Origin of the sequence: Burkholderia sp. A2 (assembly GCF_001729305.1) — a bacterium.
Taxonomy (GTDB): Bacteria; Pseudomonadota; Gammaproteobacteria; order Burkholderiales; family Burkholderiaceae; genus Burkholderia; species Burkholderia sola.
On sequence record NZ_LZXX01000082.1, the window covers coordinates 115343 to 171250 of the forward strand.

The following is a 55908-nucleotide window of genomic DNA, read 5'->3' on the forward strand; positions in this document are numbered from 1 at the left end:
GGTATGTCACGTTGCTGTATCGCGCCTGGCGAAAGTATCGCTATCCCGAGCACTTCAGGCCTGGCGGCATCGATGCGCATTCGCGCAACCTGTTGTGTCTGGCCGGGTTCGGCTGGGGTGACAAGCCGAAGCGCGCCGGCCTGCCCGATTCGCGGATGCTGGCGTTGCTGGGGCTCCTGATTCAGCGCACTCGCACGCCGGAGGGGCTGGCGGGCGTCGTTGCGCTGGCTATTCCGCGAGTCGAGGTTCGGGTCGACGAGTTCTGGCCGGTCGTGACGTCGACGGGGCGGCCGCGGCCGCTCACCGGTGCCGGGTCTGCGGTCGGGAAGTCGGGGACCAGTCAACGTAACGGGTTGGGCGGAGGCTACGTATTGGGAAAGCGGATGGCGTATCGAAGCCGGGCGGTACGGGTGACGTTGCGGCCGGCCGACGCTCGGCAGGCGCAGGACCTATTGCCGGGTGCAGGGCTGCATCGCGATTTGATGGCCTTTGTGCAGTTATATGTCGGTGTCAAGGCGGACGTACACCTGCGTATGGAGGTGTCGTCGCGATACACGCCGGAACCGGCGATCGGTCAGGGAAATACCGGGCCGGTGCCTCGGCTCGGCTGGACGACCGTGCTGCCCGCTGACGAGGAACGTATCGTCAATATTGCGCTCGGTGTTTACGAGGCTTTTCCCACACCGGATCCGAATCCACACCTTTCCGCATCGCATGCTTGACCAGGAACGACGCATGGCCTTCAGATTTCTCGGTTCAGTTGCTGCATTCATTTTTCTGCTATTGCGTCCGGCCGACAACAGCTGACACCAATACGCGCATGACCTACACCATGCATTGCCGAGGCAAACCAATGTCCATTCGTTTCGCTGTTTCAACCGTCTTGTCCGTTCTGCTGCTGTCCGCATGCGGCGCCTGGCAGTCCGTCTCGGACGCCTCGTCGAGCGCGTATCACGCGGTGTTCTTCAAGCAGGTCAAGGTGCTCAACGTCGATCTGTCCGCTCGGGAGGCTTTGAACCCTGATGACGCTGGCCGCGCAACGTCGGTCGCGGTGCGCGTGTATCAGTTGAAGGATCGCAAGATGTTCGATGGTGCGTCCTACGAGGATCTGCTGAAGAATGACCGGACGGTGCTTGCGCAGGACCTGCAGGCCAACCTTGCCGCGGTGTTGAATCCGGGGGCGTCGGCAAGCCTTACGCAGCCGATGCAGGCCGATACGAAATACGTTGCGGTCGTGGCGTTCTATCGCAACCCGGGCAATGGCGACGGCTGGAAGTACGTGATCGAAAAGAAGAAGCTCGACGCGGACAAGCCGTTGAAACTCGAGCTTGTCGATCAGCTTCTGTTGGCCAGCGGCGCGATTCGCAACACATCGAGGTAGTGCCTGACTGGCCCGGTGTCTTGACGATCCTTGAAATGCAAAGGACATGACCTGACCCGCGCACTCGATGAACCGAATCGCGAGAGCCGACGAACCCGTGCCCGGAACGCATTGCATCGAGTGCTCGAGGGCGATGTCATGCGCGGGCTCGGTCCTTCTGATGCCCCCGCATCCGGCTCTGCACCGCATACGCCACCGACCCGATCACGATCCCCCAGAACGCCGACCCGAGCCCGAGCCACGTCATCCCCGACGCGGTCGCGAGGAACGTGATCACCGACGCGTCGCGATGGTTCTCATCCTCGAAAATCCCGTGCACGTTCGCGCCGATCGCACCGATCAGTGCGAGCCCCGCCAGAATCGTGACGAACGCCTTCGGCAGCGAGAAGAACAGCGTGACGATCGTGCCCGCGAAGAGCCCGCCGGTCAGGTAGAACGCGCCGTTCGCGAGCCCGGCGACATACCGCCGCGCCGGATCCTCGTGCGCATCCTTGCCGGTGCACAGCGCCGCGGTGATTGCCGCGACGACGATCGTGACCCCGCCGAAGCACGCGACGACGAGCGACATCACGCTCGTCGCGGTGATGATCGGCCGCGCCGGCGTGTGATAGCCGGACACGCGCAGGATCGTCATCCCCGGCAGGAACTGCCCGGTGAGGCTGACGACGACGAGCGGCAGCGCGAGGCTGAGCGTCGTGCCGAGCGTCCATTCGGGGGCGATGAAGAGCGGCCGCGCGAGGCTCGGCGACACGTTGCCGAGATGCGTGATCCCGAGCAGCGTCGCGAGCGCGGCGCCCGTCAGCAGCACGAGCACGATGCTGTAACGCGGCAGCAGCTGCTTGAAGATCACATATGCCGCGATCATCCCGAAACCGAGTACCGGCTGCGCGGTCGCGGCCGAGAACGCATGCATGCCGAACGGCAGCAGGATGCCGGCCATCATGCCGCACGCGATGCCGCGCGGGATGTGGCGCACGAGCCGGTCGAAATAGCCGGACACGCCGATCGCCAGGATGATCAGTGCGGCCGTGATGTAAGCGCCGACGGCCTGGTTGAGCGTCAGTTGCGGGAACAGGCCGACGAGCAGCGCGGTGCCGGGCGCCGACCACGCGGTGACGACGGGCACCTTCAGCTTCCAGCTCGCGAACAACCCGGACACGCCCGCGCCGATCGAGATCGCCCAGACCCATGAAGTCACCATCCCGTTGGACGCATGCGCGGCCTGCGACGCCTGGAAGAAGATCGCGAGTGGACCTGCGTAGGAAATCAGGACCGCGAGAAAACCTGCGGTGATCGCGGAAACGGACCAGTCGTTGCCGAGCGTGCGAATCGCGCCGGAAGGGGTGTTGGGTTGCATCGTCGTCGGGGAAGGCGGCGCGCGGCCGTGCGGCAGAGCCGGGGCGAATGATTGTTGGAAGCCCCGGATGAGCCGCCATTCTGCGCATTGCCGGCGCAATTGGCAATTCGCAGGCGGCGATCGGTGTTGTCGGCTTTTTGTAAGGATCGGTGCCGAAACGCGGAAACTTCTGACGTCACGTACTGATCTGCAACACCTTGTCGACCACCGCCACCTTGATCCCGCTGCCCGTCGACAGCGATGCCGTGCCTTCGTCGAACGGATGCACGGGCGGATCGGTCGGCGTCCACGCATGGCGCGCGAGCAGCGCACGATACCCGCCACGGATCACGAAGCCGCCGCATTTCTGCGCATACGCGTCGCGACGCATCCGGTATGCGCGCGGCAGGTCGTACCACGGCAGCTTCGGCAGGTCGTGATGGACGAGGTGATAGTTGTTGTTCAGGTACAGCAGCCGCATCGCGAAGCCGGCTTCGTTGATCGTGATGCGTGCTTTCGGATGCGGCGCGGCGCGATGTTCATACAGCGAGCGGATCATCGCGAGCGACAGCGCTGGCCATGTGACGGCCAGCAGGTAGTACCACCACGGCACGCCGATCGCCGATTGCAGCCACGCGAGCAGCACGGCCACGCAGGCAACGTGAGTCGCCCACATCGGCAGGTAATGGAAATCGCCGCGCAGGAACGCGGCGAATGCGTCGCGGAACGTCGCGGCGATGGCGAGCGGCGGCCCGACGACGATGCGCCCGATGAAAGTCTTGCGCGCGACCGTCAGCGCCCGGCGCCAGCGCGGCAGCCGCGCCCAGCGTTCACGTGTCACATAGTTCGTTTCGGGATCGATGCCCGGCACGGTCAGGTCTTCGTCGCGGTGATGCTCGAGGTGCGTGTCGCGATACAGCGTGTACGGATACCAGACCGTCAGCGGCGGATAGGCGAGCAGCTTGTTCACGAAGGCGGAACGCGTCGGATGGCCGTGCAGCAGTTCGTGTTGCAGCGACAGGTGCCACGCGCCGAGCAGGATCAGCGGCGGTGTCGCGGCGGCGAGAGACAGGTGCCCGGCGCGCACGAGCAGCAACACGGCGAGCCAGCCGCCGTAGATGACGACGACGAGCAGCCAGGTCGGCCACTCGGTGCGGGCGGTGAAACGGGCGTCGAGCGCGGCGATCGCGCGCGCGTGATCGACGTCGAAGTATTCGGCCATGGCGTTGAGGCAGGATGGATCGGGCGGTGCGGGGAACGAGCGATGGAACCGGGGCGCTCGGCCCGGGTGCGCTGGTGTCTCGCGGATCACGGTCGGCCCGCCCGGCATCGCGCACGATGGCGGCGCCGGCAGGCATTCGAACGGTACCGGGACGGCGCGGCTACGCCAACCAATCGATTCGCATTTGCTTATCGTGTGGCAGCCGATAAGCATCCGGCCCGTCGCCGATGCGTAAAATGCCCGCATGAGCTCCTGGATTGCAGTCCTGCCGATGTACAACGTGACGCCGCGCCACGCCGCGCTGTGGCGCGCGTTGCTGCGCGACGTGCTCGCTGCGTTCGCGGACGCAGGTGGGCCGGCCGATGTCGCGCAGCCCGACGCGCCGCTCGACGACCTGCCTGCACTGTGGCGGCGCGACGATCTGCTGCTGTCGCAGACCTGCGGCTACCCGTATCGGATGCTCGGCTTGCGCGATGTCGTGCGATTGGTTGCGACCCCCGTTTTCGATGCGGACGGCTGCGACGGTGCGCGCTACAGCAGCGTGCTGGTCGTGTCGGCGCGCGTGCATGCGGGCGGCGCGACGACGCTCGCCGCCTGCCGCGGGTTGCGGGCCGCGTTCAACGGCGAGGATTCGCACAGCGGGATGAACGCCTTCCGGCACGCAGTGGCGCCGCATGCGCACGACGGACGGTTCTTCGGCTCGGTCACGCCGTTCGGTTCGCACCTGAACGTGCTGCGTGCGCTGGCATCGGGAGAGGCCGATTGCGCGGCGATCGACTGCGTGACGTTCGCGTATGTGCGCGACGCGCTGCCCGATCTGCTCGAGGACATCCGCGTGATCGGCATGACGGCATCGGCGCCGGGCTTGCCGTTCATCGCATCGCGGGCGCTGGCGCACGTTCAGGTCGGCGCGTTGCAGGATGCGCTCGATCGCGCGGTCGCCGTCGATGCGGAACGGGCGCGCGTGCTGAGGCTGAAGGGATTCGACCGGCTGTCGCCGGCCGACTACGACACGATTGCGCGGTTCGCGCAGGCAGCCGCCGCGCACGGCTATCCCGAACTCGCGTGATGCACGGAGCGGCGCACGGCGGTGCGGCGACCACCCCGCGCCGCGCCCCGCTTACTCCTCGTCCATCAAGCGGACCTTGACCCGCTTGCCCTTGATCTTTCCCGCATTGAGCTTGCGCAGCGCGTCGCGTGCGACGCCGCGCTCGATCGCGACATAGGTCGAGAACTCGGTCACGTTGATCTTGCCGATCTGCTTGCCGTCGAATCCGGCGTCGCCGGTCAGCGCGCCGAGCACGTCGCCCGGACGGATCTTGTCCTTGCGCCCGCCGAGGATCTGCAGCGTTTCCATCGGCGGCAGCAGCACGCTGTCGTCCGCAGGCTTGAGCTCGGCGAGCGGATGCCATTCGACCTCGCGCTTCTGCGCCTGCTCGATCGCGCCGACGCGGCCCATCTCGTCCATGCTCGCGAGGCTCAGCGCCCAGCCGTCCTGATCCGCGCGGCCCGTGCGGCCGATGCGGTGCACGTGCACTTCCGGGTCGGGCGTCACGTCGACGTTGATCACCGCCTCGAGCTGCGCGATGTCGAGCCCGCGCGCGGCGACGTCGGTCGCCACCAGCACCGAGCAGCTGCGGTTCGCGAACTGGATCAGCACCTGGTCGCGCTCGCGCTGGTCGAGCTCGCCGTGCAGCGCGAGCGCGTGGAAGCCCTGCGCGTGCAGCACGTCGAGCAGGTCGCGGCATTGCTGCTTGGTGTTGCAGAACGCGATCGTGCTCACCGGCCGGTAGTGGTTCAGCAACTGGCCGACCGCATGCAGCCGCTCGTCCTCGGTCACTTCATAGAAGCGCTGGCGGATCTTGCTGTCGTCGTGGCGTTCCGCGAGCTTGATTTCCTTCGGATTGCGCAGGAACTGCTGGCTCAGCTTCGCGATGCCGTCCGGATAGGTCGCGGAGAACAGCAGCGTCTGGCGCGTCGTCGGGCACATCCGCGCGACCTTCGCGATGTCGTCGAAGAAGCCCATGTCGAGCATCCGGTCGGCTTCGTCGAGCACCAGCGTGTTCAGCGCATCGAGCTTCAGGTTGCCGCGATCGAGGTGATCCATGATGCGGCCCGGCGTGCCGACGACGATATGCGCGCCGTGCTCGAGGCTCTGTGCCTGCGGACGCATCGGCGTGCCGCCGCACAGCGTCAGCACCTTCACGTTCTCCTCGGCGCGCGCGAGGCGGCGCACTTCCTGCGCGACCTGGTCGGCGAGTTCGCGCGTCGGGCACAGGATCATCGCCTGCACGTCGAAACTGCGCACGTCGAGGCGCGCGAGCAGCGCGAGCGAGAACGCGGCGGTCTTGCCGCTGCCCGTCTTCGCCTGCGCGATCAGGTCCTGGCCGGCGAGCGCGACCGGCAGGCTCGCGGCCTGGATCGGCGTCATGTCGACATAGCCGAGCTGAGCGAGGTTCGCGAGCGTGGCGGGCGTCAGCGGCAGCGCGCTGAACGGCGTGGCGGTCGGTGGGGTCAAGACAGGTCTCCGAGGTAGGGGCGGCCTTCCATCTGCTCGTAGACGACGTTGCCTTCATCGTCCTCGAAGCGTTCGAGATAGTTGCGGGCGCCGCACAGCGGGCAGCGGAACAGCAGCCCCTGGCCTTCGTCCTTGATGACGACGTCGGACTGCTCCCACTGCGTGCCGCAGCTCTGGTTTCGGCAGGTAAACACGGTCTTTCTCCAGCTGAATTCGGTTGATGGCGCACCCGGGCGGGCGCGGCCACGGCGGGCGGCGCTCGCGCGGCTCGGGCGCGGGCCGCACCGGCGGTGGCTCGGGTTGTGTCGATGCGGATGATGGATCGGGCGGCGACGGCGTCGCGCGTGCCGCAATTCTAGCGGAAGCCGGTGCTTCCGCCCGGCGCGCGCCACGAAAAACGGCCGCCCCGGAGGGCGGCCGTGTCGGGCGGCATGACAGTGGCGCGCGGGTGCCGGGCAGGTGCCGCGCGGCGTCGGACGCGTTACAGCGCCATGTCGGCCGATGCCTTCGCCGGGCGGGCCGGCGCGGCGCCGTTGGCCTGCGACGGCACGCCGAGGTCGATCTTCGGCGGCGGCGACAGTTGCAGCACGTCGCTCGTGTAGGTCCATTCGTCGACGACCTTCGCCGGGCTGTCGTTCAGCTTCGTGCCGTAGCTCGGCACGATCTGGCGGATCTTCTGCTGCCACTCGGGCGTCGCGACCTTGTCCTTGAACACCTTCTTCATGAGGTTCAGCATGATCGGCGCGGCGGTCGACGCACCCGGCGACGCGCCGAGCAGGCCCGCGATGCTGCCGTCCTGCGACGCGACGATCTCGGTGCCGAGCTTCAGCACGCCGCCCTTGACCGGGTCGCGCTTGATGATCTGCACGCGCTGGCCGGCCTGCCACAGGCGCCAGTCTTCCTTCTTCGCGTTCGGGAAGTATTCCTTCAGTGCGTTGAAGCGGTCGTCGTCGGTCAGCATCAGCTGGCCGGCGAGGTACTGCACCAGCGGGAATTCGTCGACGCCCACGCGCATCATCGGCGCGACGTTGTGCAGGTTGGTGCTCTTCGCGAGGTCGAAGTACGAACCGTTCTTCAGGAACTTGGTCGAGAACGTCGCGAACGGCCCGAACAGGATGATCTTCTTGCCGTCGATGATCCGCGTGTCGAGGTGCGGCACCGACATCGGCGGCGAGCCGACCGACGCCTTGCCGTAGGCCTTCGCGAGGTGCTGCTTCACGACTTCGGGGTTGTCGGTCACGAGGAACGAGCCGCCGACCGGGAACGCGCCGTAGTCCTTGGCTTCCGGGATGCCCGACGCCTGCAGCAGGTGCAGCGCACCGCCGCCCGCGCCGATGAACACGAACTTCGCGTCGACGGCTTGCGGCGGTTCGTCCGAGTGCAGCTTGACCCACGACACGTGCCACGTGCCGTCGGCATTGCGCGAGATCTCGCGCACTTCGCTCGACAGCGACAGCGTGAAGTTCGGCTGCGTCTTCAGGTAGCCGACGAACTGGCGCGTGATCTCGCCGAAGTTCACGTCGGTGCCGATCGGCGTCCACGTCGCGGCCACCTTCTGGTTGCGGTCGCGGCCTTCCATCATCAGCGGCACCCACTGCTTGATCTGGTCGTAGTCTTCCGAATACTGCATCCCGCGGAACAGCGGGCTCGCCTGCAGCGCTTCGTAGCGCTTCTTCAGGAAGCGGACGTTGTCGTCGCCCCACACGAAGCTCATGTGCGGCGTCGAGTTGATGAACGAGTGCGGGTTCTTCAGCACGCCTTGCTTGACCTGCCATGCCCAGAACTGGCGCGAAATCTGGAACGACTCGTTGATCTCGATCGCCTTCGAGATGTCGACCTTGCCGTCCGCCTTCTCCGGCGTGTAGTTCAGTTCGGCGAGCGCCGAGTGGCCGGTGCCGGCGTTGTTCCAGCCGTTCGAGCTTTCCAGCGCGACGCCGTCGAGGCGCTCGACCATCGTCATCGACCAGTCGGGCTGGAGTTCGTGCAGCCAGACGCCCAGCGTCGAGCTCATGATGCCGCCGCCCACCAGCAGGACGTCGACCTTCTTCGTATCGGCGGCGTGCGCGGACGATGTCGCGACGCACAGCGCGAGCGCCGACAGTATTACCCGTAACGTTTTGATCACAGCAGATCCCTTTTTCAACTTGGATGCATCGATTTGCCATGCCGCCCGGCGCGCGGTCCCGTTGTGCGGAAACACGGGTCCGGAGATCCGGATCGCGAATCCGGAATTCCGGATCGGCGCTGCACGCCGTTGCATTTGCGCACGCGAAGCCATTCGGAAGGACACCTTCGGATTGGCCTCCCGGGAGCGGGCAAGCGCATGCGTCGCGACGGTGCGCCACGCGCAGGGGCCCTGACGGCAAGCCCGAGCGGACGGCGTTTCAGGCTGCGTTGAACGAGGCCGCGCGCGACGCGTTTTGCGGGGGCGGGGTGGCAAGGGGCGCGTAATATAACCGAACTCGGACAATGTGTCGCAGACGACGAATATCCCTGTTTTCGTGGGGTTTTTTGTGCGTCCGGGTTTCCGGAATGACGGTCCGCGGCGTGGGAAAATCGGTCGGGATCGGCGGGGTGGAATGTGTGCGGTGGGCATGCGATGCACCAGACCGGAACCTCATCGGATCGCGGCGTTGCACCGCGATCCGTTCACAGTGACATCAGTTCACTTCGCTTCGCTCCGCCGTTCCGGCAGATGTGACGTCGTGGGCAGGGCGTCGTGCGCCGCCTTGCGACACCCGCATGCGCGCGCCGTCCGCCCGGCGCTCCGCGTCGTGCACGATGTGCAGCTCCCGCGTGCGGATCGGCAGCGCGCAGTCCGCATCGGCGAGCGTCTTGCGTACCTGGCGCGCGAGGCGCCAGCGCAGCGCCCAGAACGTATCGGTATGCGTCCACACGCGCATGTTCGCGACGGCGGTGCTGTCGTCGAAGCGCATCACCATCACGTCCGGCGCGGGATCCTGCAGCACGTCGGGATCGGCCGCGGCCAGCGCACGCAGCGCGTCGAGCGCGCGATCGATATCGTCATGCACGGATACTTCTACTTCAAGATCGAGACGGCGCGTCGGGTTGCGCGTGTAATTGCGGATCGAGCTGCCCCACAGCGCGCTGTTCGGCACGTACTCGCAGATGCCGTCCGGCTTCGTGAGGCGCGTCATGAAGAGCCCGACCTCGTCGACGGTGCCCGCGACGCCCGAGCCGCCGTCGATGTAGTCGCCGACCTTGAACGGCCGCAGCAGCAGAAGCATGATGCCGGCCGCGATGTTCTGCATCGTGCCCTGCAGCGCGAGCCCGATGGCGAGGCCGGCCGCACCGAGCACCGCGACGATGCTCGCGGTTTCGATGCCGAGCTGCGACAGCGCGCCGACGATCGCGACGATGCGGATGCCCCACACCGCGACGTCGCAGAGGATCGGCCGCAGTGTGTCGTCGACGCGTTCCTTGTTCGAGAGCAGCCGGTTCAGCCAGTTGCCGACGCGTTTCGACAGCCACCAGCCGGCGACGAGCAGCGCCAGGCCGGCGGACAGCTTGACGGAGAGGGTGGACAACGCGTTCCACAGGAACGTCCAGCGTTCCGGATGAAGATGATCGAGAAACATGACGGGATTCCGGTGTTGAAGACAGAGTGCGCGGCGCATGTCGCGCGCCGGCAGCCCTCGACTGTACACGGCGCCGCGGGCTTCGCGCGAATGCGTGGCGTCCCGGTTGCGTTGATTTAGTACGAGTATTAAGCGGCTTTTCAATAAAATAAGACGAGTCCTATTCAGCCGTTTCGACCACGCCGATACACTCGCTCTCGAGTAGCCGGATCGCGACGATCGTTCCTCCGCGATGTCCGGTTTTTTCCCGATTTTTCATCGAATAGCGAGTGACGACGTCATGCGGTCAGACCTGCGTTTCCGTGTCGCACGCGAGCAAGGTCGACCCGCCCCCCGCGGCGTCCACCGTTTCCCGATTGGCCATGCGTTACTGCGCGGCATCGTCGCGGCGGCCTGCGTGGCCGGCGCACAGGGCGCGGCAGCGCAGGCGTTTCACGACGCCGCGCCCGTCGCGCCCGCGATGGCGGAAACCACCGACCTTGACGACGTGCCTTTCTTCAATTCCGCGCGTACGACGTGGGGCCGCCTGCATGCATCGTCCGCGCCGCTCGACGTCGCATACGTGTCGCACGCGTTGAACGTGTCGACCGGCGCCGGGCGCGGCGATCCGGTGGCCCGCTTCGGCGCCTGCGTCGCATATCGCGTGCTGTGCGAGACCGCGCGCGACGCGGTCGAACGCAGCTATGCGTCGCGGTTCGATTACAGGCTGGCGTCGGCGCTGCCGGCGCCGGGCGCGCAACCGGCGTTCGCGCGAGGGGCGGGCGATCTGGCATCCGCCGAGCCGTTCACGCTCGCGCAGCCGGATCGCGGTACGCGGGCCGGTGCGATCGTCGGCAGCCTGCGCGCGTCGCTGGCGCGCGCCGATCTGCCGGCCGGCGTCGCCGCGCAGATCGTTCGCATGCTGGCCGGGCGCGTCGATCCGAAGCAGCACGGCGCGCATGGCGATACTTTCCGCGTGGCATTCGAGCCCGACCACGACGCAGTGCGGCCGGGCCGCGCACGTGTGACGGCGCTCGACGTCCGCTTTCGCGGGCAGCACGTCGCGGCCGTGTGGTTCGCGCCGCAGGCCGGCTCGCCGGGCGCCTATTACGAACTGGACGGCATGCCGCTCGCCGGCGCGCGCTTCGCGATGCCGGTCGCCGCGACGCGCATCAGCTCGCCGTTCGGCACGCGTGTGCATCCGGTGAGCGGGGCGCGTCACGTGCATTCGGGCGTCGATCTCGCGGCGCCTGCCGGCCGCGCCGTGCATGCGTCGGAGCGCGGCGTCGTGACGTTCATCGGCACCGAGCCGAGCGGCTACGGCAAGTACGTGGTGATTCGCCACGACGGCGGCTACGCGTCGTACTACGCGCACCTGTCCGCATTCGAGCCGACGCTGCGCACCGGCGCGCGCGTCATGCGCGGTCAACGCGTCGGCGCGGTCGGCAGCACGGGCACGGCGACCGGCCCGCATCTGCATTTCGAGGTGCGCAGGCATGCGCGCCTCGTCGATCCGATCGAACTCGTGCAGGCAGCCAAGGCGGCGAAACTGAAGGGCGCGCAGCGCGTGGCGTTCAACCGCGTGGCGCGTGACGCGCGCACGCAGCTCGCGGCGGCCGTCTGGTCGCAGCCTGTTGCGATGTCGAAGCGCTCCGCATCGCATGCCGGCTGACGGCTAATCGCCGATCTCCCCGTCATGCCGGCCGCGATGGCCGGCATCGTTGCATGGGCCAAGCCGGCGTCCGCCGTGGCGGCATGCCGGCAACGGTGACGCGCACGCGGCCGGACTGGTCCTACATCCCGTCGGCGATTTCAGCCTGGTCTGATGGTCCCGTTTTTACCTCGTCGCTAAGATTTTCGTATCCAAGCGCGTAGCGATTTCCGCAGCGGATCATCGCGACCGCGTTCGTACCTCAATCGACTCGATCGTGGGCGCGCGTGAGCGCGACCACGCGCTTCATGCATCGACGGCCGCCGCACCACGCGAAACACGGCGCGACACGCACGACGACACAACGGGATGAAACACCATCTATGTCAAAACTGGATCTCACATCGAAACGCACGTGGGGAGCGCTGGCGGCGATCGCCGTTGTTGCCGGCGCGTTGACGTCGGCCTTTGCGTGGGCGGCGGGTTGGATCGGCTCGCGCACGACCAGCGTATCGCTGGTGTCGGAAACCCCGCAGCCGTTTCCGCCGGGGTTCCGCCGCGCGCACGGCAAGGGCGTCTGCTTCGCCGGCACCTTCCGTCCCGACCGCGCGGCGGTGCCCTTGTCGACCGCACGTGTCTTCACGCAGCCGGACATCCCGGTCGTCGGGCGGCTCTCGATCGGCACCGGCAGTCCGTACGCGGCGGACAGCTCCACGACGACGCTCAGCATGGCCCTGCTGCTGACGACCGACGACAAGCAGCAATGGCGCATGGCGATGAACAACCAGCCTTACTTCCCGACGCATGAACCGGAGGGTTTTCTGGCCATGCAGCAGGCGACCGCGCCTGATCCCGCCACCGGCCGGGCCGACCCGGCGCGCGTATCCGCCTTCCTGAAGGCGTACCCGGAGGCGGAGAAGTTCATGAAATGGGCGGCCCGGGAACCGGCGCCCGGCAGTTTCGCGGGCGCGACGTTCTACAGCGTCAATGCGTTCTATCTGGTGGCCGCCGACGGTCACCGGCAGCCGGTGCGCTGGATGATGCGCCCGCATGATCCGTTCGTGCCGGTGAGCGATGCGCAACGGCAGCAGGCCGACCACGACTTCCTGTTTGAAGGCGTGCGCGAGCGGCTCGCGCGGAAGCCGCTCTATTGGGACTACGTGCTGCAACTGGCGCGGCCGGGCGATCCGGTAGACGACGCATCGCAGCCGTGGCCGGCCGATCGCAAGCAGCTCGTCGCCGGCACGCTGGAAATGACGCGTGTCGTCGAGCAGGCCGAGGGCGCGTGCCGTGACATCAACTTCGATCCGTCGATCGTGCCCGCGGGCGTCGAGGTGTCGAACGATCCAATCCTGAACGCGCGTTCGGGGGCGTACGCGCATTCGTTCAATCGCCGCGAGCGGGAAATCGGCTACGGCAAGGCGACCGAGGCGGTCGGCAAGCAGGAGGTCAAATGACGAGGCGGAAGACCACGAGCGTCGGCGCACCGCGCCATTTCAACGCGCTGGCGCGCGGTTTGCACTGGCTGATGGCCGCGATGATCCTGGCCATGCTGTTCATCGGCGCCGGCATGATGACGTCGTTGCATCACCGGATCTGGCTGATCGATCTGCATCGGCCGCTGGGTATCGCGATTCTCGTGCTGGCGCTGCTGCGCGTCGCGAACCGGCTGTGGAGCCGGCCACCCGCCCTGCCGGGGAGCCTGCCGCGGTGGCAGGTGCTCGCAGCGAAGACATCGCATTGGGCGCTGTATGCGCTGATGCTGGCATTGCCGGTGATCGGCTGGGCGTTGTTGTCGGCGGGCGGTTTCCCGATAGTCCTGTTCAAGGGCGTCAACCTGCCTGCGATCGTACCGGCCAGTCCGACGCTCTTTGCATGGTTGCGCGATGCGCATGGCCTGTTGGCGCGGCTGCTGTTCGTCGTCGTGCTGGCCCATCTGTCGGCCGCCCTGGTCCATGCGTGGATTTATCGGGACGGCGTTTTCTCCAGCATGGCAAAAGGCGGACGGCAGCGCGGGTAAGCCGCCCGCTGTTCGAGCGTCGTCGGGCCTGCCGAATGGCGGGCGCGACGGCGATCGTCCAGCTATCCGAAATATGGGTCGTCCGGTTGGACGATCGCATCGACCGGAATGTCCGGCGACGCCGTCGCCCGGACGCGCGCGGCATCGCATCGTGCAAAGCAGCATCGGCAGCTTGCCGATAGGCAATGCGCGGCCCGTCGATTGCGGGATCGCGTTATATTTTCCGATTTCCCGAATCCCGTTGCCACGAATTCTCAGGGATTGCGTGACAATCGGCAAGTTCAACCGGTTTTGCGTCATTTCGCGCCGCGATGTCCGGCGCGCAAAGGGTTTTCGCGCCGCAACAAAGCCCCCTTTTTCTTTATTTCCCATTCCGAAACGAATTGCGGCGTGATTTTCGATATCACGCATTCCGATCTTGCGATTGTTTCAAGACAGGTGCTATAACCCGTTCCACGCACCGATTTGCAGCAATAACGTCACCAATAAACGCGAGCGGAAAAATGAAAAGAAAGGCGCGGAACCTGGGTTTGGGCGGAATGGCGATCCTGACCGGCGCGGTACCGGTCAGTGCGTATGCGGCGTGTTCGGCCACCGCGCCGGGCAGCGGCACGACGGTGACGTGTACGGGTGCGAATGCGCCGTCGGTCGTGGCCGCGGCCGGCAGTACCAACGTGACGATCAACCTCGATTCGACCGTGACGGGCAGCTATGTGCTGACGTCCACGCCGACGCCGTTCTCCGTAGACACGTCGAGCACGATCACCAACAACGGCAACCTGTCGATGTCCGGCAACGGCACGGGCGTCGCGAATCGCGGCGCGGTGCTGCTCGGCGTGAACAACGGTAACACGCTCACCAATGCGGCGACCGGCGTGATTTCGACGTCGGGCACGTACAACGACGGGATGGCCGCGAACGGCAACAACAACACGCTCGTCAACAACGGCACGATCACGACCACCGGCAACAACGCGTACGGAATGACGGCCGCGTGGGGGCAGAGCAATCCCGGCGCGTCGGGCAACCAGATCGTCAACACGGGCAACGTGACGACATCCGGCAACAACGCGCGCGCCGCGTCGCTGCTCGGCGGCAACGGTACGATCGCCAACAGCGGCACGCTGACGTCGAACGGCCGCGATGCGCCGGCCGTCTACATGCAGGGCAACAACGACACGCTGGTCAACAGCGGCACGATCCAGACCACCGGCACCGCGACGAGCGGCGGCAGCGTCGACGCGGTCGTGTCGAACACGCTCGGCAGCTCGTTTACCGCGACGATCACGAATCAGGCCGGCGGCCGGATCATCAGCAACAACGGCATCGGCGTGCGCTCGACCAACGGCGCGACGACGATCACCAACGCGGGGCTGATCCAGGGCGGCGGCGGCACCGCGATCCAGGGCGGCAACGGCAACGTGACGCTGATCCTGCAGACCGGCTCGCAGATCGTCGGAACGGCCAATGGCGGCGCCGGCATCAATACCGTGACGTTGCAGGGCACGGGCACCGCGTCGAATCCGTTCACGAATTTCCAGAGCCTGACGATGGCCGGCACCGACTGGACGTGGGCCGGGCCCGGCACGTTCTCGACCGCGCTGGTGCAGAGCGGCACGCTGAACCTCACGGGCACGCTCGGCACGACGACGGCATCGGTCGTCGCGACCGTCAACGCGGGTGCGACGTTGCAGGCGAATGCATCGAACCTGCCGCTATCCGTCACCGACAACGGGCTCGTGCGCTTCCAGCAGGACAGCGCCGGCACGTACACGGGTACGATCGGCGGGTCGGGCGCCGTCGAGAAAACCGGCGCAGGAACGCTGACGGTCGCGCCTTCATCGGCCGGCGGCAACACTTATTCGGGTGGCACGACGATCACGCAGGGTACGCTGGCGGTTGCCGCGGACCATGCGTTCGGCGCGGCGTCGGGTGGGCTCGCGCTCAATGGCGGCACGCTGCAACTCGGCAGCGCGTTCGATCTTGCTTCGAGCCGGGCGGTATCGATCACGTCGAACAACGGCACGATCGATACGCAGGGCTTCAACTCGACGCTGACGCAAGGCATCACGGGCGCGGGCTCGCTGACGAAGCTCGGCAGCGGCACGTTGACGCTGAACGGCACGAACGGCTACACGGGCGGCACGAACGTCAATGCGGGCACCGTGATCGTCGGTGACGCGACGAGCGCATCGGCGGCACTGGGCGGCGGCGGACCGGTGGCCGTGGTATCGGGCGCGACGCTCGGCGGCTACGGCAGCGTGACCGGCAACGTGACGAACAACGGCACGCTGTCGGTCGCGAACGCGCTGGCGAGCCTCGCGAGCGGCGCGACCGGCAATTTCCGGATCAACGGCAAGCTGACCAACGCGGGGCGCGTGCAGCTCGGCGGCAGCGGCGTGGGCAACACGCTGACGGTCGCGGGCAACTACGTCGGCCAGAACGCGACGCTCGCGATGAACACGACGCTTGCCGGCGACGGAGCGCCATCGGACAAACTGATCGTCAGCGGCGGCACGGCGAGCGGCTCGAGCACGCTGAAGGTGACGAACGTCGGCGGCGCGGGCGCGCAGACGACAGGCGACGGCATCCAGGTCGTGCAGGCCGCGAACGGCGCGACGACGAGCGCGGGCGCGTTCACGCTCTCCGGCGGGACGGTCAGCGCAGGCGCCTATACGTATTTCCTCGCGAAGGGCGGCGAGTCGGCCGGCACCGGCGACAACTGGTACCTGCGCAACACGGTGCCGCCGAAGCCGGAACCGCCCGTTGTTCAGCCCGGCCAGCCGACGCCGCCGGCCGAGCCGCCGGTCATCGCAGCCGAAGGCACGCCCGAATCGATCGTCGAAGCGGTCGATCACGCGGGTATCGGCGGCCATCCAGAGCCGGTCTATCGCCCCGAAGTGCCGCTATACGCGGAAGCACCGGCCGTCGCGCGCCAGCTCGGCCTGCTGCAGATCGATACGTTCCACGACCGTCAAGGCGAGCAAGGGCTGCTCGCCGAAAACGGCTCGGTACCCGCGTCGTGGGCGCGCGTGTGGGGCGGCAACAGCAAGCTCAAGCAGAAGGGCGACGCGACGCCGTCGTTCGACGGCACGGTGTGGGGGATGCAGGTCGGGCAGGACCTTTACGCCGATACGACCGCGAGCGGCCATCGCAATCACTACGGCTTCTTCCTCGGCTTCTCGCGCGCGGTCGGCGACGTGAGCGGCTTCGCGCTCGCGCAGCCGGACCTGGGCGTCGGCTCGCTGCAGGTCAATGCATACGACCTCGGCGGCTACTGGACGCACATCGGCCCGGGCGGCTGGTACACGGACGCGGTGCTGATGGGCAGCGCGCTGACCGTGCGCACGCATTCGCGCGACAACGTGAACGGCTCGACGAACGGCAACGCATTCACGGGCTCCGTCGAAGCCGGGTTGCCGATCGCGCTCGGCAACGGATTGACGCTCGAGCCGCAGGCGCAGCTCGTGTGGCAATGGCTGTCGCTCGATCGCTTCAACGACGGTGTGTCGAGCATCGCGTGGAACAACGGCAACACGTTCGTCGGCCGGATCGGCGCGCGGCTGCAATACGCGTTCGATGCGAACGGCGTGAGCTGGAAGCCCTACTTGCGCGTGAACGTGCTGCGCGCGTTCGGTGCCGACGACAAGACGACGTTCGGCGGCTCGACGACGATCGGCACGCAAGTCGGGCAGACGGCCGGGCAGATCGGCGCGGGGCTCGTCGCGCAGCTGACGAAGCGCGGCAGCGTGTATGCGACGGTCAGTTACCTGACGAATCTCGGCGGCGAGCATCAGCGCACGATTATCGGGAATGCGGGTGTGCGGTGGGCGTGGTGATTTGACGAGGACGACACGGAGATCGATCGTCCGTGGCGTGTATCGTCGCGGCCGACCGCATGCGTGCCGCGCGAGCTTGGCTTCGCGGATGACGGACGCGCACCGGCCGGTCGCCACGCCGGGCGGCGTGGCGACGCTCGTCAGGCTGCCGCGTTCAACCCAGCGGCCAGTTCAGGATCGCGATGCCGTCGTTGTAGTCGCCATCGCCGCCATCTTCGGATCCAACCAAACCGAAGTAGGTTTTCTTGAAGATGTCGACCTGACGCGAGCCGATCTTCGACGGCTTGCCGTTCGCCGTCACGACCACGCGCACCTTCCCTTTGCCGGAGTTCACGATCTGCGTGTTCAGGTTCGCGTCCTGCGTGCCGGCGCCCTGGAACGTCGCGGCCGGCTTCGGGTTGTCGTCGACGAAGACCTCGATCGTCTGCGGGGCGGACGAATTGACCAGCACGGTCACGCCGAACGCGATGTTCGGCGGCAGGTTGAAGACGCCGTCGCGTTCGCCGCCGCCGGTCGGCACGGGCTCCGGCTGCACGGGCTGCGGTGTCGCTTTCGAGAAGTAATTGACGACCGCGCCGACGCCGAACTTCGCCGCGGCACCGGGCAACACACCGGGCGCGCCGGCCCACGTCACCGTGCACGCAACGACCTCGCCTGCCGCATCGGTTTTCACCTTGTTCTGCCAGCTGCCGACGTCGAAGCTGTACGGGATCGTCGCGATATCGACGAATACGTCGTACTGCGGCAGTTTCTCGACGAGCTGCGTGGTCATGAACTGACGCATCCGGTCGAGCACGGCCTGATCGCCGTTGGCCTGCACGGCGGTGGCGTCGTTGCCTGCGAGTTGCAGCAGCGCGTACAGGTCGTCGTGGGTAAAGGGTTGTGACATGTCGTCCTCGTCTCGATGGTAGGTCTCGCGTCGCGCGCCGGCGAACGGATGTCACCGGGCCGCGCGCGGAGCAAAGCGTGGGACTGCGAATGACTGCTCGAACGATTCGCAATGCGTGGTTGGCCCCGTCGCCATTGCGATGTTTCGCGATTGCCGCCGCTCAGCCGAGCGGCCAGTTCAGGAACACGATGCCGTCGTTGTAATCGTCGTCGGCGCCGTCTTCCGACCCGACGATCCCGAAGTACGATTTCTTGAAGAGATCGACCTGCCGCGAGCCGAGGCGCGACGGCTTGCCGTTCGCCATCACGATCACGCGCACGCGTCCCTTGCCGGAGTCGAGCACCTTCGTGCCGAGGTTCTGGTCCTGCACGCCGGCGCCCTTGAACGTCGCGGCGGGTTTCGGGTCGTCGTCGATGTAGATGTCGATCGTCTGGTCGTTCGCCGCGTTGGTGAGCGCGGTCACGCCGAACTTGATGTTCGGCGGCAGGTTGAACGTGCCGTCGCGTTCGCCGCCGCCGCCGATGTTGCCCGATCCGCCGCCACCGGTTTCGGCGCCCGGACTGCCGCCGCCTTGCGACGACGATGGCGCGGCCGTTTCACCGATCGCGGAAAGGCTCGCGTACGAATCGATATGCATCGCGCTGCCGCGCACGCTTTTCCACTGGCCCTTCACGAACGTGACGCCGCTGCCGACGTCGATCGTCGCGACGAGCGTGAACGGCATGCGTCCGGTGCTTTCGGGCACCTTCGACGAATAGGTGAAGCAGCCGTTCGCGACGACGCCCTTGTCGGTCGCGATCGCGAAATAGATGCCTGGGAAGTTGTTGCCCGTCGCGTAAGGCGTCGGCACGTTGAGAATGACCTGCAGTTTTCCGTCGCGAATCTCGACCTTCGCGATGTCGATGTACAGGCCCGGGATATCGACGTAGGTCTCCGACGTCACGACGGGCGCGCTGACGATCGAAGCCGAAAGGAGGGGCATGGGAGTCTCCGGGGATGAGGCGGTATGAGGGGCCGCGGAACGCGGCGCAAACCCGCCGGCCGCCACGGAGGCGGCCGGCAGCGGTCGACCGTCGATCGCGCGTCAGGTCAGCCGATCGGCCACTGGAGCACGACGATGCCGTCGTTGTAGTCGCTGTCGTGGCCGTCTTCCGACACGACGATCCCGAAATTGACCGTGAACGGCGAGCCATCCGATTTCTTGCCGTTGATCGGCGCGAGGCGCGCGTCGGTCGGCGACGGCTTGCCGTTCACCGACACTTCGAAGCGGATCTTGCCGTTGCCGGAATTCAGCTTCGCTTCGCGCGGGCCGTCGCGCGTCGTCAGCTTGTGATACGCGGCGGGTTCCTGGCTGTCGCCGATAAACAGCTTGATGTGCTGTTGCTCGGCTGCATTCGCGAAGAAAATCGCGCGGAAATCGGTATTCGGCGGAATCGAAAATTCGCCGGCGCGGTTGGATGACGTTTGAGAATCGGCCATGCTTGCCTCCTGAGAAGTATTGGATAAGGCGCGAGCCTTGCCGCGCAAACGTTTGCCGTTTGAAACGCGGCTTGCAAAGCATGGCAAAAAATAAATAAAAAAATATTCGGATGGGAATGGTTATTGTTCAGTAAATCGAAAGGCAGCGCTAATCGATTTAATGAAATGTGCTTAATGAAGCCGATTCCGATATATTCAATAAATTATATCGATGTGTGTATCGATTTCTTGAACGATGCGCGAGCGCGCAACGCGGAGCGAGAGCGGCGAGGCACAATCGGGCTTCGGAGCAGACGCTCGGCGTTCGCATATGGCAGCGTTTCGTTTCAACATCGACATCTCTGTCGTGGCCGCGCCCACCGGCCACCGCCGAACGCCCACGCCGAAGCCCGATTGCGAGGGAGGGGTGTGCGGCGACCGGCGAAGAGGATGGACCGACTCACTCCGAACATGAATAGGACCTCACCGGCGCCGCACCCGTGAAGCATAGCGACGGGGGAGGCTGCCGCCTATCGGACGGGACTGATTCTGCGCGAATGCGCGTATCGCGGAATGGAGCGGGATGCAAGCGCACCCGGTTGACAGCCGTGGTCACCCTGTGATTTGATGCCGGCCATGCACGCCGCCCAGTTCCTCTTCTCGCTACGACTACTAGCCCGTTTCTCCGGGCTGGGTCTGCGGCTGCGCGCGTTCCATCTGCTTCTTTCCTGAAGCGCCAGATTTTCCCCGCATCACCGACCTGGCCCCGGTTGTCGACCGGCGCCTGAGTTCGTCTTTTTTCTGTCATCGCTCCGCTCCGTCCCGGTCGCTCAACCGTCAAGGCTGTCGTTTGCCGTACCGCTTTGCCGTTGTGCCGCTTTCTTGCCGTTTTCACCGCTGCGCGCGCAGCCGGCTTCTGACGCCGATCGCTACCGCGCCGCGCTTCACCGACAAACAGACCGAGGACCGACATCATGATGCTGAAAAATCCCGCGACGAAATACCGACCGTTCACGCCCGTCAACCTGCCCGACCGCACGTGGCCGTCGCGCACGATCACGCAGGCGCCGATCTGGATGAGCACCGACCTGCGCGACGGCAACCAGGCGCTGTTCGAACCGATGGACGCCGCGCGCAAGATGCGGATGTTCAAGACGCTGGTCGCGATCGGCTTCAAGGAGATCGAGGTCGCATTCCCGTCCGCGTCCGAAACCGATTTCAACTTCGTCCGCGAACTGATCGAAGGCGGCCACATCCCCGACGACGTGACGATCGAAGTGCTGACGCAAGCGCGCGACGACCTGATCGAGCGCACCTTCGCATCGCTGCGCGGCGCGAAGCGCGCGATCGTGCACCTGTACAACGCGACCGCGCCGGAATTCCGCAAGATCGTGTTCGGCCTCGATCGCGACGGCGTGAAGCAGCTCGCGGTGAATGCGGCGCGCACGATCAAGCGGTGCGCCGATGCGGCGACCGACACGCAATTCACGCTGCAGTACAGCCCGGAAACGTTTACGGCGACCGAACTCGATTTCGCGAAGGAAGTTTGCGACGCGGTGTTCGACGTGTGGCAGCCGACGCCCGAGCGCAAGTCGATCGTGAACCTGCCGGCCACGGTGGAAATCGGCACGCCGAATTACTATGCGGACCAGATCGAATGGATGCACCGGAACCTCGCGCGCCGCGATTCGCTGATCCTGTCCGTGCATCCGCACAACGATCGCGGCACCGCGGTCGCGGCGGCCGAGCTCGCGGTGATGGCCGGCGCCGACCGGATCGAGGGCTGCCTGTTCGGCAACGGCGAGCGCACCGGCAACGTCGATCTCGTCACGCTCGCGCTGAACCTGTACACGCAGGGCGTCGATCCGGGCCTCGATTTCTCGCAGATCAACGAAGTCGCGCGCACGGCCGAGGAATGTACGCAGTTGCCGATCCACCCGCGCCATCCGTATGTCGGCGACCTCGTGTTCACCGCGTTCTCCGGCTCGCACCAGGACGCGATCAAGAAGGGCTTTGCCGTGCAGAAGCCCGACGCCGTGTGGGAGATGCCGTACCTGCCGATCGATCCGAACGACCTCGGCCGCACGTACGATTCGATCATTCGCGTGAACAGCCAGTCCGGCAAGGGCGGTATCGCGTACCTGCTCGAACAGGGCTACGGTGTCGTGCTGCCGCGCCGCATGCAGGTCGATTTCAGCGCGGCCGTGCAGCGCCTGACCGACGACAGCGGCCACGAGGTGACGAGCGCGCAGATCTGGTCGCTGTTCCAGCAGGAATATGTCGAAAGCGATGCGCCGCTGCGCTATGTCGGCCACGAGCTGACCGAGCGCGACGGCCGCGAATCGATCGTGCTGACCGCCGACGTGCAGGGCGAGCGCCGGGTGCTGCGCGGCGAGGGCAACGGCCCGCTCGACGCGCTGATGCACGCGCTGCACACGCCGCTGCGAATTCAGCATTACGAGGAACGCGCGCTGTCGCAGGGCGCCGATGCGAAGGCGATCGCGATCGCCGAGCTGGCCGGCACGGGCGTGCGCGGCAGCGCGTTCGGTGTCGGCGTCGATGCGAACCTGACGACCGCGTCGATTCGTGCGGTGATCAGCGGCGTGAACCGCGCGTATGCGCGTGCGGACGCTGCGGTGCAGGCGACGTTCTTCGACGTGGCGCAGGCGGTGAAGGCCGTGGCGTAACGGCGGCAGCGGCGGTCGCGTCGGGGGTCTCCGGCGCGGCTGCGTCGCCGGCAGGGTCGCTGCACCGCCTGCCGAGTGCAGCGCCTGCTTCACGAGATCCCCCCTGCGCGCGTCTTCGCATCGAGATGCCGGCGCGCGACGGATACACCAGGAACACCCCACGTCGTCCACGGCGCAGTGGCGGAGGGGGGGCGCGGCTGGCGCAGGGTGCGTGCACGCGCGGCGCGCCGACACGGGAACGAACGCGCTCGGACCAGTCCGATGGTGGCGGGCGCGGGGCTCTGCAACAATGCACGGTCGGCCGCGATGCCCCGTTTCCGCCGGCCGTGCGCGTGCATTCGTTCCGCAGCGCGTTGTGCGCCGCCGGCATTCCCGATCGTTCTCTCGTCCATGCTCCGGATTTCCACGCTGTTCTTCGCCGCCGCACTGTGTTTCGCGGCACTGCCGTCGGCCCATGCCGACGACCGCGCACGCTGGCCGGATAGTCTCGACGGCCGGCCGCGTGTCGGCGTCCAGGTGAAGATCCAGTCGTTTACGCCCGACGATGCGCTGCAGATTCGGCAGACCGGCTTCGACTTCGTCCGCTTCGGCGTATGGACCGACCGTCTCGATCGTCCGGACTATCGCCGCCAGCTCGACGACGCATTCGCGGCGGCGCGCTCGACTCACCTGCCGGTGTTGCTGACCGTGCGCACGCTCGCGCCGTTCGGGCGAGCGGACGGGCAGCGCGACACGAAGACGGACCGCGCCTCGCTCGCGGCTGCCGGTGCCCGCCTCGCCGGCACGGTGACGCGGCTCGCCGCCCAATACGGCCACGCGCTGGTGGCGGTCGAGCTCTGGAACGAACCCGACCTGGGCCGCTATTGGCCGACCGGCGATGTCGTGCACACGTTTCCGCCGTTTGCCGAAGGGCTGTGCCGCGGCCTGGTCGCGCGCCGGCCGGACATTCCGGTCGTCGGCTTCGGATTCGCCCGCCCGCCGCTGCCTGGCAGCGTGCCCGACCGTCTGCTGGCCGGCGTGTACGCCGCCGCACCGGCCTGTCTCGACGCCGTGTCGTACCACGCGTACGGCATGACGCCGATGCAGATCCGCGATGCCGCGCACGGCATCCGTGCACGCTACGGTCTGCCGGCACTCGTGACCGAAGACGGTGCAGCGTCGATGGGCGTCGATGGCAACGAGCGGCAAGCGCGACGTCTGCGCACGCTGCTCGACGCACGCGCGACGCTCGGCACGCCTCTGTTGTCGATCTACGAATGGGCCGATACCGCGAACGCGAACGATGCGGCGCAGCGCAGCTACGGGCTCGTGCGTGCGGACCGGTCGCCGAAGCCCGCGCTCGATGCGGCCCGCGCGTTGCTGCGCGCGACGGCGTCGAAGCCGTAGCCGCCCGTCAAGCCGGCCCGCGCGTACGGATCGTCCACAGCACGACGGCGAACAATGCGACGCTGGACAGGTGCCGCAGATAGCTGCCGAGATCCGGCTCGAACAGCATCGATACCGCGACATGGCCGAGCAGCAGGCACGCGAGCAGTTCGCCGTTGCAGGGCAGGCCGTTCGTGCGTTCACCGGTGCGCTGCGTCGGCGCGCGTCGCCACGCGGCGCCGAGGAACAGCGCGACCAGCGCCTGCATCGCGAATCCCTTCGGATCGAACGAGAACAGCACCGGCAGGTTGAGCCGCACGAGCGAATACGCATAGTTGCCCGCGAAATGGATGAACGAATCGGGCGGGAACGGGTTGTAGAAACTCGTGCGCGCGCCGAACGGCGACGCATACACGAGATAGTCGACCGCGAGGTCGCGCGGCTGCTGAAGCAGCGTATAAGCGGCATTCGGCAGCGCGACGAGCACGGCCGCGACCAACAGCGCCCCGGCCAGCCTCGGCAGTGCCGATACCCGGCGCCACACCCATGCCGCAAGCGCGATCGCGACGATCAACGCGAAGTAGCTGCGGATCGTCGCCGCGTAGCCGAGATACAGCAGCACGGCGATCATCATCGCCCCCGCCGTGCCGCGTACGCGCGCAGCGGCGAGGACGACGATCGACATCGCGACGACGAGCGTGTCCTTGCTCGCGACGAACAGGTTGAAGAACAGGCACGGCGCAATCAACGCGAGATGGGCAGCCAGCGCGCCGAGCCGCCGTGTCGCGCGCAACGCGATCCAGATCGTCGCGACGCCCAGCGCGACCACGAATACGGCCGTGCCGGCGCCGCCGAGCGCTTGGTACAGCTTGCCGACCGCATCGAACGATGAGCCGTCGTAGGTCGAGCCGCCGCCGATCTGCGTCTGGATCTTGTCCGCGTCGCGGAAGATGAATTCCGGCAGCAGCACGCGCGCGTTCGCATAGACGCCGACGTACAGCAGCGCGAGACACGCGGCGATCGTGTCGCGCAAGCCGCGGCTCAGCAGCGGACCGCTCGCGATCAGGTTACGCAGCATCGGCCGCTCCGGGCCGGGTGGCGCGGCGCGCCGTCGGGGCGCGAGACGACACGATCCACGCGAGCCACGCGGCCACCGCGATGCTCGCGACGAGATGCGCGACGGCCGCGCCGATCGCGCGCCCGTCATGCACGAGTGCGATCGTCATCGGGACGCACGCGAGCGTCAGAACGGCCATCACGCCGGCGACCACGCGGCCTGCCCTCAACGCGACGGCGGCGGCCCACAGTACGTCGCAGATCGCGCGCAGCACGAACGACAGCAGCAGGATCGCGAGGAGGACGGTTGACGGCAGGTCGCCGCCTTCGTGCGCGAGCCGGAACAGCCACGGATGCACCGTGACGATCGCGAGCGCGGTCGCACCGGTCAGGATCGCCGACCCGCGCAGCGCCCGCGCGAGTTCGCTGCGAAATGCCCGCGGTGCGCTTCGCGGACTGTCGAGCGCACGCACGAGACGCGGCGCGGCGACCGCCGCGACGGTGGCCGACGCGATCGTCTGAATCGCGTTCGCGATCGACCATACGAACACGTAGCGGCCGAGTTCGCTCGCGTCGAGCATCGCGGACGCGACGAAACGTTCGAGATACTGCAGCACCGACAGCAGCAGCAACGCGACGAAGAACGGCGCGCCGCTGCGCCAGACCGTCGCGAGCGGCAAGCGCGTGGCCGATAGCGCGGGCATCGCCGGCAGCCGGCTAGCCGCACCCGATATCAGCAGCCCGCCGAGCGCGACGACGAGCACGTCGCCGGCGAGCCAGATCGCGAACACGCCGTCGATCGACTCGACCACGCGCGCCGCGAGTGCGGCGACCGCGACGCCGGCCCACGCGCCGGTCCGCACGAACAGCAGCCACGACGCCGCGCGGACGCGATGCAGCGAGAACAGCCATGTATTGACCTCGAGCGCCGCATGTTCGGCGCATGCGACGAGCATCACCAGCGCGAGCGGCACGTCGGCCAGCGCGCCTGCCCGCGGCAGCCCGAAGAACGCGCCGACTGGCAGCGCGGCCGCGCCGCACAGCACGGCATAGACGCCCGCATACAGTACCGACAGCCGCATGCAGGCCCGGATCGCGTCGCGCGGATCGGGGCCGGCGAGCCGGCGGTTGATTTCGGTGCTGAAGCCGAGCCCGAGCACCTTCGATCCGACGACCGATACCGCCAGCGCGACACCATAGACGGCGACCGCATCGAAGCCGAGCATGCGCGCGGCGACGATCGTCAGCACGAACTTCAGCCCGAGCGCGGCGATCCGCAGCGCGAGGCGCGACGAGGCGGCCTTCATCGTGCGGCTCCGTCGTAGAGCGCGGCCCTCAGCGCGGTGACGATCCGGTCACGCTCGCGGCCGAGCCGCACGATGCCGGTGTCGGTCTGCGCCCAGAAGCGGCGCAGCGCATCGGGCGCGAACAGCGTGTCGCATACCGCATTCGCATCGAAATCGGCGGCGTTCGCGACCCAGTGGCCGACGCCGAGATCGGCATACGCGCCGAACCCCTTGCGCTCGTAGCTCAGGTGGTAGGCCGGCACGCCGTGCAGGATCGACTCGAGCGCGCCGTGCAGGCGCACGGAGACGACCGCGTCGGGCGTGTCGCGGGCGAGCACGTCCTTCAGCGTGCGCGTGTCGTCGAAGCCGCGTTCGCGATAGTACGCGGCGTCGTCGTTGCCGCGCCCGGTGCTTTGCACGGCGAACGTGATACGACAGAACGCGCCGAGCCGTTCGATCAGCGCTTCCGTCTGCGCGTGGTAACGCGCGCATTGCGCGGCGCTCCACGCGGGCGGACGGCGCAGCACCAGCGCGATATGGTCGGGGCGGGCCGGCGGCACATGCGCGTGCTCCCGCTGACCGGCCGCACGCCGGCCGAATTCGAGCACCGCGAGATCGGGCGCTCGCCGCGTGTTCGGATTGGCGGCGAGCAGCGCCATCGAGCGGTCATCGCGTACGAACACGGTGTGGAAGCCCGCAAGCAGCGACGTCAGATGGGCGGCGAGCATCGCATTGCCGGCGGCCGGGCCGATGCTCTGCGGCAGGTAGACGGCGGGCTTGCGCGCCGCACGAGCCGCACGCATCTGCATGAGATGCCCGGCTTCGAGCTTGAGCGCCTCGACGCTGTTGCGCGCGCGCAGGTAGCCGCCGCCGACGCCGACGATCAGGTCGACCTGTTTCAGCAGGCCGCGCAGGTCGGCCAGTGCCGGATTGGCGCCGACGGGCAGCGCGGCCATCGCCGCGCCGATCAGCCGCCCGGCGCCGCCGGCAGCGAGCACGGGCGCGGGCCGCACGTCCGGATGACCGGGGAACGATGCGGGATCGGCCGCGACGACTGACACGCGGGTGTCCGTGCCGAACGCGCCGCGCAGCAACGCGACCGACAGTTCGACGAGCAACCCGTCGCCGGCGTTGCGTGCGCTGTACGCGTGCAGCAGGGCCACGTGAACGGGGCGGCTCATCATGCGTTCTCCCGGAGCAGGTCGCGATAGACGGCGAGCGTGCGATCGACCATTGCCTCCGCCGAAAAATGGGGGTAGGCGCGGGCGCACTGATCGCGCATCAACCGGTGCGCGGCCGGGTGCTCGACGAGGCGGCCGACCATCGATGCGAACGCGGTCGGGTCGTCGCTGTTCGATACCGTCAGCCCGACGCGATGTTCGGCAATCAGCTCGGTCGCGCCCGACACCTGCGTGGCCACGATCGGCACCTGTGCGGCGACGGCTTCGAGGCACACGTACGGAAAACCTTCGTAGCGGCTCGGCAACGCGAGCAGGTCGAACGCGGAGAAGTAGCGGCGCGCCGCGTCGACGCGGCCCGCGACGCGCAGGTTCGCCGGCAGGTCGTGCGCTTCGTCGCCCGCGGCCCGGTCGAAATCGCCGGAGCCGATCGCGACGACCTGCACGCGGTCGCCGAAGCGTTCGTCCAGTACGCGCGCGATCCGCACGAGGCGGTCGACACCCTTCTGATGATCGAATCGCCCGACGAACCCGACGACGAACGGGTGATCGGCCAACCCGAGCGCGATCCGTGCCGCCTGGCGCGCGAGCAGCGCCGGCGGCGTGACGCCGTTCTCGACGAGCCGGATGCGGCCGCGCGCGATGCCGAGCGCATGCAGGTGATCGGCTTCGTCCTGCGACACGGCGATCACCGCGTCCGAGCACGCGTTGCCGAGCACGCGCTCGATGCCGCCGTAGAACGCGCGCTTCGCGGGCGACAGCGTCGGGTTCAGCGTATAGACCGCATGCGGCGTATAGACCTGCTGCCATGGCCCGCGGCACAGGCGCGCGAGCGCGCCGGCTTTCGAGCTGTGGCTGTGCACGATGTCGGGCCCGATCCGGCGCAACAGCCGGCGCAGCGCAAGTACGCCGCGCAGGTCGTGGGCGCCGACCGCGCGCTGCAGCGGCAGCCGGTGGAACGTCTTGCACTGCGCGGCCGCGCCGGCCAGCATCGCGTCGTCGAAGCGTTCGCCGCGCGGCGCGATCAGGTGGATTTCCGCGTGTCCGCGTGCGTGCAGCCCGGCGATCAGGTCGGTCAGGTGGACGGCGACGCCGCCGCCGGCCGCTTCGACGACGAGCGCGATGCGCAGCGGCGGCGCGGCGGTCGCCGGGGGCGCCGGCGGGTTCGTATCGGGTTGAAGGGTCACGCGATCGTCGAGTGAAGGCGCGAATGCGATGTCGCTCATGCGGACCTCCGCAGCAGACGTTGAAGTGCCGCGCGTAGGCGGGCGAGGTGCGTACAGCGCTGCGTGTCGCACGTGTAGCGGTAGGCTTCGTAGCGATAGCCGCCGTATTTCGAGCCGAAGGCCGATGCGCCCGCGCGCGGATCGAGGCCGTTCAGCACGACGCCGGGCTGTGCGTCGGACCGCTGCGGCAGGCGTTTCGCGGCTTCGACGAGTTCGCCGGCCCGCGTCGAGCCCGCGCGTGCGACGAGCAGCGTCGCGTCGGCATGGGCGCCGAGCCAGGTCGAGTCGGTGGCGGCGAGCAGGGGAGCGGAATCGACGATGACGAGGTCGTAGCGCGCGCGCAGCGACGCAAGCAGCGCGCCGAGGCCGGCCTGCTGCAGCAGCGCGGTCGGCGCGGGCGGCAGTTCGCCGGTCGGCAGGAGATCGAGATTCGGCGCGACGTTGCGCTGGATGACCTCGTCGGCGCTCGCATGGCCGCCGAGCAATGCCGCGAAGCCCGCGCCGCGTGCGAGTCCGAAGTACTGGTGCAGGTAGCCCTTGCGCAGGTCGCCGTCGATCAGCAGCACGCGCCGGCCGCTCGCCGCGTGCACCGCCGCGAGGTTGACCGACACGAACGACTTGCCGGTGCCGGGTGCGGGACCCGTGACCAGCACGAGCGGATGCGCGCAATCGGCGAGCGCGAAATGCAGCGCGGTTTGCAGGCTGCGCAGCCCTTCGATCGCCGGCTCGTACGGATCGTCGTAGGCGAGCACATGCCGGCCCGTGTCGTGTTGCTCGATCGCACGCATCAGCTTGCGCTGGCGGGCGGCCGCAGGCAGCACCGCACGCACCGGCAGCGACGTGTGGCGTTCGATCTCGTCGACGGCGGTCAGGCCGCCGTACAGGAATTCGCGCGCGAACGCGGCGATCAGCCCGAGCGCGAGGCCGGCGAGCGCGGCGGCGGCGATCACGACCGGCCGGTTCGGCCGCACCGGATCGGCCGGCGCGACGGCCGCATCGACCACGCGCACGCTCGCCGTCCTGCCGGCCTGCACGAGTTCGAGCTGCTGGGTGTTGTTCAGCAGCGCGGTGTACAGGTCCGCGTTCACCTTCACGTCCAGGCGGGCGCGCACTTCCTCGCTTTGCTGCGCGGGCAGCCGCGCGATGCGCGCGTCAAGCGCGCCCTGCTGGCGCTTCAACGTCGCGAGCTGCGCGTCGAGCGCGGCCATGTCGGGGTGCGTCGGCAGGAAGCGGCGCGACAGTTCGTCGTGCTTCTGCTGCAGTTCGAGCACGCGCGTCTGCAGGTCGGCGCCCTGCTGCAGGACGACCTTGCCTTCTTCCTCGAGATCGACCGAGCTGGTGCGGCTGCGCAGGGTCGCGTAACGCGTTTCCGCGCGCTCGAGCTGACCTTTCACGATCGGCAGCTGCTCGTTCAGGAACGCGAGCGATTGCGCGGCCTCGGCCGTGCGGCGCGCGATGTTCTGTTCGACGTAACGGTTGGCGATCGCGTTGAGCGTAGCGCTGATGTCGACGGGATCGTGGCCGCGCAGCGATGCGACGAGCACGCCCGATTGCTTCACCTTCTCCTGGACGTCGAGCGCATTGCGCAGCGTGTCGATCGTTTCCGCGCGCGATTGACGCACCAGCGTGAAGCGCGTGCCGGGCAGCGCGTCGAAGCCGGTGATGTCGATGTGCAGCGGGCCGTGGCGCGTGTCGAAGGTTTCCGCGCGGCCGATCGTGCCGACCGCATCGGCCTTCATGTCCGAGCCGGTGAGCCGGTAACGCGTGGCGTCGAGCCGCACGACCTGGAACGTGTCGCCTTCCGCACGCGTCGGGACGTCGAAGCGCACGACGTCGATCCACTCCTGCCCCCATGCGTAGCCGCCGAAGCCGAACAGGCCCGGCTTCACCGCGCCGTCGTTGAAGCGCGCGACGAACGCGCCGATCACCGGCACGCGTGCGGGCGTCGCGACGATATAGGCGCGCAGGTCTTCCACCGCGCGCGTGACGACGAGCCGCGACGACAGGATCTGCGCCTCGGCCGACGCGGGCGACGCGACGTTGAAGAACGACGCGGCGTCGCCGAGCAGGTTCTTCGATGCGGCGTCGGTCGCATCGTCGGTCTGGATCATCAGGTCGGCCTGGTAGGTCGGCGGCGCGACGAACGCATACAGCGCGCCGGCGGCGACGCAGGCCGCCGTGATCGACGCGATCGTCCAGCGTGCCTGGCGCAGGACGTCGAGCACGCGGATCAGGTCGATCTCGCGTTCGGGAGAAGCGGAACTCGTCATGGCTGGGATTCGGAGAAAGAGGCGGTGACGTGCGGCCAGCGCGCGGCGAGCCGCGGTAGCCAGCTGCCGACCGCGAGATCGATCAGCGCCGCGCAGCGCACGAAATCGTCGCGCGTGCCGCGATAGGGATCGGGGACGTCGAGGCCGAGCGGCGCACCGTCGGCTATTCGCGCGTATTCGCCGAGACGGAACACGCGGCCGCGCAGGAACGGGTGACGCGCTTCGAGCACGCGGCGCTGCTTGCCGTCCATCACGAAGATCAGGTCGGCCTGCGCGCACAGCGCGGCCGTCACCGGCCGGGCCGCGTGCGCGTCGAGGCTCAGCCCGCGCGCGGCGGCCATGTCGCGGGCCAGCGGGTCGGCCGGGCGGCCGTTCGGCGGCGCGAGGCCGGCCGAGCCGGTCCGCGCGTGCGGCAGCTTCGCCGCGAGCAGGGCGGCCGCGAGCGGGCTGCGGCACACGTTGCCTTCGCAGACGACGAGCAGGAACGGGGGCGGGTTCGGCATCATTTCGTGGCGATCCCGGCGGCGACGCCCGTGTTCACGCTGGGCAGCAACAGGCTCAGCACGCGGCTGATGCGGACGAGCCCGTTGCCGTCGACGTAGACGATGTCCTTCGGCTCCAGCTCGAACTGGTTCGCGAGCACCATCGCGACGGGCGAGCGCGCGTCGAGATGGAACACCGTCGGCGTGCGGCCCTGCGCGCCGCGGATCACGAACATCTGCGCGGCATCGGCGGTATTGGAATTGATGCTGCCGGCTTGCAGCAGCGCGTCGCTCAACGTCAGGCGGCCGTCGCGCTTCGGCAGCGCGAGCATCGGGCGGTTCACCTCGCCCATCACGTACACGCCGTTGCTGTCTCGCGCACCGACGCGCAGCAGGTCGCCGCCGCGCAGCACGATGCGCGACGGGTCGCGGTGGCGTTCGATCAGGCGCGCCAGGTCGATGCGCACGGGCGTGCCGTCGCGCACGATCGTCACGTCGCTCTGATCGGCGCCCGGCGTGAAGCCGCCGGCGCGCGCGATCGCGTCGGCGAGCGTCATCGGCACGTCGTTGACGGGCAGCGCGCCCGGCGTGTGGACTTCGCCGTCGACGTACACCTGCTGCGAACGGAATGACGCGATGCGCAGCGTGACCTGCGGCTCGCGGTAGAGCTTGCCGAGCGCCTGCTTCACGCGCGCCTGCGCGTCGGCGGCGGTCAGCCCGGCGACCTTCAGCACGCCGGCATACGGGAACGTCAGGTTGCCGCGATCGTCGACGACGAAGCCGGCAACCGGGTCGGCCGACCGCGGCGGCGTCTGCTGTGCGCCGCCTTGGGCTGCCGCGAGTTCCGGGTGATCCCACACGGTGATCTGCAGCACGTCGCCCGGCCCGATCCGGTAGGCCGACGACGCGCGCGATGCGGCCGGCGTGTCGAACGACGCCGCGGCCGCATCGCGGGCCGCGCGCTGCCGCGCGATCAGCGACGGATCGATGTCGACGATCGGCGGCGTGGCGACGGCATCCCCGCCCGCGGGCTGCGCACGAACCGGCGTGCCGGCCGTGGTCGATGCGGCCGCGGCGCGTGCTTCGGCCACGCGCGAGTCGGCCGCGGCCGGCGCGGGCGCGCCGTCCTCCGGCGTGTCGGCGAGCCAGCCGAGATACGACGTGTTCATCTTCATGCCGGGCGCGAACGCGCATCCGGACAGCGCTACGCAGGCCGTCAGGACGAGCGCGAGCGCACCGTGGCGGCGCGCGGCCGCCGATGCGATCGAGGGTGTCATGAGTTCCTTCCAGTTGCGCCGCGCGTCGGGAGACGGCGGCGGCGCGGGAGCGGGTCTGCCGAAGCAGGGGCCGCCGGGTCAATCGAAGCAGCCGCGGCGGCGATGCCGCTGCGGCGAACGGCATGCGCCGTTCAGTACGCGTTGGGATGCACGATCCCTTTCAGCACCGTCGCGCCGATGATTCGCAGGTCGAGCGCGAACGACCAGTTGCGCAGGTAGTACAGGTCGTACTCGACGCGCGACTGCATGCTTTCGAGCTGTTCGGTCGCGCCGCGCAGCCCGTTGACCTGCGCCCAGCCGGTGATGCCCGGCTTGATCCGGTAGCGATGGATGTAGCCGTCCACGAGCGTGCGGTACTGCGCGTCGTGTTCCACCGCATGCGGACGCGGACCGACCACCGACATGTCGCCGAACAGCACGTTGATGAACTGCGGCAGTTCGTCGAGGCTCGTGCGGCGCAGGAACGCACCGACCTTCGTCACGCGAGGGTCGTTGCGGGTCGCCTGCTCGACCTTGCCCGGTTGCGCGGCATGCACGCGCATCGTGCGGAACTTGTAGATGTCGAACGTGCGGCCGTCGCCGCCGCGTCGCTTCTGCGTAAACATCACCGGGCCCGGCGAGCTCAGCTTGATCGCCGCGGCGATCGCGAGCAGCAGCGGCATCAACACGATCAGCACGGCAGTCGCGAATGCGCGATCGAATACCGCCTTCACCCACAGCGCGCCGCGCGACAGCGGCGGCGCGGCGAGCGAGATCGCCGGTTCGCCGAGGATTTCGTCGACCTGGCTGCCGAACAGCGCGTGCTGGCTCACGTCGGGCATCAGGCGCAGTTCGACGAAATCGTTGCGGAATTCGTCGATCACGCGCGTGATCGCGGCGTCTTCCGCGAGCGGCAGCGCGATCCACACTTCGTCCGCGCGCTGGCGGCGCGCGCATGCGGCAAACGATGCGAGATCGGTCGTGACGAGCGCGTCGCCGGCGAGCGTCAATTCGCGGCCGCCCGTGCAATACGCGCTGACGAGCCGGTAGCGCGTACTGCCGGCCGCGTCGAGCGACGCGACGATTCGCGCGAGGCGCTCGCCGCTGCCGACGACCGCGATGCGGGCGGGCGTCGCCGGCACGCGCAGGCTGCGCCGGCGCGCGATGCTCAGTGCGATCCGGAACACGACCAGCACGATCCCGACCTCGATCGTCCAGTCGAAGAACCACGTCAGCATCATCACGGTCGCGGTGGTCAGCGCGATCATCTTCAGGAACACGAAACCCTGAACGACGAGCCACAGCGCGAGCGTGCGGACCGCATAGCGCGTCGCTGGGCGCGGCCGCCCATCGAGACCGATGCCCGCCAGTCGCAGCAGGAACGCCGCGAGCAGCGCGCTCACGCCGATCAGCAGCCATTCGATCGCAAGCGCGTCGAGATTCCACAGTGAACCGTGGTGCGTGAGTACCGCGATCGCGACGATCGCCGCGACATCGACCATGCAGACGACGATCTCGCTGCGCGGCCCGTGCTTCTTGTTCATTTCATCCGCCATCCTTGCCGTTGCGCACCGTCCGGAATGGCGGTGCGTCCGCGTTCGTGCAACGCTCCGCAGAGCGGTCTGCTGCCCGGCGTGTTGCACGATGCGTTCGGGCAGTACGGCGAGTCTAGGAGCGATGACGGGGCGAGACCATCGGACTGCGGGCGGTCCGCAAGGGCACTTCGATCGGACTGCGCCTCAACGGGCTAGGACTCGCTCCCGATGACGTCAGGGATTGTCAAACCGCCTGTGGACAGGCGATTGGCACACGCTGTCGGAACGCTGTGGTGATGGCACCGACGACGGCGGCTCGCGATGCGGCGTCGTCATGCCGCCACCGACTGCGCGGCCAGCAACGGTGCGAGCGATCGGGCTTGCGGATGGCGGCCGATCGTTGCCAGCGCGTCGGCTTCGAGCCGGCGACGCTGCGCGGCATCGCGAACGAGTTCGGCGCAGGCATCCACCAGCGCGTCATACGGCGCCGCGCGGAAGCCGTTGGCGTAATCGGGATCGACCGACGTCGTCGGCGACACTTCGCCCACGATCGCCTTGCCGTTCGTCATCAGATAGAACGCGCGCACCACCTCGAAAATGTGCGACGCGTAGTGATGCAGATTCAGCACGACCTTCGCACGCGCGATGAACGCGTCGCGCTCGGCGCCGTAGATGCCGCCGCTGACGATCCCGACGTTCAGCCCGCGCGCCTGCAGCGCGTCGAGGATCGCCGCGCGGCGCGGGCCGATCGTGCCGTAAAACAGCACGTCGATATCCTGCTCGATGTCATCCGGAATGCGGCGCAGCTTCGGATGGAAACCGAGTTTCAGGTAGCGCGCATGCTCGATGCCGAGGCTATGCAGTTTCGCGAGATTGCGCGCGCTGTAATCCCAGGTTTCGTATCGCGATGCCCATCGATAGATGTTCCGGTTCCACGGCTGTTCGTCGACATGCAGCTGCTCGGTATTGACGACGATCGTGTCGTCCGGTACGTGCTCGGTCACGCCTGGATCGGCGAGATGGCAGCCGATCAGGATGTTCCGTGCATCGAACATCATGGTGTTCTCGTTGAAGTGAACCGCGTGGCCGAGATCTTCGAGCCCGTACGCGATCGCCTCGGCGAGTTCCGTGAAGGCGCCCGAATGCGCGTAGCCGGGCGGGCGAACGAGGCAGAGGTTGTAATCCATGACGAATCTCCTGTCGGGACGGCGACCGTCAGCCGGCCAGGCGGCGAAGATCGGCGGCGACCGCATCCATGACCGGCTGCCAGTCCGCGAACGTCGTCTGCCGATACAGCGACGCACTCGGGTAGAACGGGCTGTCGCGGCGGTCGTGCTGCCAGACCCAGTGCGGGTTCGCATCGAGCAGCACCCACGTGCGCTGGCCGAGCGCGCCGCTCAGGTGTGCGGCCGACGTGCAGACGGTGATCACGAGATCGAGTGCGCCGACGAATGCGGCGGTGTCGTCGACCGTGCGCCATTCGCGCGTGCAGTCATTCACGACGAAACCGGCCGCGCGGGCGGCTTCGATGTCGTGCTGCGCGCCCGGTTGCAGCGAGTAGAACGCGACGTCCTGCTGCAGGCCGCCGAACGCTTCGGTAAAACGCTCGAGGCCGACGCGGCGAAAGCGGTTGCGCTGGTGCGACAGACTGCCCGTCCACGCGAGGCCGACCTTCAGCCGCTTTTCGCCCGCGAGCGCTGTGCGCCACGCATCGGTGGCTGCCGGGTCGGCGTGGAGGTACGGCGCCGTCGTGGCGAGCGCGTCGCCGTCGAGGCCGAGCATTCCGGGGATGCTCATCAGCGGCAGCTCGACATCGAATGCGGGCAGATCCTCGATGCGCGTGCTGGTGTCGAACACGTCGACATGCGTTGCCAGGCTGCGCCCGAACAGGTCGCCCATCACCGGAAACGCATTCCACACGATCCGGCCGCCGTCGCGATGCACGCGTTCCGCAAGCAGCGGCATGTAGCGGCAGAATTGCAGTGCGTCGCCGAGACCCTGTTCGCCCCACACGAGCAGCGTCTTGCCCTTCAGCGATTCGCCGCGCCAGCGCGGAGCGGCAAACGCCGGCAGTTTGCCGCGCAGTTCGGCCGAGCCTTCCCAGCGCGCTTCGTAATGGGGCCAGCCCGACGCGAAGTCGCCGCGCGCAAGCCGGAGCAGCGACAGATTGTGGCGATACGTCGGGTTGTGCGGCGCGAGTTCGACGGCGCGTTGCGCGTGCGCCTCGGCCTGGCCCCACCATTGCGCTTCCTTCATGGCCGTCGCCGCGTTGTTCGCGGCCAGCGCGCTGTCGGGCGCCAGCGCGACCGCACGGGTGGCCGCGCGCAATGCGCCATCGAGATCGAAACGGTCGATGCGCGTGACGACCGCATTGATCCACGCGCGTGCGTCGTCGGGGTCGTCGTCGAGCGCGCCTTCGATGAGCGCGAACTCCAGATCGGGATCGCCTTCCGTCAGCCGGATCGCGAGCGCGAGATTGTTCTTCAGCGACGGCCACGCCGGCGCGAGTTCGAGTGCGCGGCGATAGGGCGCGATCGCATCCGCGTGGCGTCCCGCCATCTGCATCGCGTAGCCGCAGTTGAATGCCGCTGCCGGCGAGTCCGGACGCAGTTTCCAATGGGCGGCGGCCAGATGGGCGGCGCTCGCCGTTTCACCGCGATCGATCAACGTTTGCGTGGCGGTGGCGACGGCGTTGTCGTCGATATCGACCGAGGCGGCATCGGCTCGCGTGGCGAGCGTCGTGTCGTCGGTGTCGGCGAGCGTGGGCGTGTCGTGGGGCGTGATCTGCATGTCGGGGCTCCGGGGGGGCCGGCCGCGTTCGAGGCAGCGGCCGGTGGCGGGGTTTGTCGTGAGGGCGCCAGCGGCTTGCACGCATGGGCACAAGCAGCATGGCGCCGGCTTGACGTCCACTTTATGGATCCGCACTCGGCAACTGAATAAGACCAGTCCGAATCGACGAGGCCCCGCGATGCGTCCCCCGGTCACGAACGCGCCGTTCGGTCACGTTTGTAGTCCCAGTCCTATTTTTGGGTTCGCCGTTCGCCAATAAGACTCGTCTGATAGAGATCGCGTGCAGCGATCTTTGTAATACGCAGTATTCCGGCCGACGTCGTTCGGCAACTATCAGACAGGGAGTACTGACGATGAGCGCAGCAGATTTTCTGGTGAAAGGCACCGTGATCGGGATGGTCGCGAGCGCGGCCACGGTCGGGATGGTCCACGTGGCGGTCGAGTTCGGCACGCGTTGGTCGTCGAGCGGGATGGTCGTGACGACGGCGACCGCCTTGCTGATGGCGATGCTGCTGCTCGTGCCGCCGCTCGTTACCGCATGGCGGAACCGCAAGGACGTGGTCGATCCGCTCTACGAGCCGGCGGCATTGAAGCCGACGCTGCAAGGGCGGACGATCGGCATTGTCGTCGGCATCGTGTTCGGCATCTCGATCGTGACGGGGTGGTGACGATGTCGATGCCCGTTACCGATCTTCGCGACGCAACCATGGCGCCGGTACGCGCTTCCGCCGTCGATGTGCCGTCCGTCTGCAACACGCTTCGCGTGATCTCGCTGCAAGGCGAGCGTGGCCGCCGCGACGCGTTTCGTGCGAACAATCCGACGCTCGCATTCGAATTCGTCGACGCGGTCGACGGCCGTGCGCTCTCGGACGACGATATCGCGCGAAGCGGCCTGTTCGCGCCGGCGCTGCCGTACACGCGCGGCGCGATCGGCATCGCGATGACCACGCATCGCCTGTGGACCGACATTGCCGCAGGCAACGAGCTCGTGACGATCGTCGAGGACGACGCGATCTTCCGCCCGGACTTCGACGAGACGGCGATGCAGTTCCTCGCCGCCCATGCCGGCCGTTACGACTTCGTCGCATGGGGCTACAACTTCGACTCGATCCTGCGCGGTGCGATCTTCAACAGCCGCGCGCCGGTGACGATGCGCTTCGACGAAGCGGCGCTCGCGCAGGCCGTCGACGATTTCCGCACCGACCGCGGGCCCGTGCTCGTGATGGACCTGCTCGAGTTCTACGGGATCTGCGCGTACACGATTTCTCCGGCCGGCGCGCGGTTCCTGCTCGACCATTGCTTTCCGCTGCAACCGGAGACGCTGTTCTCGCACGGGCTCGGCCGCACGCTGCCGAACTACGGGATCGATGTCGCGATGAACAAGTTCTATGGCGCGATGCGCAGCGTCGCCGCCTTTCCGCCGCTCGCCGTGACGATGAACGCGCGCGAGACGTCGACGATTCAACGGTGACGCCGTGCGGAATAGGACCAGGCTGATTGTGCAGACGCCGTATGCGCTTCGACAATGCGAAGGTCGGGCAACTGCATGGTACGCGCCCGATACCTCGTATCCGAAGCCATGCTTCGTTGGACGCGCTGCCCGTTCGCCGGGCAGCGCATTTTTCTCCGCGCGAGGCCGACGCGAGCGGCGTTGCCGGCGCGGCCCGGTCAGGATGGCGCGAGGTGAATGCCTTGCGGCGACCGGTGGGCTCGGTCGCGTCTGCACCGTTCGGGTCGCAGGTTGGGAGAACGCTGCCACATGCGAGCGCAGGGCATTCATCTCTGTCGTTTCCTCCGTCGATCGTCGGTGTGCTGCCGGCGATGGCCGTTCTGCAAGACGACATGCGGCCGGTTCGCCCGGTTCGCACTTCAGGTCCGGCCGCGGCGCGATCGCACGCGCGGCCTGTCAGGCGCCGACCGGGTCGGTTGCCCGCGGTGAAGCTGCCGCATCTCCTCCTGGCCGCCATCGCGTGCGGCATCTCCCTCCATCGATGAAGGAATCGTCATGAAGAAGCATCACATTTCCATTATTTCCACGCTGATCGCACTCGCGTGCGCCTGCGGCGCCCCTGTCGCACGCGCCGCAGGCACCAAAACCGAAACGCCGCTGCCGCCGGGCGTCGAAGCGGTCGTCAACGACACCCCCATCGCGCGCAGCGACGTGGACGTCCTGATCCATCAATGGGGTCAGGCGGATACGCCGGCGCTGCGCGAACAAGCCAGGCGCGAGCTGATCGCCCAGCACCTGGTCGAGCAAGCGGCGGAAAAGGCCAACTACGGTAGCCGCCCCGAAGTGAATCGCGTCGTGATGCGGGCGCGCACGGTCGCGGCGACGGATCTCTACCTGCGCGACAACCTGCATCCGCAAGCGGTGACCGACGCGCAGGTGAAGGCGCGTTACGACGACGTCGTCGCGAATGCCGCGCAGTTCGAATATCGCGCGGACGTGATCGCCGTGGCCGATCCGGCCGAAGTGAACGCGCTGGTCGCGGAGCTGAAGCAGGGTGCGGCGTTCGACGCGGTGGCGAAGAAGTACAACACGACGCCGAACGGCGGCGTCGCGCAGTGGGTCGAGCTGCGCACGCCGGTGGCCGAGGGGAAGACGGGCGGTTTGCCGTTGCCGCTCGCGCAGGCGATCACGTCGCTGCAGCCGGGTGCTGTCGCAGGCCCGATCCGGGTCGGCAACGCGTTCGCGATCGTGAAACTCGACGAGAAGCGCGCGACGGTCGTGCCGACCTTCGAGGCGGCGAAGAACGTGCTGCGTCAGCAGCTCGAAGCGCAGGCGCAGCAGCGCGCGATGACGGCGCTGGTCGACAAGCTGGCCGGGCAGGCGACGATCCAGCAGTAAGCGGCTCGCGGTTCAGGCATGCCTCATGAATATCGGCCCGTTGCTCGAATCGAGTACGGGCCGATTTTATTTCGGCGCATGACCGAACAGTCTCGGGTCGAGTGTGAAGGGCACAGTGCCGACTACCTTGACGGCTTTCATGTCCGGATGCGAAGGGTTCAACAATAGATTGAAATCGGTCGGACACACTACCGACGGCACACGCATAGCCAGTTGTTTGCCGGCCTCCAGCCACTGCTGACCCAGCTCCATCGTGGCTTCGGGATCGCGCGTCAAGTCCGCCCAGCCATCCGGTGGTGTCGGAATGAACGCCTCGTCATAAATGACGTCTGGTAATTCCAATGTCACCAAGTGATACCCGCCGGCCGGCATCAAGCCAGCCATGTGTACTAGCGCTTCGAGCAGTGCGGTTGAAGCATGAAGACATGTGTACACAACGCGCATTCCGCGCGGGTTCCAACGTCCGCCGGCCAACGCGGCACCATTGCCGCTCAAGTCATCGGCCCGGTAGTAGCCGCGCCGCTCCTTGGCGAGCCGATACAGTTTCATGCGCCAATTCCGTAAATGACGCGCATCAGCAGATCCCGTACTCGGTCATATCCAGGTTGGGAATCCAGGACTTCGAGCGGCCGCAACCCGGCAAGCTCGGCATGTGGCAGTTGCATCCATTCTGCGGCAAGCGCTTCGTTCTCGAATACGTCCATCGCGAGCCGAAAGACGTAGAGCACGCGTGCGACACGATCGGATTCTGCAGGGGATAGACGTTCCTCGCGCGCGATCTTGCGCAGGATCGTGGAACTCGGAAGGCCGAGTCCAGCGAGCAGCGTTTGGACTGGCACATTCAAGAGATTCTTCGCGACACGATCGATAATGCTGGCCTCCATCCCTTCACGAATTTGCCGGCGTTGCTCAAGGGCATCGAACTGGCCGAGGAACATCTCGATATCGCGACCGTGAGAGCCGAGTTGTTTAGAGCCGACGGTCGGCTTGGCCGCTTTCACGGCAGCCGGGCGAGTAGCTGATTGCCGGCCAGCAGATTGATTCCGTGCCATGATGATGTGCCTCTCAAATGAGAATTTCGACATTCTCATTGTAGAGTCGTTCAAGTGAGAGTCAAGACTTTCCCGTTTGGTAAGCATGCTGATGCTCCAGAGGTGGGGGCAACCGACTATGGCCAGGGGCAGCACTGTGGGAGAAGAATCAGCCCAGTCCGATTGGTTGTAACGATTGTTCACGTTAAATTGAACGAGTGTGGCGCCGAAGTCGCTTCGGCGGCGGCCGTTGGGCCCGGCCGTCGTCATGCTATGTATTTGATAGCACCTACTCCTAACGCTGCCTCATGCGAGCGCCGAGGCGCTTCCGGCCGCCACACATTTCTTTAAGCCTGCGTCGCAGGCCGTCAGACCGAAACCGTAATCCCCGCCGGCCCGAATTCCCCCGCCGGCTTCACCACGATCTCCACATGCTGGCCGAAAGACGCCAGCGTCAGCATCAGTTGATCCAGCGTTACGTTCCGGAGCCGCTCGCGCTGCTCGGGCGTGACGACCGGCCGGGCCATTTCGGCGAGCGCCGCCGCCTCTTCTTCGGTCAGGCCGCGAGACACCATCAATGCATTGAGTTTCAGTACGAGCATGGATTTGGCCGCCAGTTCGCCGACGTCGTAATAGTCGAAATCATCCGGCACGTTGTCGGCGTGTTGATTCGATGTGTCGTAGTTCATTACGCTTCCTCCGTCAACACCGACAGTTGCCGCTGTTGCCCGCTGCCGCAATCGACATCGGGGAATCCATCCTTTCCGGCAGGGCTCGGGGCCGTTTCATCGATCGGCGTGATCACCAGCCGCTTGTGCGACACCTCGATATGCAGACGCTGTTCGGGATCGAAACCCGCCGCCTCGATCCATCGGCCGGACAACTTCATCCACAGATGCACGACAGGCGGCGCCATGTCGGCGAGCCTGATATGCGGGACGATACGGCGGGATTGAAGAGACGAACGAGGGGAGACAAAACGATCGCGGAAATACGTCGGTGCGTTATGATTCGCGCCAGCCATGGTCAACTCCTTGGAAGTTGGTTGTGGTCAGCGGCCCGCAGGTGCTGTTTCACCTGCGGGCCGCGCTCGTTTACGCAACGGATTTCGAGTACCGCTCCGTCACATGCATCGCATGTCGAAGCGGCCTGAGAACCCTGGCGAAAACGTGCAACCACTGTAGTCGAGAACATCCGGCGTCAGGGATCAGTCACGTACGAATTCATCGGTGTTGGCCATCAGGCCAGTACGTCAAACGCTTGCTGCATAACGAATCCAGCGCGATCACGTCGGCTGACCACATCGTCAATTAATTTCCGATGTGTCAGAAATCGTTTCAATCGACGATTCGATCAGCCTGCCGCGCGCCGCATCAGGATCTCGTTCGCGCTCTGTCGATAGCGCTCGAACTCCCGCGCGAACGCCGCCGCATCCCCTGCCAGCGCCAGCGCTTCCATCGACGCGCAGAGCCCTGAAATCTCCCGCTCGCCGATCATCGCGAATGCGCCGCGCATGCTGTGAATCTCCGATCGCGCGACCTTCAGGTCGCCGTCTTGCAACGCCCGCGCGATGGTCGTGCTCGAGCGTCGCGTCGCATCGACGAGCACCGTATGCAGGTCTTTCGGCAGCGGGCCGGACGCGCGCGCCGGTACCGGCGGATACACCGGCCGCCGCCACGTGCCGGCGTACTTCGCGATCGCCTGTTCGAGCGATTTCAGCGACGTCGGCTTCGTGACGATCTCGTCGATACCTGCTTCCCACGCCAGCCGCAACTCGTCCGGTTCGGCATGCGCGGTGACCGCCAGGATCGGCTGCACGCGGCCGCGCTCGCGCAGCACGCGGGCGAACGCGTAGCCGTCGAGGCCCGGCATGTTGAGGTCGGTGAGCACGACCGCATAGTCGTGGCGGTCCACCAGATCGAGCGCGTCGGCGACGTTCGACGCGATATCGGCCTGATAGCCGAGTACGTCCAGCTGATCGTGGACGAGCGAACGGTTGACCGGATTGTCGTCGACGAACAGCACGCGCACGTCCGGCGCATCCTCGGCCGACCGCGCTTGCGCGGCGCCGGGCTGGCGGTCGAGCGGCAGCGGCAACGTGACCACGAACGTCGAACCCACGCCCGGCACGCTGTTCGCGTCGATGCGCCCGCCCATCGATTCCGCGAGCTTGTAGCTCAGCGCGAGCCCGATGCCGGTGCCGCCGAAGCGGCGCGCGATCGATTCGTCGGCCTGCGCGAACGGCTCGAACACGTGCGCCAGCTGGTCGGCCGTCATGCCGATGCCCGAATCGCTGACGCGGATCGTCACGGGCGTCGCGTCGCCCGACGGCGCCGACACCGACAACGCCACCGCGCCGCGGTCGGTGAACTTGATCGCGTTGCTGACCAGGTTCACGACGATCTGCCGCACGCGCATCGGGTCGCCGAGATACGTGTGCGCGACCGCGGGATCGACGTCGATGCGCAATGCGATGCCTTTCGCGCCGGCCACCGGCTCGAACAGGTCCGCGACGTCGCGCATCAGCTCGTCGATCCGGAAGCCGGTCGCTTCGAGCGTCATCCGGTCGGCTTCGATCTTCGTCATGTCCAGCACGTTGTTCAGCATGTCGAGCAGCATCCGCGCGGCCGACGTGACCGCATGCAGGCGTGGTTTCTGCCGGCTCGGGTCCGGCGCCTTGTCGAGCAGTTCGAGATTGCCGAGCATCGCGTTCAACGGCGTGCGGATCTCGTGGCTGATCGTGGCGAGGAACGTCGACTTCGCGCGGTTCGCGCTGTCCAGCGCGCGTTCGGCGTCGGCGCGCGTCGTGATGTCGGAGAAGCTGCACAGCAGCGCGTCCTTGCCCTTGTAGCGCACGCGCACGAAGTTGACGAGCAGGTCGCGCGCGCGGCCGTCGCCGAGCGTCAGCGGCAGTTCGACGTCGAGCTGGACGGGCGATGCGTCCGCGTGTTCGCGATAGCGCGCCAGCAGTCGCTCGTGCAGCGGCGGATCGCCGGCCTCGCGTTCGTACAGTTCGAGCATCCGGTTGCGCAGCAGCACCTGTCGCGTGTCGGGCGATACGAGGCCGATGCCGAACGGCGCGGTCGCGACGATCGTGCGGCTCATCCGCTCGCTTTCGAACACGCGGCGCGAGCGGCGAAACAGCGGCGCGAACACCCGCAGGTCGAACGCGATCACGAGCGTCCACAGCACGGTGAGGATCGTTGCAGTGGTGCCGAACTCGCGCAGCATCGTCGACCAGATCGCAAAGGCGATCGTGCGCCACGAGTACGCATAGACGATCGCGTAGCCGGTGTCCGAAATCCGATCGCTGATCGTGAACACGCCGTGACGGTAGCTTTCGTCGAAATGCGCGAGGCCGCGCCGCCACGTGCCTTCGGCCAGTGCGTGCTTCATCAGCGCGGCGCCGTCCTCCGCGTCGCCGGTGCGGTCGACGTCGAGCAGCACGCGGCCGTTTTCGTCGATCAGCATCGCGACCGCGTCGGCCGGCGCGTGCTTCATGCGATCGGCGATCACGTCGACGTCGAAGTCGCTCACGAAGGTCATGAAATGCTGCTGACCGTCGAAGGCGGGCTCGACGAGACGGAAGACCGTCTTGCCGGTCAGCGGATCGATCGCCGGCGCCTGCCACGCGATCCGGCGCGACAGGCGCCAGTAGCGCGCGACGGCCGGATCGGACCAGTCGGCCACGTCGAATGCGAGGTGCTGGATCAACGCATGCGTGTCACGCACGCCGATGCGCGCGAGCAGGTCGGGATACGGCATCGACGGCGGCGGCGTGATCGCGATCACGTTGCGGTCGGGGCTGTATGCATAGCCGCGCACCGCGCGGCCGGTCTGCCGCTCGGCAGCCGCGACCGAAATCGTCTGGCGCTCCATCAACTGCACGTAGCGATCGGTTTCGTGGTCGGCCAGCGCCTTCGGCGACGCGGCCACGAAGATTTCGCTCACGCCGGGCATCGGCGCGAGCAGCACGTGCCCGTCTTTTCTCAGTGCATCGGAGGCTTCGCGCGCATGCGGCGGATGGCCGTTCCACAACAGCTCGGCATTGATCACCGCGCGGCGCATCGATGCCTGTTTCGCATCCATTTCCAGTTGCACGAGCGCCTTGTGCGTCGCGAACAGGTCGCGGCGCTCGGCGATGTAGTCGCGCACCGAGCCGACGAGCAGGATGCCGGCCGCGATCAGGATCACGAGCGACAGCACGACCGCGCCGCCGTACAGCGTGAAGCGCTGATACCGGTTCAGCAGGCTCAGGTCGTGCGCATCGTCGTCGATCGACGCGAACGGCGCGCTGGCGTCCGTATGGGACGCGAAGAGATGGCGGATGGGCATGAGACGAAGACCGGTGAATCAATGCGCAAATCGGGAGACGCGCTACGGCGATGCCGGAACGCGGACGATATCCGCGAGCCGCACGACGGCGGCGCGATGCGCGGCCGGCTCGGGGAACGGGAAAATTATCGGGATAGCGGGCGGGTCTGTATGTAGGGCAGTCCGAAACACTAGCGCGCGATGGATAGGACCAGTCCTATTCAGGCAATCGGCGGCGCGGTGCGTATATAAGGCTTGCCGCGCGCTCGTGTCAAACGGAATCGTTCAAGCGAACGGCGTGTCGTGCCGCGTCTGGCACGGCCGATTGTCAAGCAACGTCATGTTAGGACTGGGCCTACGAAATAAGTCGTTGCACGTCCAGCCGTCTGATTATCGAAATGACAGGCGATCAATACATTGGCATCTGTGGACGAGGAGCGTCCTTCTCCCTTTTTCTCTACAGAGGCAATCAACATGAACAAGAGTTATCGCACCGTCTGGAACGCGACGACGGGTACATGGACGGCGGCAGCCGAAACGGCGCGGATGCGCACGAAATCGAAGTCGAATACCGCGATGCGGTCGTCGGTCACGGCGGCGGTCGCGGTGATGGCCGGCGTGGGCGGCGGTGCGATGTCGGCCGATGCGAATGCGCAGGCGTCGAACGGCAATGGGTCGCTGATCTTGTGTTCACCGTCGGGGTCATCGAGACCCGGTACGGCTTTTGGCGGCGGCTATGGCTCCGGTACTGCATTGACGGGGTGCGGAGCGCCGAACCCCATTTTCAACAACAGAACAACTTCGTTCATGTTGTACAACAACGCCAACGCGAACGGCACGTCAACGGGCTCGCGTGGGAGTGCCGGAACGGAGGCGGGGATTCAGGGAAGTACCGACGGTCACCTCACCCTCGTTGGCGGGGCGGGGGTTCACGTCATAGGTGCGGCCGACTTTTCAGCCAACGTCAACATGACGAACCACCGCATCACGGGCTTGGCCGCAGGAACGGCCGGAACGGATGCTGTTAACTTGAATCAGCTGAATTCGGCGATTGCGGCCGCCGCAGGGACGTCGAACCCGTACGTGGTGACCAATACGGGTACGTATGCGGCCGCGACGGCGGCGCGCGCAGGCGGCAGCGCGACCGCAATCGGGGCGAACGCGAATGCCGGTGGTACGTCGGCCGTGGCGCTCGGCGGGAATACCGTTGCAACCGGCCAGAATGCCGTCGCGCTCGGCACGCTCGCGAACGCGACGGGCAGTGAGACCGTCGCGGTCGGCGTGAGCGCACGTGCGACGGGGAACAATTCGACGGCGATGGGCCGGGGCGCGGCGGCGGTGTCGTCCAATGCGACTTCCGTCGGCTATAGCACCTATGCGGGCGCCGACGGCGCGACAGCACTTGGCACGACGGCGAGCGCCGTCGGCGCGAATGCCATCGCGGTCGGTCGCGGCGCGAGCACCAGCGGAACCTACGGTTCCGCGATCGGCTATTCCGCCAATGCAACCACGAACGCCGTTGCGATCGGTGTGCTCGCGAAAGCGACCTCGGCGTCGAGCGTTGCATTGGGCGAGCGCGCGAGCGCAACGGGGGCGACTGCGACCGCGCTCGGTCGCGGGGCGCTGGCCAGCGGGACGAATTCGGTCGCGCTCGGCGCGAACTCGGTTGGCGATCGCAACAATGCTGTGTCGGTCGGGTCGACTTCGCAGCAGCGACAGATCGTCAACGTGGCCGCCGGTACGCAGAATACGGACGCCGTGAACCTCGGCCAGATGAATACCGCGTTGTCGACCAAGGTCGACAACACGTACATCAAGATCGATACGCGCAACGGCACGGCCGCCGCGCAAGCAGGATCGGGCTCGGTTGCCATCGGCACGAATACGAGTGCGTCCGGATCTTACGCGACGGCGTTCGGCAATAGTGCGCGGGCCAACGGGGACAACAGCACGGCGCTCGGCTTCCAGGCAAGCAGTGCGGGCGGCGCCGCCGTCGCGATCGGCAATGGTGCGAACGCAAGCGGTTCGCATGGCGTTGCGCTGGGTGTCAACGCTGTGGCATCCCATACCGATTCGGTGGCGCTTGGTGCCCTGTCGTCGACGGACCGCAACAACAGCGTATCCGTCGGCTCGTCGACGCTGCGTCGGCAGATCACCAACGTGGCCGCCGGCACGCAAGAAACCGACGCCGTGAACGTCGGCCAACTGAATGCCGCGATCGCGGCAGGTTCGAACCCGTATGTAGCGGTGCGTGGCTCGACCGCGGCGCGCGCTTCCGGCAGCCAGTCGATTGCGATCGGCGACGGTGCGATTGCGAATGCCACGGACATCAACGGTGGTCAGACGAACATCGCCATCGGTGCCAAGGCGTACACGTCGGGCGGGTTCGGGCAACTGGCGATCGGCGAGGGTGCATCCACGACGAACACCAATGCCGGCGGGGCGATTGCGATCGGTCGCGGGGCCAAAACCACGCAACGCGGCGTGGCGCTCGGCGATGGCGCATCGGTGACGGCTCAATACGGTGTCGCGTTGGGTGACACGTCGGTCGCCGATCGAGCAAATAGCGTGTCAGTGGGTTCGGCGACGCTGCAACGGCAGATCACGAACGTGGCTGCCGGCACGCAAGACACGGACGCAGTGAACGTGGGCCAACTGAAGGACTCGGGCCTGATCGGAGACGACGGCAAGTCGATCGCCGCGGTGACGTACGACCGCAATGCGGACGGCACGCCGAACTACGGCACGGTGACGTTGGGTAACGGCGCGGGTCCGACGCAGATCAAGAACGTCGCGGATGCGACGGACGACCATGACGCGCTGAACCTCGGCCAGCTGAAGGATGCGGGCCTGGTGGGCGACGACGGCAAGGGCAACCTGACGTCGATGGCGGTGACGTACGACGGCGCCGCACGCGACAAGGTCACGCTGGCCGGCGCAGGCGGCACGACGCTGTCGAACGTGAAGGCGGGCGTGGCGAACATGGACGCGGTGAACGTAGGCCAGTTGAAGGACTCGGGCCTGATCGGCAACGACGGCAAGTCGATTGCCGCGGTGACGTACGACCGTAACGCGGACGGCACGCCGAACATGGGTTCGGTGACGCTGGGCGGCGCGGGTGCAACGACGCCGGTGGCGCTGAAGAACGTCGCGGACGCGAAGGACGACCACGATGCGCTGAACCTCGGCCAGCTGAAGGATGCGGGCCTGGTGGGCGACGACGGCGCGGGCAATCTGACGTCGATGGCGGTGACGTACGACGGCGCGGCACGCGACAAGGTGACGCTGGCCGGCGCGGACGGCACGACGCTGTCGAACGTGAAGGCCGGCGTGGCGAACATGGACGCGGTGAACGTAGGCCAGTTGAAGGACTCTGGCCTGATCGGCGACGACGGCAAGTCGATTGCCGCGGTGACGTACGACCGTAACGCGGACGGCACGCCGAACATGGGTTCGGTGACGTTGGGCGGCGCGGGTGCAACGACGCCGGTGGCGCTGAAGAACGTCGCGGACGCGACGGACGACCACGATGCACTGAACCTCGGCCAACTGAAGGACGCGGGCCTGGTGGGCGACGACGGCGCGGGCAATCTGACGTCGATGGCGGTCACGTACGACGGCGCGGCACGTGACAAGGTGACGCTGGCTGGCACGGACGGCACGACGCTTTCGAACGTGAAGGCCGGCGTGGCGAACATGGACGCGGTGAACGTAGGCCAGTTGAAGGACTCGGGCCTGATCGGAGACGACGGCAAGTCGATCGCCGCGGTGACGTACGACCGTAACGCGGACGGTACGCCGAACATGGGTTCGGTGACGCTGGGCGGCGCGGGTGCAACGACGCCGGTGGCGCTGAAGAACGTCGCGGATGCGACGGACGACCATGACGCGCTGAACCTCGGCCAGTTGAAGGACGCGGGCCTGGTCGGCGACGACGGCAAGGGCAACCTGACGTCGATGGCGGTCACGTACGACGGCGCGGCGAAGGACAGCGTGACGCTGGGCGGCGTTGGCGCGACCACGCCGGTGGCGATCCACAACGTCAAGGATGGCGAACTGTCGGCGACGAGCAAGGATGCCGTGAACGGTTCGCAGCTGTTCGCGACGAACCAGAACCTGAGCGACCTGAAGGATTCGCTGAAGGATGGCGGCGTGATCGACCCGGTGACGGGCGAATCGCTGGCTGTCGTGTACGACGGTAATGCGAAGGACACCGTGACGCTGAAGGGCGCGGACGGCACGACGTTGTCGAACGTGAAGGCCGGCGTGGCCGACAAGGACGCGGTGAACGTGAGCCAGCTGAAGGATTCTGGCCTGATCGGCGACGACGGAAAGTCGATCGCCGCGGTCACGTACGACCGTAACGCGGACGGCACGCCGAACTACGGCACGGTAACGCTGGGTAACGGCGCGGGTCCGACGCAGATCAAGAACGTCGCGACGGGCGTCGACGACCTCGACGCGGTCAACGTCAAGCAACTGAACACGGGCCTGTCCGACCTCCGCGACGAGATGTCCGGCGGCAACCTGCGCTTCGTCAAGGTCAATGCCGACCCGGTCACGGGCACGCCGGCTGTCGCCAGCGGCGCGCTCGCGGTCGCCATCGGTTCCGACGCACGGGCGACCAGCGCCAACTCGCTGGCGCTCGGCAGCGGTGCGCGCGTGACCGGCAACGGTTCGGTCGCGATCGGCTACAACTCGGTCGCGAACCAGAACAACGTCGTGTCGGTCGGCGACGTGGGCCGCGAACGCAAGATCGTCAACGTGGCGGACGGCGACGTCGCATTCCAGAGCACGGACGCGGTCAACGGCGGCCAGCTGTATGCGGCGCTGAACGACCTGTCGACGTCGGTGAGCTCGAAGACGCAACAGGCAATCGACAGCTTCTCGTCGGAGATCGACAAGAAGACGAAGGCCGCGATCGACGAGGTGAGCTCGCGCTCGATGCAGACGATGGACGTCAGCGACCCGCTCGTCGCGATCGAAGGCCTGCAGGGCAACAACGTCGCTTCGCTGAACGGCGCGGATCCGGCTACCGCAACGGCGGCCGCGATCGGCTCGTCGACGGCGGCAAGCGGCGCCAATGCGGTGGCGGTCGGCCTCCAGAGCGGCGCGGGTTCGAACAACTCGGTCGCAATCGGCAGCTTCGCGCAAACCGGCGCCGGCCAGGACTACTCGGTCGCCGTGGGTTCGAACGTCCAGACGAACGGCACGCAGGCCGTCGCGCTGGGTGCGAACGCGCAGGCGAATGGCGAGTACGCGCTGGCCGTCGGCAACAACGGCGCGCAGGCGATCGGCGACGGCTCGATCGCCGTCGGTAACGCCGCGAACGTGCGAGCCGGCTCGACCAACGCGATCGCGATGGGTACCGGTGCGAACGTGGCGCGCAGCGTCGAAGGCGCGATGGCGCTCGGCGCGAACACGACCGCGGGCGCGGCCAACAGCGTCGCGCTCGGCGCGAACGCGTTCTCGAACCGCGCGAACACGGTGTCCGTCGGTCGTGCGGGCGCGGAACGCCAGGTCGTCAACGTCGCGGCCGGCACGCAGGCGACCGATGCGGTCAACGTCAGCCAGTTGAAGGGTGTGACCGACGCGCTCGGCGGCGGTGCGGGAGTGGGCGCGGACGGCACGGTGACGAGCCCGACGTACTCGCTGGCCGATCCGGCGGATGCGTCGCAGTCGAAGTCATACAACAACGTGGGCGACGCGCTGTCGAACCTCGACGGCCGTACGACGACGAACACGCAAAACATCACCGTGATCAACAAGCAGCTGGCCGATTCGGGTCTGGTCGATCCGGTGACCGGGCAGTCGATCACCGCGGTGACGTACGACCGTAACGCGGACGGCACGCCGAACCTCGGTTCGGTGACGCTGGGCGGCGCGGGCGCGACGGCTCCGGTCGCGTTGAAGAACGTCGCGGACGCGAAGGACAACCACGATGCGCTGAACCTCGGCCAGCTGAAGGACGCTGGCCTGGTGGGCGACGACGGCGCGGGCAACCTGACGTCGATGGCGGTGACGTACGACGGCGCGGCGAAGGACAAGGTGACGCTGGCCGGCGCGGACGGCACGACGCTTGCGAACGTGAAGGCCGGCGTGGCCGACATGGACGCGGTGAACGTTTCGCAGCTGAAGGGCTCGGGCCTGATCGGTGACGACGGCAAGTCGAACGCGGCGGTCACGTACGACCGTAACGCGGACGGCACGCCGAACTACGGTTCGGTGACGCTCGGCAACGGCGCCGGCCCGACGCAGCTGAAGAACGTGGCTGACGCGACGGATGATGGCGACGCGCTGAACCTCGGCCAGCTGAAGGATGCGGGCTTGGTGGGCGACGACGGCACGGGCAACCTGACGTCGCTGGCGGTGACGTACGACGGCGCGGCGAAGGACAGCGTCACGCTGGGCGGCACGGGCGCGACAACGCCGGTGGCGATCCACAACGTCAAGGATGGCGAACTGTCGGCGACGAGCAAGGATGCCGTGAACGGTTCACAGCTGTTCGCGACGAACACGCGTGTTGGCAATCTCGAAGACTCGCTGAAGGATGGCGGCGTGATCGACCCGGTCACGGGCGAATCGCTGGCCGTGGTGTACGACGGCAATGCGAAGGACACCGTGACGCTGGCCGGCACGAACGGCACGACGCTGTCGAACGTGAAGGCCGGTGTGGCGGACATGGATGCGGTGAACGTTTCGCAGCTGAAGGGTTCTGGCCTGATCGGCGACGACGGCAAGTCGATCGCCGCGGTCACGTACGACCGTCTCGCGGACGGCACGCCGAACTACGGCTCGGTGACGCTGGGTAACGGCGCAGGCCCGACGCAGATCAAGAACGTCGCGGATGCGACGGACGACCATGACGCGATCAACTACAACCAGTTGAAGCAGTACGTCGCGGACAACTCGGGCGGTTCGGGCAATCCGCTGGCCGTCGGCTATGACGACGACACCAAGGCTCGTGTCACGCTGCAAGGCGGCGCGGACGGCACGACGATCACGAACGTGAAGGCGGGTGCGGTCACGGCCACGAGCACGGACGCGATCAACGGTGCGCAGCTGCACGGCACCGCGCAGAGCGTGGCCGATTCGCTGGGCGGCGGCGCGACGGTGGGCGCGGACGGCAAGGTGACGAACCCGACGTACTCGCTGGCGGACCCGGCGGATGCGTCGCAGTCGAAGTCGTACAACAACGTGGGCGACGCACTGTCGAACCTCGACGGCCGTACGACGACGAACACGCAGAACATCACCGTGATCAACAAGCAGTTGGCCGATTCGGGTCTGGTGGACCCGGCAACGGGCCAGTCGATCACGGCGGTGACGTACGACCGTAATGCGGACGGCACGCCGAACCTCGGTTCGGTGACGCTGGGCGGCGCGGGCGCGACGGCTCCGGTGGCGTTGAAGAACGTCGCGGACGGCGTGGAGCGTCACGACGCGATCAACGTGGGCCAGTTGCAGGACGCGGGCCTGGTTGCGCCGGTCGACCCGGCGAACCCGGGTGCGGGCCTGACGTCGCTCGCCGTCGCGTACGACGGTGTCGCGAAGGACACGGTCACGCTGAAGGGCGCGAACGGCACGACGCTCGCGAACGTGAAGGCCGGCGTGGCCGACATGGACGCGGTGAACGTGAGCCAGCTGAAGGGCTCCGGCCTGATCGGCGACGACGGCAAGGCAGTCGCTGCGGTGACGTACGACCGTAACGCGGACGGCACGCCGAACTACGGTTCGGTGACGCTGGGCCACGGCACCGGCCCGACGCAGATCAAGAACGTTGCGAATGCGACGGACGACGGCGATGCGTTGAACCTCGGCCAGCTGAAGAGCGCGGGCGTGGTGGGCGACGACGGCAAGGGCAACCTGACGTCGATGGCGGTGACGTACGACGGCGCGGCGAAGGACACCGTGACGCTGGGCGGTGCGGGCGCGACGACGCCGGTCGCACTGAAGAACGTTGCGGACGGCACGGAGCGTCACGACGCGATCAACCTCGGTCAGTTGCAGGATGCGGGCCTGGTTGCGCCGGTCGACCCGACGAACCCGGGTGCGGGCCTGACGTCGCTCGCCGTCGCCTACGACGGCGCCGCGAAGGACACGGTCACGCTGAAGGGCGCGGACGGCACGACGATCACGAACGTGAAGGCGGGCGCGGTCACGGCCACGAGCACGGACGCGATCAACGGTGCGCAGCTGCACGGCACGGCGCAGAGCGTGGCCGATTCGCTGGGCGGCAAATCGACGGTCGACGCGGACGGCAAGGTGACGAACCCGACTTACACGCTGGCGGACCCGGCGGATGCATCGCAGTCGAAGTCGTACAACAACGTGGGTGACGCACTGTCGAACCTCGACGGCCGTACGACGACGAACACGCAAAACATCACCGTGATCAACAAGCAGCTGGCCGATTCGGGTCTGGTCGACCCGGTGACGGGCCAGTCGATCGCGGCGGTGACGTACGACCGCAACGCGGACGGCACGCCGAATCTCGGTTCGGTGACGCTGGGCGGCGCGGGCGCGACGACGCCGGTGGCGTTGAAGAACGTCGCGGACGGCGTGGACAAGCATGACGCGGTGAACGTCGGTCAGCTGCAGAGCGCGGGCGTGCTGACGCCGATCGACCCGACGAATCCGGGCAAGGGCCTGACGTCGCTCGCCGTGACGTACGACAAGCACGCGGACGGTTCGGCGAACTTCGACCAGATCACGCTGAAGGGCGCGAACGGCACGACGCTGTCGAACGTCAAGGCCGGCGCGGTGAACGCGACCAGCATGGACGCGGTGAACGGCTCGCAGCTGTACGGCGCGTCGAAGAGCGTGGCGGATGCGCTGGGCGGCGGCTCGACCGTCGACGCGAACGGCAACGTGACGAACCCGACGTACACCGTGAACGACAAGACGTACAACAACGTCGGCGACGCGATCGAGAACATCTCGAGCAGCCTCGTCCACGGCTCGATCGGCCTCGTCCAGCAGGACGCGGACACGCGCGAGATCACGGTCGCGAAGGACACGGACGGCACGTCCGTGAACTTCACGGGCACGGCGGGCGACCGCGTGCTGACCGGCGTGGGCGCCGGTGCGGTGAGCGCGACGAGCCGCGACGCGATCAACGGTGCGCAACTGCACGGCACCGCGCAGAGCGTGGCCGACGTGATCGGCGGCGGGACGACGGTCGATGCGGACGGCAAGCTCGCGGATACGTCGATCGAAGTGAACGGCAGCAAGTACAAGACCGTGGCCGAAGCAGTCCAGGCGGCGGCGCAGTACGGCGCGACCGATTCGCTCGCGGTGCGTTACGACCTGAACAAGGACGGCACGCCGAACTACGGCTCGGTGACCCTCGGCGGCTCAGGCGCGGCGCCGGTGCGCCTCGGCAACGTCGCGGACGGCTCGAGCCGGTATGACGCGGTGAACTTCGGGCAGTTGAGCGAACTGAACGACAAGATCGGCGGCCTCGACGACCGTGTCGGCGAACTGGAGCGGAACCCGGGCACGGGCAATCCTCCGGGCAACGGCGGGTCCGGCAACGACTACTTCGCCGGCACCGACGTGGGTACGGACGGCACGACGAAGGCGAACGCCGGCGGCGGCACGGGCAACACGGCCGCGGGTTCGGGCGCGACGATCGGCACGGGCGCGAACAACGCCACGGTCGTGGGTTCCAACGCGAACGTATCGGGCAGCAACGGTACGGCAATCGGTTCGGGCTCGAAGAGCAGCGCCGAAGGCGCGACCGCGATCGGCAGCAGCGCGAACGCGTCGGGCGAGAAGTCGACGGCGATCGGCGACGGTGCGAACGCGTCGGGCAAGAACTCCGTTGCGCTGGGCGCCGGCTCGGTGGCGTCGAGCGACAACACCGTGTCCGTCGGTACGGCCGATCAGAAGCGCACGATCTCGAACCTGGCCGATGGCGTGAACGCGTCCGACGCGGCGACGAAGGGCCAGATGGATCGCGCGATCGGCGGCGTGCAAGGTCAGGTCAACGACCTGTCGCGCAATGCGTACTCCGGTATCGCCGCAGCCACCGCGCTGACGATGATTCCGGGCGTCGATCCGGGCAAGACGGTGTCGTTCGGTATCGGCGGCGCGACCTACAAGGGCTATCAGGCGGTGGCGTTCGGCGGCGAGGCCCGCATCACGCAGAACCTGAAGATGAAGGCCGGCGTGGGCATGTCGAGCGGCGGCAACACCGTCGGCGTGGGCGCTTCGTATCAGTGGTAAGCCGCCGGGCGGGGCGCGAGCCCCGCCCGCGCGAGCGATCCGACTGACTCCATTCAACTTTTTTCAGGCGTCCGCTTCACGGCGGACGTTTCACCATGACCATGAAAACCTTGTTGTTGCGCGCCGCGTCGATCGGCGCGATCGCGATGGCGCTCGGTGCGTGTACGACGCAATCGGGCGTCACCTACGACATCCGCGCGGTGTCGATTCCCGGCAAGCCGGACACCGTATTCCGCGTGAGTTGCGACGGGCTGCTCGGCAGCGCGAACGCCTGCGCCCGCGCGGCGGAGGAATTCTGCCAGGGCAAGGGCTTCACGCCGCTCGAGATGATCGACCGCGTGTACAGCCGCGCGCCGATGAAGGACCCGCGCGAAATCACGTTCATGTGCGGCAAGCCGCAGCCGGTCGTGCAGGCCGCGCCGCCGGCGCCGCAACCGCAACCGGCGCCGCAGCCGGTCCCGC

Annotated in this window: 38 protein-coding genes and 2 pseudogenes (1 of these 40 running past the window's edge); 15 read left to right on the forward strand and 25 right to left on the reverse strand. The window is 67.3% G+C overall.

Annotation, left to right across the window (positions count from 1 at the left end):
* Together tssG and tssJ are read left to right on the forward strand one after the other, a co-directional pair.
* Positions 1-722 carry the 3' portion of a type VI secretion system baseplate subunit TssG gene (tssG, locus tag A9Z05_RS07665; RefSeq protein ID WP_069617569.1) on the forward strand. The gene continues 421 nt to the left of window position 1, outside the view, so 722 of the gene's 1143 nt are visible here — the last part of the coding sequence; its start codon lies off the left edge, out of view; it ends in the stop codon at positions 720-722.
* Positions 723-853: 131 nt separating this feature from the next.
* The gene (tssJ, locus tag A9Z05_RS07670; protein WP_176730176.1) at positions 854-1381 is read left to right on the forward strand and encodes a type VI secretion system lipoprotein TssJ; all 528 of its coding nucleotides are present in this window, start codon (positions 854-856) and stop codon (positions 1379-1381) included.
* A 136-nt stretch (positions 1382-1517) separates the two neighbouring features.
* Here the strand turns inward: tssJ and A9Z05_RS07675 are convergent, their stop codons facing one another.
* Together A9Z05_RS07675 and A9Z05_RS07680 are read right to left on the reverse strand one after the other, a co-directional pair.
* Positions 1518-2738 carry a benzoate/H(+) symporter BenE family transporter gene (locus A9Z05_RS07675; protein ID WP_069617571.1) on the reverse strand — a complete coding sequence of 407 codons (1221 nt, stop codon included), beginning with the start codon at positions 2736-2738 and terminating at the stop codon, positions 1518-1520.
* Positions 2739-2913: 175 nt separating this feature from the next.
* On the reverse strand, positions 2914-3939 hold the full coding sequence (locus A9Z05_RS07680) for a fatty acid desaturase (protein ID WP_069617572.1): 1026 nt from the start codon (positions 3937-3939) through the stop codon (positions 2914-2916).
* Between the two features lie 244 nt (positions 3940-4183).
* On the opposite strand from A9Z05_RS07680, the gene A9Z05_RS07685 reads away from it, so the two are divergent.
* The gene (locus A9Z05_RS07685; protein ID WP_069617573.1) at positions 4184-5008 is read left to right on the forward strand and encodes a phosphate/phosphite/phosphonate ABC transporter substrate-binding protein; all 825 of its coding nucleotides are present in this window, start codon (positions 4184-4186) and stop codon (positions 5006-5008) included.
* A gap of 51 nt (positions 5009-5059) precedes the next feature.
* On the opposite strand, the gene dbpA is transcribed toward A9Z05_RS07685, so the two are convergent.
* The 4 genes and pseudogenes from dbpA to A9Z05_RS07705 all read right to left on the reverse strand — a co-directional run.
* Positions 5060-6457 (reverse strand): ATP-dependent RNA helicase DbpA, encoded by a 1398-nt coding sequence (gene dbpA, locus A9Z05_RS07690; RefSeq protein WP_069617574.1) that lies wholly within the window; start codon positions 6455-6457, stop codon positions 5060-5062.
* Positions 6454-6651 carry a hypothetical protein gene (locus A9Z05_RS07695; protein ID WP_006483193.1) on the reverse strand — a complete coding sequence of 66 codons (198 nt, stop codon included), beginning with the start codon at positions 6649-6651 and terminating at the stop codon, positions 6454-6456. The genes dbpA and A9Z05_RS07695 overlap by 4 nt, the downstream gene beginning before the upstream one ends.
* 287 nt (positions 6652-6938) lie before the next feature.
* Complete coding sequence (mqo, locus tag A9Z05_RS07700; protein WP_069617611.1) at positions 6939-8582, reverse strand: malate dehydrogenase (quinone); 1644 nt, start codon at positions 8580-8582, stop codon at positions 6939-6941.
* 610 nt (positions 8583-9192) lie between these two features.
* A pseudogene (locus tag A9Z05_RS07705) lies at positions 9193-10056 on the reverse strand (mechanosensitive ion channel family protein); the annotation flags it as partial.
* 280 nt (positions 10057-10336) lie between these two features.
* Between A9Z05_RS07705 and A9Z05_RS07710 the strand changes: the two are divergent.
* Positions 10337-11707: a M23 family metallopeptidase gene (locus A9Z05_RS07710; protein ID WP_069617575.1), complete on the forward strand. Its 1371-nt coding sequence runs from the start codon at positions 10337-10339 to the stop codon at positions 11705-11707.
* Positions 11708-11948: 241 nt separating this feature from the next.
* Here A9Z05_RS07710 and A9Z05_RS37635 read toward each other — a convergent pair whose 3' ends face one another.
* Positions 11949-12416 carry a hypothetical protein gene (locus A9Z05_RS37635; RefSeq protein ID WP_256121913.1) on the reverse strand — a complete coding sequence of 156 codons (468 nt, stop codon included), beginning with the start codon at positions 12414-12416 and terminating at the stop codon, positions 11949-11951.
* Here A9Z05_RS37635 and A9Z05_RS07715 point away from each other — a divergent pair.
* From A9Z05_RS07715 to A9Z05_RS07725, 4 genes are all read left to right on the forward strand, one after another.
* Complete coding sequence (locus tag A9Z05_RS07715; protein WP_256121911.1) at positions 12301-13143, forward strand: catalase family peroxidase; 843 nt, start codon at positions 12301-12303, stop codon at positions 13141-13143. The two genes, A9Z05_RS37635 and A9Z05_RS07715, sit on opposite strands and share 116 nt — an antisense overlap.
* Positions 13140-13706 (forward strand): cytochrome b, encoded by a 567-nt coding sequence (locus A9Z05_RS07720; protein WP_069617577.1) that lies wholly within the window; start codon positions 13140-13142, stop codon positions 13704-13706. The genes A9Z05_RS07715 and A9Z05_RS07720 overlap by 4 nt, the downstream gene beginning before the upstream one ends.
* 108 nt (positions 13707-13814) lie before the next feature.
* The gene (locus tag A9Z05_RS36015; protein ID WP_141723388.1) at positions 13815-14153 is read left to right on the forward strand and encodes a hypothetical protein; all 339 of its coding nucleotides are present in this window, start codon (positions 13815-13817) and stop codon (positions 14151-14153) included.
* A gap of 92 nt (positions 14154-14245) precedes the next feature.
* A complete protein-coding gene (locus tag A9Z05_RS07725; protein ID WP_069617578.1) occupies positions 14246-17545 on the forward strand; it encodes an autotransporter outer membrane beta-barrel domain-containing protein in 3300 nt (1099 codons plus the stop codon).
* Positions 17546-17699: 154 nt separating this feature from the next.
* On the opposite strand, the gene A9Z05_RS07730 is transcribed toward A9Z05_RS07725, so the two are convergent.
* The 3 genes from A9Z05_RS07730 to A9Z05_RS07740 all read right to left on the reverse strand — a co-directional run bounded on the left by A9Z05_RS07730 (position 17700) and on the right by A9Z05_RS07740 (position 19913).
* Positions 17700-18434 carry a fucose-binding lectin II gene (locus A9Z05_RS07730; protein ID WP_069617579.1) on the reverse strand — a complete coding sequence of 245 codons (735 nt, stop codon included), beginning with the start codon at positions 18432-18434 and terminating at the stop codon, positions 17700-17702.
* 160 nt (positions 18435-18594) lie between these two features.
* Positions 18595-19416 carry a fucose-binding lectin II gene (locus A9Z05_RS07735; protein WP_069617580.1) on the reverse strand — a complete coding sequence of 274 codons (822 nt, stop codon included), beginning with the start codon at positions 19414-19416 and terminating at the stop codon, positions 18595-18597.
* Between the two features lie 107 nt (positions 19417-19523).
* On the reverse strand, positions 19524-19913 hold the full coding sequence (locus A9Z05_RS07740; RefSeq protein WP_023474822.1) for a fucose-binding lectin II: 390 nt from the start codon (positions 19911-19913) through the stop codon (positions 19524-19526).
* Between the two features lie 956 nt (positions 19914-20869).
* Between A9Z05_RS07740 and leuA the strand changes: the two genes are divergently transcribed.
* Both leuA and A9Z05_RS07750 read left to right on the forward strand, forming a co-directional pair.
* Positions 20870-22579 carry a 2-isopropylmalate synthase gene (gene leuA, locus A9Z05_RS07745; RefSeq protein ID WP_176730177.1) on the forward strand — a complete coding sequence of 570 codons (1710 nt, stop codon included), beginning with the start codon at positions 20870-20872 and terminating at the stop codon, positions 22577-22579.
* A gap of 390 nt (positions 22580-22969) precedes the next feature.
* Positions 22970-23965, forward strand: coding sequence for a beta-xylosidase (locus A9Z05_RS07750; protein WP_069617612.1), 996 nt, complete (start codon positions 22970-22972; stop codon positions 23963-23965).
* Between the two features lie 7 nt (positions 23966-23972).
* Here A9Z05_RS07750 and A9Z05_RS07755 read toward each other — a convergent pair whose 3' ends face one another.
* The 10 genes from A9Z05_RS07755 to A9Z05_RS07800 form a co-directional block, all read right to left on the reverse strand.
* On the reverse strand, positions 23973-25022 hold the full coding sequence (locus tag A9Z05_RS07755) for a hypothetical protein (RefSeq protein WP_069617582.1): 1050 nt from the start codon (positions 25020-25022) through the stop codon (positions 23973-23975).
* Entirely contained in the window at positions 25012-26307 is a 1296-nt protein-coding gene (locus A9Z05_RS07760) for a lipopolysaccharide biosynthesis protein (RefSeq protein ID WP_069617583.1), read from the reverse strand. The genes A9Z05_RS07755 and A9Z05_RS07760 overlap by 11 nt, the downstream gene beginning before the upstream one ends.
* The gene (locus A9Z05_RS07765) at positions 26304-27467 is read right to left on the reverse strand and encodes a polysaccharide pyruvyl transferase family protein (RefSeq protein WP_069617584.1); all 1164 of its coding nucleotides are present in this window, start codon (positions 27465-27467) and stop codon (positions 26304-26306) included. The genes A9Z05_RS07760 and A9Z05_RS07765 overlap by 4 nt, the downstream gene beginning before the upstream one ends.
* The gene (locus tag A9Z05_RS07770) at positions 27467-28690 is read right to left on the reverse strand and encodes a glycosyltransferase family 4 protein (RefSeq protein ID WP_069617585.1); all 1224 of its coding nucleotides are present in this window, start codon (positions 28688-28690) and stop codon (positions 27467-27469) included. The genes A9Z05_RS07765 and A9Z05_RS07770 overlap by 1 nt, the downstream gene beginning before the upstream one ends.
* The gene (locus A9Z05_RS07775; RefSeq protein WP_069617586.1) at positions 28687-30960 is read right to left on the reverse strand and encodes a polysaccharide biosynthesis tyrosine autokinase; all 2274 of its coding nucleotides are present in this window, start codon (positions 30958-30960) and stop codon (positions 28687-28689) included. Before A9Z05_RS07775 ends, A9Z05_RS07770 begins: the two co-directional genes overlap by 4 nt.
* Positions 30957-31463 carry a low molecular weight protein-tyrosine-phosphatase gene (locus A9Z05_RS07780; protein ID WP_069617613.1) on the reverse strand — a complete coding sequence of 169 codons (507 nt, stop codon included), beginning with the start codon at positions 31461-31463 and terminating at the stop codon, positions 30957-30959. Before A9Z05_RS07780 ends, A9Z05_RS07775 begins: the two co-directional genes overlap by 4 nt.
* Positions 31463-32719 (reverse strand): polysaccharide biosynthesis/export family protein, encoded by a 1257-nt coding sequence (locus tag A9Z05_RS07785; RefSeq protein ID WP_069617587.1) that lies wholly within the window; start codon positions 32717-32719, stop codon positions 31463-31465. Before A9Z05_RS07785 ends, A9Z05_RS07780 begins: the two co-directional genes overlap by 1 nt.
* A 131-nt stretch (positions 32720-32850) precedes the next feature.
* The gene (locus A9Z05_RS07790; protein ID WP_069617588.1) at positions 32851-34242 is read right to left on the reverse strand and encodes an undecaprenyl-phosphate glucose phosphotransferase; all 1392 of its coding nucleotides are present in this window, start codon (positions 34240-34242) and stop codon (positions 32851-32853) included.
* Between the two features lie 323 nt (positions 34243-34565).
* Positions 34566-35420: a hypothetical protein gene (locus A9Z05_RS07795; RefSeq protein WP_069617589.1), complete on the reverse strand. Its 855-nt coding sequence runs from the start codon at positions 35418-35420 to the stop codon at positions 34566-34568.
* 28 nt (positions 35421-35448) lie between these two features.
* Complete coding sequence (locus A9Z05_RS07800) at positions 35449-37023, reverse strand: tetratricopeptide repeat protein (protein ID WP_069617590.1); 1575 nt, start codon at positions 37021-37023, stop codon at positions 35449-35451.
* 353 nt (positions 37024-37376) lie between these two features.
* Here A9Z05_RS07800 and A9Z05_RS07805 point away from each other — a divergent pair, with 353 nt between their 5' ends.
* From A9Z05_RS07805 to A9Z05_RS07815, 3 genes are all read left to right on the forward strand, one after another.
* A complete protein-coding gene (locus A9Z05_RS07805; RefSeq protein WP_069617591.1) occupies positions 37377-37691 on the forward strand; it encodes a hypothetical protein in 315 nt (104 codons plus the stop codon).
* A gap of 2 nt (positions 37692-37693) precedes the next feature.
* Positions 37694-38494, forward strand: coding sequence for a glycosyltransferase family 25 protein (locus A9Z05_RS07810; RefSeq protein ID WP_249190355.1), 801 nt, complete (start codon positions 37694-37696; stop codon positions 38492-38494).
* Between the two features lie 534 nt (positions 38495-39028).
* On the forward strand, positions 39029-39871 hold the full coding sequence (locus A9Z05_RS07815) for a peptidyl-prolyl cis-trans isomerase (RefSeq protein ID WP_069617593.1): 843 nt from the start codon (positions 39029-39031) through the stop codon (positions 39869-39871).
* 66 nt (positions 39872-39937) lie between these two features.
* Here A9Z05_RS07815 and A9Z05_RS07820 read toward each other — a convergent pair whose 3' ends face one another.
* The 5 genes from A9Z05_RS07820 to A9Z05_RS07840 form a co-directional block, all read right to left on the reverse strand.
* Entirely contained in the window at positions 39938-40420 is a 483-nt protein-coding gene (locus A9Z05_RS07820) for an RES family NAD+ phosphorylase (RefSeq protein ID WP_069617594.1), read from the reverse strand.
* Positions 40417-40923 carry an antitoxin Xre/MbcA/ParS toxin-binding domain-containing protein gene (locus tag A9Z05_RS07825; RefSeq protein WP_069617614.1) on the reverse strand — a complete coding sequence of 169 codons (507 nt, stop codon included), beginning with the start codon at positions 40921-40923 and terminating at the stop codon, positions 40417-40419. The genes A9Z05_RS07820 and A9Z05_RS07825 overlap by 4 nt, the downstream gene beginning before the upstream one ends.
* A 347-nt stretch (positions 40924-41270) precedes the next feature.
* Positions 41271-41591 (reverse strand): XRE family transcriptional regulator, encoded by a 321-nt coding sequence (locus A9Z05_RS07830; protein ID WP_069617595.1) that lies wholly within the window; start codon positions 41589-41591, stop codon positions 41271-41273.
* Complete coding sequence (locus A9Z05_RS07835; RefSeq protein ID WP_069617596.1) at positions 41591-41926, reverse strand: SymE family type I addiction module toxin; 336 nt, start codon at positions 41924-41926, stop codon at positions 41591-41593. Before A9Z05_RS07835 ends, A9Z05_RS07830 begins: the two co-directional genes overlap by 1 nt.
* Positions 41927-42255: 329 nt before the next feature.
* Positions 42256-45237 carry a sensor histidine kinase gene (locus A9Z05_RS07840; protein ID WP_069617597.1) on the reverse strand — a complete coding sequence of 994 codons (2982 nt, stop codon included), beginning with the start codon at positions 45235-45237 and terminating at the stop codon, positions 42256-42258.
* A 453-nt stretch (positions 45238-45690) separates the two neighbouring features.
* Here A9Z05_RS07840 and A9Z05_RS07850 point away from each other — a divergent pair, with 453 nt between their 5' ends.
* Complete coding sequence (locus A9Z05_RS07850; RefSeq protein WP_084044162.1) at positions 45691-55446, forward strand: YadA-like family protein; 9756 nt, start codon at positions 45691-45693, stop codon at positions 55444-55446.
* 95 nt (positions 55447-55541) lie between these two features.
* Positions 55542-55908, forward strand: a pseudogene (locus tag A9Z05_RS37640) (OmpA family protein); the annotation flags it as partial.

Excerpts from the sequence above, each read along its gene's own strand:
- tssJ (WP_176730176.1), top strand. The coding sequence starts at position 854 with ATGTCCATTCGTTTCGCTGTTTCAACCGTCTTGTCCGTTCTGCTGCTG.
- A9Z05_RS07675 (WP_069617571.1), bottom strand. The coding sequence starts at position 2,738 with ATGCAACCCAACACCCCTTCCGGCGCGATTCGCACGCTCGGCAACGAC.
- A9Z05_RS07680 (WP_069617572.1), bottom strand. The coding sequence starts at position 3,939 with ATGGCCGAATACTTCGACGTCGATCACGCGCGCGCGATCGCCGCGCTC.
- A9Z05_RS07685 (WP_069617573.1), top strand. The coding sequence starts at position 4,184 with ATGAGCTCCTGGATTGCAGTCCTGCCGATGTACAACGTGACGCCGCGC.
- A9Z05_RS07710 (WP_069617575.1), top strand. The coding sequence starts at position 10,337 with ATGCGGTCAGACCTGCGTTTCCGTGTCGCACGCGAGCAAGGTCGACCC.
- A9Z05_RS37635 (WP_256121913.1), bottom strand. The coding sequence starts at position 12,416 with ATGCTGAGCGTCGTCGTGGAGCTGTCCGCCGCGTACGGACTGCCGGTG.
- A9Z05_RS07720 (WP_069617577.1), top strand. The coding sequence starts at position 13,140 with ATGACGAGGCGGAAGACCACGAGCGTCGGCGCACCGCGCCATTTCAAC.
- A9Z05_RS36015 (WP_141723388.1), top strand. The coding sequence starts at position 13,815 with ATGTCCGGCGACGCCGTCGCCCGGACGCGCGCGGCATCGCATCGTGCA.
- A9Z05_RS07725 (WP_069617578.1), top strand. The coding sequence starts at position 14,246 with ATGGCGATCCTGACCGGCGCGGTACCGGTCAGTGCGTATGCGGCGTGT.
- A9Z05_RS07730 (WP_069617579.1), bottom strand. The coding sequence starts at position 18,434 with ATGTCACAACCCTTTACCCACGACGACCTGTACGCGCTGCTGCAACTC.
- A9Z05_RS07735 (WP_069617580.1), bottom strand. The coding sequence starts at position 19,416 with ATGCCCCTCCTTTCGGCTTCGATCGTCAGCGCGCCCGTCGTGACGTCG.
- A9Z05_RS07740 (WP_023474822.1), bottom strand. The coding sequence starts at position 19,913 with ATGGCCGATTCTCAAACGTCATCCAACCGCGCCGGCGAATTTTCGATT.
- leuA (WP_176730177.1), top strand. The coding sequence starts at position 20,870 with ATGCTGAAAAATCCCGCGACGAAATACCGACCGTTCACGCCCGTCAAC.
- A9Z05_RS07750 (WP_069617612.1), top strand. The coding sequence starts at position 22,970 with ATGCTCCGGATTTCCACGCTGTTCTTCGCCGCCGCACTGTGTTTCGCG.
- A9Z05_RS07755 (WP_069617582.1), bottom strand. The coding sequence starts at position 25,022 with ATGCTGCGTAACCTGATCGCGAGCGGTCCGCTGCTGAGCCGCGGCTTG.
- A9Z05_RS07760 (WP_069617583.1), bottom strand. The coding sequence starts at position 26,307 with ATGAAGGCCGCCTCGTCGCGCCTCGCGCTGCGGATCGCCGCGCTCGGG.
- A9Z05_RS07765 (WP_069617584.1), bottom strand. The coding sequence starts at position 27,467 with ATGAGCCGCCCCGTTCACGTGGCCCTGCTGCACGCGTACAGCGCACGC.
- A9Z05_RS07770 (WP_069617585.1), bottom strand. The coding sequence starts at position 28,690 with ATGAGCGACATCGCATTCGCGCCTTCACTCGACGATCGCGTGACCCTT.
- A9Z05_RS07775 (WP_069617586.1), bottom strand. The coding sequence starts at position 30,960 with ATGACGAGTTCCGCTTCTCCCGAACGCGAGATCGACCTGATCCGCGTG.
- A9Z05_RS07780 (WP_069617613.1), bottom strand. The coding sequence starts at position 31,463 with ATGCCGAACCCGCCCCCGTTCCTGCTCGTCGTCTGCGAAGGCAACGTG.
- A9Z05_RS07785 (WP_069617587.1), bottom strand. The coding sequence starts at position 32,719 with ATGACACCCTCGATCGCATCGGCGGCCGCGCGCCGCCACGGTGCGCTC.
- A9Z05_RS07790 (WP_069617588.1), bottom strand. The coding sequence starts at position 34,242 with ATGAACAAGAAGCACGGGCCGCGCAGCGAGATCGTCGTCTGCATGGTC.
- A9Z05_RS07795 (WP_069617589.1), bottom strand. The coding sequence starts at position 35,420 with ATGGATTACAACCTCTGCCTCGTTCGCCCGCCCGGCTACGCGCATTCG.
- A9Z05_RS07800 (WP_069617590.1), bottom strand. The coding sequence starts at position 37,023 with ATGCAGATCACGCCCCACGACACGCCCACGCTCGCCGACACCGACGAC.
- A9Z05_RS07805 (WP_069617591.1), top strand. The coding sequence starts at position 37,377 with ATGAGCGCAGCAGATTTTCTGGTGAAAGGCACCGTGATCGGGATGGTC.
- A9Z05_RS07810 (WP_249190355.1), top strand. The coding sequence starts at position 37,694 with ATGTCGATGCCCGTTACCGATCTTCGCGACGCAACCATGGCGCCGGTA.
- A9Z05_RS07815 (WP_069617593.1), top strand. The coding sequence starts at position 39,029 with ATGAAGAAGCATCACATTTCCATTATTTCCACGCTGATCGCACTCGCG.
- A9Z05_RS07820 (WP_069617594.1), bottom strand. The coding sequence starts at position 40,420 with ATGAAACTGTATCGGCTCGCCAAGGAGCGGCGCGGCTACTACCGGGCC.
- A9Z05_RS07825 (WP_069617614.1), bottom strand. The coding sequence starts at position 40,923 with ATGGCACGGAATCAATCTGCTGGCCGGCAATCAGCTACTCGCCCGGCT.
- A9Z05_RS07830 (WP_069617595.1), bottom strand. The coding sequence starts at position 41,591 with ATGAACTACGACACATCGAATCAACACGCCGACAACGTGCCGGATGAT.
- A9Z05_RS07835 (WP_069617596.1), bottom strand. The coding sequence starts at position 41,926 with ATGGCTGGCGCGAATCATAACGCACCGACGTATTTCCGCGATCGTTTT.
- A9Z05_RS07840 (WP_069617597.1), bottom strand. The coding sequence starts at position 45,237 with ATGCCCATCCGCCATCTCTTCGCGTCCCATACGGACGCCAGCGCGCCG.
- A9Z05_RS07850 (WP_084044162.1), top strand. The coding sequence starts at position 45,691 with ATGAACAAGAGTTATCGCACCGTCTGGAACGCGACGACGGGTACATGG.